The sequence below is a fragment of the Xylella taiwanensis genome (genome assembly GCF_013177435.1).
GTDB classification, from domain to species: Bacteria; Pseudomonadota; Gammaproteobacteria; order Xanthomonadales; family Xanthomonadaceae; genus Xylella; species Xylella taiwanensis.
This window is the reverse complement of record NZ_CP053627.1, coordinates 195343-253013: the sequence shown is the minus strand read 5'-3', so window position 1 is coordinate 253013 and position 57671 is coordinate 195343. Positions and strand designations below refer to the sequence as shown.

Genomic DNA, 57671 nt, shown 5'->3' with positions numbered 1-57671 from the left:
GTTACTTCACTAAATCAAAAGGATAAATATAAGTTTAGTCAAGCCGGTGTCTGTTGCGGCAAAAACATTCCAAATCACAAGTATGCAGAAACTGAATCCATCACATGCACCAGCGCTGACTGCACAAGCAATAGTAAGCAACACCTCGTCTTCTCACCCTTATCAACCTTCGCTTGCATGAGTCACCGACACGGACGTGTCCACAACCCCCCAACAATTTTTCCTAGAAGAATATCTTAGGGATGAGAAATGAGATTAGCGATACTCAGTCTCATCGTATAACGCTGCATCGGAAAGCGTATCGGCTTTCTTGGACCGCTGTCACTCAAGCATCAGCTATTTCAACAAAGCTAAAAAAGTCACACATCAACATGCAATTCCGTTCATTTAAAGATACTTTCTTGTCAAAAATAATACAGACGATGCTTCATTCCATTGGAAAGGAATGGGACAGTTTCCTCGGAAATACATTTCCAGTAACAAGAGAGCGGTGATCGTCATCTTCACCGAGAATCACAAGAAAAATTCATGAAACGAATAGTCCTAAGGATAACTGGAACATCTCAGGCCGCCATCGTTGAACACAACAAAATAAGAACGGGAACAAACACTGCAGGACAACTTTGTTGCACAAATTGAGTGGAAATGTCGGCCTTTCCAATCCAGGACAGATTGATGGCGTAATGACAGTAGACAGGTGCTCGGAGTTGGTTGAAACAGTCGAACAAGGCGGCCCATCTCCGAAGCTTCGCAACTTGACGGCCAAAATCACCACACATCATGCGCCCACCAAGCTGTTTCAAATACGGAATTTTGGTTGCAACGAAGAAGCGTTGCGGTCACCGCTGATCGCCAAGCCCAGACACTGCGTTGCCTTGATGATTTCGAAGATTTCATCGAATAATGGCGGAGGCCATCTGGACTGGAAACTTCGACCGCATCGGCGCATCGCCTACACGATTGCTAGTGACTTCGATGGTCCGTATCTCTCAGGTCTCATGGTGTGGGCATCAAGCCCCAGACCCAACTTAGGCTACTAATGCCAGTCGTCAGCACCGTACTGCTGCGTTTTCTATTCCGCTTCACCAAGCATCTTGACACCCGTTCTATCGACCAGCAGTTCCAAAACATCACTCCTGCCAACCATAAGAGATGGCAACCTGCAAGCGCTTCTGATACCAAGAGATCGTGCTGAAATCGAACTACAGCCAATCCAGGCTTGGCAATCTCGAGAGACTGTCTGCCCGTCCAATACTCTGACATATCAGCGAAAAACAACACTGGATTAGCGAATCACTATGAGCTTCTGGATTCGAGTACTGCGTTATCCGTTGACCATTTCGTTGTTCGGTACTTCTTCTCTGCCAGCTTCGGCATATTCAGGCCCATTCAAGTAAAAACTTCCAGCCAAGCAACGTGTATGCCAGATGTGTGCAACAAAAACCTAGTAGGGCAATAAGGTGCTGATAAACACTGGCGCGGGTAGTCACAGCTCATGTCGGTCATGTGTGCGATCAGTGATCCATGTCAAACGCTATCGACAACTTCGACCATGATCTACCAAGACAAAGTCCGCTGTCTGATCGACGATGACATGTGCCACCCACGAAAAACCGACGAATGTCTTTACAGAGATTCCATCAAGACACAACACAAAGTGTTAATGCGCATTCCCCTTTCCTGGACGCAGAAGCATTGGCAGCTTTGCTATTGAACATCAACAAAACTCAACAAAGTCTGCATCAAGGGAGAAAAAACGGGATAAGGCAGCAACGCCCCCAAGTCGTACATACACAACAACGATGCTATATCCAGGTCACTGCATCTATTCGAAACACACAATGTGGCAATGAGGAACAGTAGATGGGAGACCACCCCCACTTACCAGTTCTTCCGGAAGGCAGTCTTTGAAACATGCTGACTCAGGGCACAGCAGCAAAACGACAGAGTACTTCGTCATTGATACATCACATCTGCATCCATCAACCAGACTCTGGTACCTCATCTCGGTCACTGCGGCTGATCTCCGCTGTCAGCCGCACAAGATGACACAACAACACCAGCTCAGCATCCCACCCATACACTGCGAATCCAATCAATGTGGCCACTTCACTGATGCAACGCAATCGGACCGATCACCGATACGGCTATCTCACCGCAGCGCCGCAACCGCCGCACGCATCTGAGCGATCACCTCAGCATAGTCACGTGATTGAAAGATGGCCGAACCGGCAACAAAGGTATCAGCGCCGGCCTCAGCGATCGCACCAATATTGTCAATGCTGACTCCACCATCGATCTCCAATCGCACAGGCTTACCAAGCGTATCGATCTTTTTACGCACCAAGCGAAGCTTGTCCAGTGTAGAAGGAATGAACGCCTGGCCACCAAAGCCCGGATTGACCGACATCAACAGCACAAGATCCAACTCAGGTAGCACCCAATCCAACATATCCACCGATGTCGCCGGATTAAGTACTAGGCCAACCATACAACCATGGGACTTGATGAGCTGGATGGTACGATGCACATGACGGCTGGCTTCCATGTGGAAGCTGATCATGCTGGCACCAGCCTGAGCAAAATCAGGGACTATACGGTCCACAGGCTCAACCATCAAATGCACATCAATCGGCGCAGTAATACCGTAGCCACGCAACGCCTTGCACACCATCGGACCGATAGTCAGATTCGGTACGTAATGGTTATCCATGACATCGAAATGAATCCAATCGGCACCAGCCGCGAGTACGGCATCCACCTCAGAGCCAAGACGGGCGAAGTCGGCTGACAGAATCGACGGAGCAATCAAGCAATCGGACATGAAACGCTCTGAGAAAAAGAAAATGAAGGACGCGATACCGGTGCCAAGATCAACGCCGGCATCGACGCTGGATACGGTCATAAGCAGCATTGATTTTGCGCACCTTCTGTTCAGCCTGCTCGCGCAGCTCCGGTGCAGCCTGAACCAATTTATCGGGATGGTACCTGGACATCAGCCGACGGTACGCCAACTCGATCTCGGCATTCGTGGCCTCCGTACTCAGTCCCATGACTCGGTAAGGATCATCATCTGGACGTTTGAACCACCCCTTATCCACACCGTGACCAATCACCAAGCCAAGCAGCAAACCAAATACCGGATTGGATCGGAACAACAGTGCTCCAACAATGAAACCAAGCAATTTTCCGTACCAGTGCATCACGATTGCGGGCCAATGGGCAGATTAGGTAGATATTCTACCGAGGCCGAGTCAAAACTCACGCCTTATGTAAAGACCATGAATAAAATCACCTGAAGACATTTGGCTACTTAAAATTTTAAAGCCCCTAGGCCTCTTTAACGGCGGCTCTATAACGTCCTGCTGGTAACACGCTTGCAATGGTTATTCTCACCCGTTTGCCGAAACAACATCCGTTGCCCCCCAACTTAGAAGCTACCTGGGTCGCACCTCAGATTTTTGGCAAATATCACCGCTCATCGCAAAGGAGGATTGGAGTACACCGTTGGCACATTTTGAGATGGTCTGAAGCAGCCTCAAGGGCACGCTCACTCCGATGCACGCAGCCCATAGGAGCAGCTACGGACTAAGTAAAATCACCGTACACTAGGTTTCCCTTTTCTACCGTGGGTTTAGTCATCCCCGCCCCCCCGGAAACGAGCTATCACGACGTCACTTAATGAGGAGCACCTCGTGCTGACTACGCTGTTGCAATCCGATCTTCCCGACCTGCCATTGCGTCACTGTGGCAAAGTCCGTGATGTATTCGACCTTCCCCGTGAACGCTTTCCGGTCGACACGCGACCCGGGGAATACCTGCTGATCGTCGCCACTGACCGTCTCTCAGCGTTTGACGTTGTCCTACCCGACCCGATCCCTGGGAAAGGCGAGATATTGTGCCAAATTTCCAATTTTTGGTTCCAGAAGACCGAGCACCTGATGCCAAACCACTTGACTGGCATCGACGTTGCTGGGGTACTCCCTGACGGCATCGACAAAGCGCTATACACACAACGCGCGGTAGTCACCAAGAAACTCAAGCCGGTAAGAATTGAAGCAATCGCACGCGGCTATTTGATCGGCAGCGGCTGGAAGGATTACCAGCGTACCGGAAAAGTCAGCGGCATTAAGTTACCCGACGGCCTGCGACAGGCCGAGAAGTTACCTGAACCAATTTTCACCCCATCAACCAAAGCAGCCGTCGGCCGCCACGACGAAAACATCGACTTTGACACGATGGTCAAGATGGTCGGCGCTGAGCTGGCTGAACGTATGCGGGACGCCACATTGCGCATTTATCACTTCGCTGCCAAGTACGCCGCCGAATGCGGCATCCTGCTAGCCGATACCAAGTTCGAGTTCGGCACTGACATCGACGGCCGCTTATACGTAATGGATGAGATGCTCACTCCGGACTCATCACGCTACTGGCCCGTCGACGAATACCAAGTCGGCACCAGCCCGCCAAGTTACGACAAGCAGTTCGTACGTAACTACCTGGAGACACTGGAGTGGGACAAAACCGCACCAGGTCCAACGCTGCCGCAGGACATCATCGAACGTACCCGCACCAAGTACGCTGAAGCGCTGCAGCGACTGGCAGGAATTAACATCGATTGACTCCCCTGTGAGTCCGTCCAGACCGGAACGCGCACTAATCGAAGCTATAACATGGCAAACCTCATTCACATACTGGTGACCCAACTCACTCCACACCATGCAAATGCAATCCCGATTTGAGTTCTCGCCGGACAGGATGCGTATCCCATTAGGACAGCCCACGCCCGAAAGTCGGCACAAACAGGAGTCCTGATCCATGCACGATGATTGCTTCCATGGCCTTTACACCACTTAAAACATGCCAACAGATGAATAAGTCACGCAAACACATGACATGCTCTAAAGTCCTAAATTCCTTTGAACAAGTACCACACACACTCGACTCATATGCAACCAAGTGGTTCTGAGATAGCTACCCCACGAGTCTCCAGCATCGCTCCTTCGTCACTATGATTACTATGACACGCCTTAAACTTGGGTCAGGACAGGCCCTGTCAAGGCTTGTCCCTTCCTCCGACCACAGCTAATCTGCCGAACGCATTACTGCGCCGGTTCGGCATGTCCACGCCCCCATTCGTTCATCTCCATATTCACACCGAATTCTCGTTGGCGGATTCAACGATTCGCGTGCCCGAAAAACCAGATCAAGCTCACCCGAAAAAAGCTAAGCAAGCCAACCTAATCAGCCGGGCTGTTGAACTCGGACTGCCAGCACTGGCGGTGACAGATCTGAACAACCTGTTCGCACTGATCAAGTTCTATAAGGCCGCTGAAACCGTCGGCATCAAGCCGATCAGCGGCGCCGATCTCATCATCGCCGAACCAGAGCAAACACCGTGGCGGATGACTTTGCTGTGTCGCGATCACACAGGCTACCTGAATCTATCGCAACTGATCAGCCGTGGTTGGCTGGAAGGTCACCGCCCTGAGGGAGGAGTGGCGTTGCACCCGGACTGGGTCCGTGACCACCACAAAAATCTATTCGCCCTGGTCGGGCGCGACAGCTTGGCTGGATACCTGTTCGCCGAAGGTCGTGCTGATCTGGCCGAACAGCAACTAGCAGACTGGCAACGCGTGTTCGGTGACGGCTTGCACCTGGAACTGACGCGCACCGGACGCGAGGGCGAAGAACAGTTCAATCAATTCGCACTCCAAATCGCCGGCATACGTGGCCTGCCGGTGGTTGCCAGCAACGACGTTCGCTTCCTAGCACCAAGCGACTTTCTGGCGCACGAAGCACGTGTCTGTATCGCTTCCGGACGCATGCTCGACGATCCTAAGCGACCACGCAATTACAGCGAACAGCAGTATCTGCGCTCCTCCGAAGAGATGGCGGTACTGTTTGCTGACATCCCAGACGCACTGGACAACACAAGCACCCTGGCACAACGCTGCAACATCGAGATGCGGTTGGGCACCTATTTCTTACCCGCCTACCCCATTCCCAATGACGAAACGCTGGACAGTTGGATCAGCAAGCAATCACACGACGGTCTAGAGGCACGTCTGCTGAAACACCCGCTGGCACCTGGACAAACACGCGCAGACTACTTCACACGTCTGGAATTCGAGCTGGACACCATCATCAAGATGGGTTTTTCCGGTTACTTCCTGATCGTGGCCGACTTCATTCAGTGGGGTAAACAACACGGCATCCCCATCGGCCCGGGGCGCGGTTCTGGTGCCGGTTCGCTGGTAGCGTGGGCGCTACTGATTACCGACCTGGACCCCCTTCCATACAACCTGCTGTTCGAGCGCTTTCTTAATCCAGAACGCGTGTCGATGCCGGATTTCGACATCGATTTTTGTATGGAACGCCGCGATGAGGTGATCGACTATGTCGCACGCAAGTACGGTCGCGAACGGGTCAGCCAAATCATCACCTACGGCACCATGGCTGCAAAAGCAGTGGTGCGCGATGTCGGCCGTGTATTGGGTTTCCCGTATGGTCTGGTCGACGGTGTCGCTAAACTGATCCCGAACACCCTTGGGATCACCCTGAAAGATGCGATGGGCGAAGGCGAGACGAACGAAACCTCCTCGCCAGAACTGATGCAACGCTACAAAACCGAGGAGGACGTACGTGAACTGATAAACCTGGCACGCCAACTCGAAGATCTGACCCGCAATGCTGGCAAACACGCCGGCGGTGTAGTGATCGCACCGAACCCGCTCACTGAATTCTGTCCACTCTTTGCGGAACACGACGAAAACGGACGCGGCAAAAACCCGGTCACTCAATTCGACAAAAACGACGTGGAAGAAGTCGGCCTGGTGAAATTTGACTTCCTCGGTCTGCGCACATTAACCATCATTGATTGGGCCGTGAAGGCCATCAACACGCGCCACGCCCGCGTTGGTATTGATCCGGTAGACATCACGGCAATCCCGCTAGATGACGTACCAACTTACAAAGACATCTTCGCATCGGGGAACACCAGCGCAGTATTCCAGTTTGAATCCTCAGGCATGCGCCGCCTCCTCAAGGATGCACGCCCAGACCGCTTCGAAGATCTGATCGCACTGGTGTCTCTGTATCGACCAGGCCCCATGGACTTGATCCCAGAATTCACCGCGCGCAAGCACGGAGAGCAGGAGATTATCTATCCCGATCCGCGCACCAAGAACATCCTGAAAGACACCTACGGCATCATGGTGTACCAGGAACAAGTCATGCAGATGGCCCAGATTGTCGGTGGTTACTCGCTGGGCAGCGCCGACTTGCTACGCCGCGCAATGGGAAAGAAAGTACCTGCCGAGATGGCCAAGCACCGCGAGATCTTCCGTGAGGGCGCAGCCAAGGGTGGCGTAGACGCTATCAAAGCAGATGAAATCTTTGACCTCATGGAGAAATTTGCCGGCTACGGCTTTAATAAATCGCACGCCGCTGCATACGCGCTGGTCAGCTACCAAACCGCCTGGCTCAAACGCCATTACCCTGCTGAGTTCATGGCAGCCACGCTGTCCTCGGACATGGACAACACCGACAAGGTCGTCGGCTTCCTCGACGAGGCACGCAACCTTGATCTGAAGGTACTGCCACCACGGATCAATGACTCAACCTACATGTTCGAGGCGACTCATGCCGACACCATCCAATACGGCCTCGGCGCTATCAAAGGTGTCGGACAAGGCGTCTGCGAGGCCGTTGTCAAAGAACGGTTGCACAACGGTCCGTACACTTCACTGCCCGATTTCTGCACCCGGGTTGCCTCAGCCAAACTCAACCGGCGTGCACTTGAGGCCATGATCCATGCTGGCGCACTGGACGAACTAGGCAAAAACCGCGCCTCGCTCATGCTCCAACTACCAGAAGTCATCAAAGCGACCGAACAGATGTCCAGAGAACGCGAGTCCGGGCAAAACTCGCTTTTCGGCAACTCAGACCCGAGCACACCAGCAATCGAATTGGATCTTCAAGAATCCGAAGAATGGCCACTGACACGCATACTGAACGGAGAGCGGGAAACTCTGGGCCTTTACTTCAGCGGCCATCCGTTCGATCCATATCGTAAGGAAATTAAGGAGCTTGTTGGCTGCGATCTGAACGCCAATGCGATTGAAAGAATTCTTGGCTCCCAGCAACGTGGCAACGGTGAAAAACGCACGTGGTTCCCGGAGGTAAACACCATCCTGGCGGGATTGGTTGTCGGTGTGCGCCGCAAGGGAGACAGCCAAGTATTTGTACAACTTGAAGACGGACGCGGTCGGGTTGAGTGCAGTGCGTTCTCGGAAACGATGGCAGAGTTCGGTCACCTGTTAACCCGCGACCGCGTACTGATCGTCAAGGGTGGTCTGCGGGAAGATGAATTTAACGGTGGCTACAGCCTACGTATCCGTCAATGCTGGGATTACGCGCAAATCTGTACGGACTATGCGCAACGCTTGTCGCTACGTGTCGACCTGCGCTCCCCTCAAGCATGGAAGAGGATCGACGCCATCCTGGCACGCCATCGCCCCGGGAACACCACATTGCGCCTGGATATGCTGCTGAATTCAACCCAGGGGCCCGTCGCTGGCATGCTCGACTTGAGCAGCCACCAGTCTGTGCGTATCGAACAATCACTGCTGGATGAGCTGCAAAAGGACCCAGCTGTGTATACGCTTAAGGTCAAATACACTCCACCTTGGGTGCAGTGAACAAGACCACAGCAGACCACACACGGAAACAATCCACGTCAGGTTGCGGAGTTATTCGGCTACACTTGCCGCCTTACGTCAAAGACGGTTTGCCATGAATCCAAACTATCTCGACTTCGAGCAACCCATCGCCGATCTGGAAACCAAGATTCAGGAGCTGCGTACCGCCAGCACCGGTCCGGCGATCAATGTCGACACCGAAGTGCGCGCACTTGAGAACAAGCTGCGGCTGCGCACTGCGCAGATCTTCCGCAATTTGTCGGCTTGGCAAATCTCACAATTGGCCCGACATCCACGGCGCCCTTACACCCTGGACTACGTGTCCATTGTCTGCGACGAGTTCCAGGAATTAGCCGGGGATCGCGCCTTTGCCGACGATAAAGCAATCGTTGGAGGCCTCGCCCGCATCGGCCACCGTCCCGTGATGCTTATCGGACATCAAAAAGGGCGTGACAACAAAGAACGCTTGATGCGCAACTTTGGCATGCCTAAGCCCGAAGGCTACCGTAAAGCATTGCGCTTGATGAAGCTGGCTGAACGCTTCGGTCTCCCTCTGTTGACGTTCATCGATACGATGGGTGCCTGGCCCGGTATCGACGCCGAAGAACGTAATCAATCGGAAGCAATCGCCAGCAATCTCATTGAAATGGCCGAGCTGAAGATCCCCGTCATCTGCACCGTGATCGGCGAAGGCGGTTCCGGTGGTGCTTTGGCGATCGGCATCGGAGACCGTACACTGATGCTCGAGTACAGCACGTACTCCGTCATCACCCCCGAAGGCTGCGCCTCGATCCTATGGAAGGACGCCACCAAGGCGAGCGATGCTGCTGAACAACTCAATCTCACTGCACGCCGACTGAAAGAATTCGGCCTAATCGACAAAGTGGTCCGCGAGCCAATTGGCGGCGCACACCGCAATCCACAACAGATGGCCAAGCGTCTGAAAGCAGTACTGCTCAATGAACTCGAAGCATTGGAGAAAGTTCCGGTTGCAACGCTGCTCAATCAGCGTTACAAACGCCTGCGCGCTTATGGGGCCTACGAGAACCATTGAAACATCGCGTACATAGCTGGTCAAAAACACTGCCAATACCACCGGAATGAAGTGGCCTCCCAATCACCATGAACCTGCTACCACGTGCGGACGCTAGTAGCGGACAAAACTCAAAGAAGCCCAGGCGAAACAGTACGCCGCTCTCACCACACTGGATTGGGCCGACTCAGAATGGCTTGGCAAATGCCAGCCAAAGGATGCCGACCAGCAGAACCACCGGGATTTCATTGAACAAGCGTAGCGTACGTGCTGCCGGCAGCGCGCCTCCACGCGCGACATGCTTGAGCCAGTACCCAGACACTATGTAATGCACAACGATCAACATCACCAACCCAACCTTGGCATGCAACCAATTGCTGCCGTTTCCAACCATGGTTGGAAACGCAGGAATAACGCGATAACCCAACGACAACAGCAAACCAAGTAAGAAACTCAACCCAAACATGATGTGCCCGAACACGTATAAACGCCGCCCCATCTGCGTCAGGCGTGTCTGTACCTCCGACTGACCATTGACTTCGGCGACGTTGACCAAGATACGCGGCAGGTAGAAGACGGCCGCCATCCAAGCAATCACGAACAGCAGATGAAATGTCTTGATCCAGAAGTACAAAGCCATAGGTTAACTCCGTCGATTCACATTAGGATACTTAGCATTTTTGCCGATGTCGCATAGGAAACGAGTGTCCAGAATGGACAAATCGTATGATCATCACTATTTTGACCATTGGTACCGTCAGGCGAAACTGGGCAGCCCAGCACGGCTGCGACGTAAGGTCACATTGGCCGTATCACAGGCCGAGTATTACCTAGAACGACCGATCCGTAGTGTGCTGGACATCGGCTGTGGCGAGGGTGCTTGGCGCAAACCGTTACTCATGTTGCGGCCGCATGTACGCTACCTAGGCTTTGATAGTAGTAAGTACGCGATACGCCGCTATGGCATACAACGCAACTTGCATCTAGCACAGATCGGTGATTTTTCCTGGTTACGCCCATGTGCTCCGGTGGACTTGCTCGTGTGTGCAGATGTGCTGCATTACGTTCGGACCCGTGAACTGACGCGCGCTCTGCCGGGGCTTGCGGAGCTATGCGGCGGTATAGCATTTCTAGAGATCTTTACCGCCCAAGACGCATTCGACGGTGACATTACAGGCTTTCAGCCGCGCCCGGCAGGTTGGTACCGGCGCCGTTTCACCGCAGCCGGCTTCACCGCATTGGGCTCACACAGTTGGCTGTCACCTGCGCTCGCCGGGCATGCAACAGCATTGGAGTACAACTGAAGGCGCCCCTTGCCGCAAAGTCCCTGGGGAGACATCGTGCCGTCCCTGGCCCTCACTACACCAGGCTGCTTCCAGCAAAGCAGTTCTGGGCTCGAGATACGACCCCGAAACCAAACACATTGCCACCGAAAAATAGCCTCGCCGCCAAGCATAAGTACTACCAAGCCAGCTAAATAATTTAAAGAAAGACTCGCTTTCACTTCTGTGTGCTTTATAAACATGGCATATCCTGCCAAGCAATCGACTGTAATCAGCACCATTTAAGCAGCAAACGCTGCAACTCAGACATATTGAGGCTAACAACATACAACACAGATAAATGTGGAATACTGCATCCGCTGTATGATCTGATCCTGAAATCTACTAGCTCCCCTTTAGGCCACCAAGCGCAAGCCGGCACCAATCTGACACAGACAGCCTCCAGGTTTCTATTACCGATACCAAACCTCTGTCCGCAAGCAATGCATTGTTAAAACATATGGGAAACCCGCTTGGACACTGGATAGCATCAAGACCGATCCAAATACCTTACGGACCAAGAAACACGCTCCTCGCGCATGTGAAATGAGTTCACCAACACAACAACCAAACACTGAAAAACATCCAGGCAACTCCACCGAAACGCATCTGACAGATATCTCTTTATCAGTTTGAGCTCTCCGTACTGGCTGCAATGACACATCCCACCAAAAAACCAGTCAAGCTACACGGGCTCCGGGATACTGATATCAACAGGACCGCGCCGTCACGACCAATACACTGACACTGCATTGACCTGCGCTGCCCACTATTCCCTACAATAACAAGATGTCCCCAAATACCTCCTCACTTCCTCAACGCCCCTCCCTGCAACGCATCTTCCTCACCGGCTTATTGACACTGCTACCAGTATGGCTGACCTGGGTGGTCGTCAAGTTCGTATTCTCGCTGCTCTCAGGTATCAGCAGTCCTTGGGTAGTACCACTGTCGCAGCGCATCGCTGCATCTTTCCCTGACTACCTTGGCTGGATTCAAGCATTATGGGTGCAGAATACAATTGCTCTAACGGTAACGCTTCTGGCAATCCTATCCGTAGGGGCACTCAGCCGACGTATGATCGGGCAGCGCCTGCTGCACTGGTTCGAAGTCATCATGCGCCGCATCCCATTCGCCAGTGTCATTTACGATAGCGCCCGCAAACTATTGGACATTCTGCAGACTCAACCCGGTAGCACTCAACGGGTAGTACTGATCGATTTCCCGCACCGAGACATGAAAGCGGTTGGTCTGGTAACACGGGTAATACGCGAACGCGATACTGGCAGAGAACTGGCAACCGTATACGTGCCGACCACGCCTAATCCAACCTCTGGATATCTCGAAATCGTCCCTGTGGAACTACTCACGCCTACCGGCTGGAGTGTGGATCAGGCGATGAGTTTCATCATCTCTGGTGGTGCAGTATCGCCAGATAACATACCGTTCACCCGAACTACAGACCAACAGTCACGCACCTAAGTCACTGCTTGTATGATCTGCGACCAAATCATGCATCGCACTAAAAGTATTCTTCTGTGTTAGTACTGCCATATTGATGATTGAATAACACTTCCCCATCAGTCATTAGTTCACACAGCACCATGTCAGAGCAGTGACGTATCCATCGTCTACGTGCAAGTGATGAGTACCTTTCTGTTGTGTATGGTGGAAAAGAGTTACAACCAACATGGATCGCCCAAACACTTTAGTAATTCACAGTAAGCCATCGAAAGTGAACCACGTGTGCTCCATAGTAGATACCGCACCAATACGCCGATAATCGATACTTATCGGACTAGAAACAGCGAATCCGGATAATATCCTATTAAAGATCCCTCCCTGAAAGCACTGCTGTGTTTATAAAGCGATCTAAAACTCAGTCCATTCATAAAATTGGGTTAACCGACCTCCACATGTCAACGTATTGGGTATCGGGACGATCCTAAGTGGATTTCACAGCACGTCAAGGCAAGTTTTATGACGTTAAAGATCACACGGTGTTGCTTCCACATCTTGTAGCAAAATACGTGATGATCAATGAAAATTAAATGCACCAACAGTTCCTGATTCGCTCCAAGCCAATCCACAAAAGACTGTATAACTACAAGCACACCCTGTAAAAACTCAACATCTGATCAAGCACTTCTACTCAGTTAAAGCAGTACCTTGCAATTAGTTAGAAATGATGAAAGACCCTTCTGCAATTTCTGCAGGGCTATCCGCTTCGCAGCTGCTATTATTTGGTTGAAATGATGACAATTCCCATCTTTTCTTCAAAGGTGAAAACTTGTTTCACCCAAAGCAGTCATCCGCCCTAAGTGCATTGACACGGTGACATCAGCAGATACGTGAAGCGGGAATAAAAGCGCTACAGTATCTGAAAATAATGGATCCAGAAGCACTTTATGAAGATATTGAGATGTTAGAAAAAAGCTCAGCACATTTCATGAATATCACCACAGGAACACTGTGGACGACACCCAAATTTGTGGTAATTCAAAGAAAAACCCGGTTATTTTTCCAGACCATTACCACACAGTGTCATGATGGGCGAGCCGGAGCGCTGAAAGTATCGCGATCTGCAGACAGAAGAAGTTAGTCAAAGCCTTTCAAAATGCTTCCCACGCCAAGGCTTGTACCAAGCACGGATTGCAGCAATGTCGTTATCCATATCATCGCCTGGCCAAAAAAGCTCACCAATACCGATGGTCTTGCTAGGATAATCCAGATACACCGGAATAATAGGCACACCGGCATGCTTGGCGATCTTCCAGAAACCGGGCTTCCACCGTTCCACCCGCTTCCGCGTGCCCTCCGGAGTCAGCAAGTACCACATCCGTTCAGAGTCACGAAAGGCACGTACTGCCTGACTCACAGTCCCCTGAGGGAACCTACGATCCAGGGGAATGCAACCAATCCAGCGCAGCAGCGGGCCTAGAGGCCACCAAAACAAGCTAGCCTTGGAAAGGAAGCGTATTTCGCTACCAATTGCAAATTTAGAGGCGAAACCCAAAAAACCATCCCAGTATGACGAATGCGGAGCCACGATGATGACCATCTTGCTCTGATTGGGCACAACCCCAATTAGACGCCAGCCACTCAATTTAAGCGCAGTACGACCCAACCAACGAACTAAAGGGCCGTGCATACGCGGCATATTCTCTGGGAATGGGTTTTGCAAAGTATCGATCTGAGGCACAGGAGGAAACATCGGTTCGGTCTGGGTCACTGCGACTCCCAATGAAACGAGGGATACATGCACTTGCGTTCGCTACACTCACACATCGATATTGATGTGACGCAACCACACATTACGGATGGATCGTATAGCAATATAACGCTTGGATGCCACCCAAACAGCATTGATAATATGGGCTAAATGCATACGAGCATCCTCGCTGCGATGCTTCTGAGGACGGAAACACTGAGCATCAATGATGAATCCACTTTCCCCAATCAAGAGCCGGTTATTCCAACGTAAGAAGGCATAAAAACATCTCGGCAATTCCCTAGGCAGGAGTCATCTTAGTGAATCAGATCAGCAGAGCGCGCGTGCCACATGCGGTCATTGTATCGGTAAAGCAACGACCACGCGTATCGCAATCCCGTATGATGAGCAAGGATTACCTATCAGGAGATACATCATGATGCCCACCTTCCACCGCCTCCGCTGCTTTACCCTATTCATCGCCATGTCCATGGCGATGCCTCTGGCCACGGCCGCACCACCCAGTGACGCCGACGTAAACCGCCTATTATCAGCTTCACGCGCACAGAGTGTACTTGATTCTATGCTGCCTCAGATCGAGGCAATGCAGCAAAAACAATTTGACCAGATCGCAGCAGGGCACACTTTAAACACGGCGCAAAAAGCTAAGCTGGCGCAAATCCATGAACGTACCAAACAGGCAATCCGCAAAACCCTGTCATGGTCAGAACTGCAGCCGCTTTACACGGACTTGTACAAGCGCAGCTTCAGCCGGGAAGACGTGATTGCAATGGCTGAATTCTACGAGAGCCCAGCAGGCCAAACCCTGCTCGACAAAACCCCAGCACTGATGCAAAACCTGATGGTCGCAATCCAGAAAAAGATGGCACCGTTAATGGATGATCTACTGCAAGACTTTGACCAAATCGCCAATACACCGAAACAAGACCACAGAAAATGATCGTAAAACTTACCAGCAGTCCTAATCAGAGCACACAGATTACGCAAAGTATCTCCCAGCACCGATGATACCAACGTAAGGCTGGGATGCTGGGTCAGTATGTGCTCAACCTTGGATAATCACCAAGGACTTCAATAAAATTTTTACCAAGTGCCAGCAAACACCTTGACCGGATTTAGCAAACACGCCAACAAAAAGTATCCACTTGCAGGGTGAATTGAAGGGAATCACAGCCTACAGGTACGTGTGTTGCAATAATCCTGCTACACACTTACCTGCATCGTAACCTCGATTGACAACCACGAAATATTGCCGGCCCTCCCGGCAGCAGGATCCAAACATCGTCAATATCATGAACCTTGCCCCGAAGAGCAGTGAAAGCACCTGAGACGATTCGACACATCGACGGTGGCACCGACGTCAGTACCTAATCTGCACTACTCAAGTCATGGCTTTCACGTTTTCCTCTACCATATCACTGTATCAAGGTACCTAGACAAGCAACGCGTCTAACGAACAAAAGGTTATCGCGTCCAACATCGCCCCCTTGTATCCGGACAACAACAAATTCAACAGGTTCTCACTAATACTTTTGAGAAAAATATAAAGAATGCTGTTGAATATGCATTCGTGCTATCACGCTTAGAACATGTTATGAACAGCGCAACAGCATTGCTACGTATTGGATAGTTAAACAAAGAGAACCATCGTCCGTTACCACGGGCCATCCAAAGCTACAGTCACTTCCCCATAGCGGCATCACAACAACACGAAACCATTTTTAGATTCTGCACGCTTGATGAACTATAGCCACATCTTTATTCCTGCACTGCCCGCGCCCATACCCCACAGAAATCAAATTCACTGTTAGAACCGCGATGAACACTGCACTCAGGAATAGACCCAGACACATTTATGAGCGCTGTTAGACAGCGTAACCTGCAAAACTCAACATGGAATCAATGTAGCCACCGGTATACGTACATTGTCACCTTTCATGAACGTGTGCACCAACATGACTAACGCAGACATCGCATCCAGAGGTAGATTACAACGTGCGGTTAATCAAGGATCACCGACTAGACTGACTTTCCAGGAACAGCACAGATGATGGACAGGACATTCTTGGCCATCGATTTGAAGCAGATGATATTCAATCAACATTGTCTACTGATAAATCGCATCTCAGCTGCCTAAATATCGGAACAGCATCCTATCCAACATCACGCCTTCAACATCATCCTTAACCTATACTCGCTTGCCCTGCAGCACCCACTGATCTCAGGATGAGATGGAACCCAATATTTTATTGAACATGCGAACCTGACAACATCAATCGGATGTCATCCGTACCAGTCATCTCAGACTCATTCAAAGTTAATAACACACTTTAGTCATCGGTTCGATGTGACTAGCAGTATAGATATTCGATTGATGTCACTTCAGAATAATTTTTCTTGATGCTGTGACATAGATTTCGATCATATCAATCTTAATAAAGCAACCCAGGAATGTAACCAAACAAATATTTTTGACAATCTATCCGTTCGAGAATGAATGAGAATTTCAAATAATAGTAACCCTCAAAATATCCTGTTGTGACATCAACGCTCCAAGTAGACTGGAAGCAACGTGCATTGGGTAGCACGATCAAATCGCTAAAGATTTCTCGATGCTGCCGATCATTTGGCTTGCGCCACATCCAAGATGCAGTACCACTTGGAACATATCTGGTCAGAAGTAACAATCATCAACATAAAACTCATCAAAAACACATTATCAACGGAATATGAGATCACACTTATTCCTTTTCAGCATCATGATCTTATTCCAAGAAAACATTCCAGAAATATCGATCATCTACAAATATTTGCAAGTTTTACATTACAGTGATGCGATTTTCGGAGCCTTAGTATCTGATACAACGTAGACACAGAGATTCACCATTCCTGCCGCAATGTCTACCAGCACGTTGATCAGCCACGGTAGCGGCATCCTGAGGTGCAGGTTTCATGCACCACAATCTCGCTCAATGCCGGCAGCACCGGTTTGAGTCGGTCCCATATCCACATCGCCAACCGTTCACTGGTTGGGTTTTCCAACCCTTCAATTTCGTTGAGGTAATGGTGGTCCAGTTGATCGTAAATCGGCTGGAAAGCATGCTTTAAATCGCTGAAATCCATGATCCACCCAGTATCAGGATCCAATGTACCACTGACATGTACCTCGATCCGAAAAGAATGCCCATGCAAACGAGCACACTTGTGACCAGCCGGCACGTGAGGCAGGCAATGGGCTGCTTCGATGATGAAGACCTTAAAGATATCCATCGTGTTGTCGTGCAACAAAAACGCAGTAAGAGCACAGTGACACTGTGCTCTGATCACCGATATGTGGGCAAAGGTCAGCCACGTTGATGAGCTGGGCGCATTCCATCACGGTTACGGGACCCGTTGCTACGTTGTCCAACCGATTGTTTCGGTAAGGTATACGTCTGCACAGATGCTTTGCCGAGCGCACGCCGGGTATGTTGACTCTTACGCGGTGGTGGTTGTCCACCAGGCTGCTTGATTTTTCCGGGAGCATTGTTGCCCCAACGGATTGGGACTTGAGGCTCAAAACCAGGTACATCCCGGATGTCCATATCACGATTGAGCAAACGCACGATCTGACGGAGCAATTTAGCGTCTTCCTGAGTGACTAATGAAATGGCCTCGCCCTGCACACCATTGCGTCCGGTACGGCCAATGCGATGTACATAATCCTCGGCGACCATGGGCAAATCGTAATTGATAACCTTTGGCAATTGTTCGATATCAATGCCGCGCGCAGCAATGTCAGTGGCCACCAGCACGGTAACCCGCCCTGCTTTGAAACCGTTTAATGCACGCAGACGTTGCCCCTGAGTCTTATTACCGTGGATCGCCGCTGTCTTGATCCCGTATTTTTCCAGGAACGCAGTAAGCTTGTCACTGCCATGTTTTGTCCGCACAAACACCAGGGTCTGCACTCTGCTGTCTTGAGCTAACAGATGCAACAACAATTCACGCTTGCGGCTCACCTCGATCGGATGCACACGATGAGTAATGGTCTCGGCGATGGTGTTATGCGGCGCTACCATCACCTCACGTGGGCGGTGCATGAACTCTAGCGCCAACTGTTTAATCGGCTCAGCAAAGGTCGCCGAGAACAGCAGAGTTTGGCGATTCTGCCGCGGGAGTTTGCCCAGAATACGTTTAATTGAAGGGAGGAAACCCATGTCAAGCATACGATCAGCCTCATCCAGCACCAAGATCTCGACATCTGACAAGTCCACACTGCGACGTTCAATATGATCAATCAACCGGCCCGGGCAGGCAATCAACAAATCCACGCCGCGGCGCAGTGCATCCAACTGATGCCCCATCCCCACTCCACCATAAATCACCGTACTTAGTACACGTTGATACTTGGCGTAACCACGTAGGCTCTCATGGACCTGAGTAGCCAATTCACGTGTCGGTGTCAGCACCAAGGCACGCGGCTTACCGTTACCAACGTTGGATGAAGCTATCATCAGGCGTTGCAATACAGGTAAGCCAAACGCAGCCGTCTTACCAGTCCCTGTTTGCGCAGCGGCAAGCAGGTCGTGACCAGCTAACGCTAGCGGAATCGCCTGCTGCTGGATTGGAGTCGGAAATTGGTAACCCTGCTCGCTAAGGGCACGCAGTAAGGAAGGCAACAATCCCAAAGTTTCGAAGTTCATTTAGAACTCTCCTGAAAAGCACTTGCACCGACCAGAGCCGACGCATCGTACAGTGGTAGCTCGGAGCGTTCCCGTGAACCGCGCTGCGAGAAAAATTAAAAGGACGAACGCAGCACCAACGCGTACGATCGGCATGCAAGGCGATAAAGAATCGGACAAGGGGCGGCGCGCAAAAGAGTCCAGCGGCCGGCATCCTGCAGGAAAAAAGACGGTTGCTATGCAAGCAGACATAGTCTACAGGAGTCGTTGCTATCGTGGTGATATGAACTTGCCAGGCTGGGACAGCCGCCACGAAGCGATATGTTCATCAAACCTGAATGTATTCATGCCACATCATCCCTTGGCGTCCTTACACCGACGATTTCAAGCTCCAGATAATGTGCTAACTGATTGAATTGGCGATGTCCAGTTAATCTTGAAGTAGACTAAATCGTTCAAAATTCAGAGTCAGTGATTAAATGCCGCCGAGTATCTCAAGATCCATCACTGGATCTTGAAAATAAACCGACTCATTTCTGGTGTGGCAATGCCACGTTCAAGAACAGAGTGAAAAATTCTAAAAGCACTTCTCTCAAGATTTAAAAAAACGTTCGGCTCATCCAACAAATGTCATTGGTGTTAACAGCAACCTCGGGCTGGCGACCACCGAAATAGATGCATGTTTCAAGTTGTGTTTGGATTTTCACGCATGGTTCAAACGTACAAAACAAGTGAAACGAATAAGAGACTGCGGCTAGCACGCTTGTCGCCACACATGAAGAGTCGATGAAAATGCTCGATATGGTTGAACAAGTGCTCCAACCCATTGCGCATTTCATGTTACGCCTCAACTGAAGCACGTTTCGACTTGCAATTAGAATCCAGCACAATGATACCCTTGGGACTGTTGAATCGAATCACTCATACACAGGCAATACTGGTCCGCTTGTCGGTAATGGCAGCTTTAGCAGGTAGATAGTCAATACGATCCTGTGCATACCGAATCTCCTCTGCTTATCCTGCAGTTAATGATGAACCGCAACAGCTTGATAAAAGCGTCCAACACCAGAGTCAATCTGGTACTGAAGCCACTTTGGGAGCTATCAGGCGCTTGCGCTCAGGTATTTTTGAGCCCTTGACGGCATGCTGGCGTGCACCACCATCACCAAGTTGGTCAGGACCTATCGGGACTTCCATCACCGCTACCAGACACTGCGCCACATCAGTGTCGCCACTGACTCATTATGACATCCAATAAACATGGTACGCAGCACATTAATCCCGGACACTTCTTAATACTGCTTGGAGATATTGAATCTTCACTGCAAAACTGAATTCGATCCCCTCATCAACCTCTTCACATATAGAGCAAGCATTTCACAGATGCACAAGTTGTCATCTACCTATCATGCTTTACTGTAGTGATTTCACATTACTCATTTAAGAAAATTTTAATCTAATAGAAAATAACATCCAGTCGCACCTTATACTTCGACAATCAACAGCACTAGTTGCCAGCCCTCAATGACATTGATTGTCGTCGTTGAATATCTACCCTCAGGGTCTCACTCTGAATTTTGTTGAAAAATTGCTGCTAACCGATGAAAAAACATGATGCCACAGTGACTTTGTCTGCAAGATAAAGATCTGTGACTGAAATCACAAAGCACCCTCTTCAACGGTCCCTCACCTATATCTTCTTCGCTCCGCAGACTGATCGTCATACCTAAATACCTCAACATCAGCACGTGATAACAGCCATGGGCCAGAATAGATGCTAATGGGGGGAAATCATGCTCATTCTGACTCCACCAAGAGAATACAAACAGTCATTCTTCAGTAAATGATGTGGATTTATCCAGTACCCCGCATTAAAAATAGAATACATCTCGTCAGACCAACATTTCGATCATAAGAGGGCTACTCGGCATGACTTCGAAAAGAAAGAATATTAAAGTGAGCAATATGAAAATCGATAATTCCTAATAAGACTGCATTGCATACGGATTATTCATGTCACTGTGTCACTGACTGTGCAAGGGGGTTCATAGCCCATATGCTGACTGGCAGTCTTCTGCGGAAAATCGCGAGTTCCCAAACCGCTAACAATCTCATCACGCATCTTATCGAACAGGAAACGATGCGTTAGCCACACGCTGTTGCAATCAGTCAACGTCGGCTATAGCGGCTGAATGCTACGCCCGTGTGAGGCATGAAATCAGAATAAGCACTACAGGTCGCCAAGCTGTGCTTGCAACACAGCGATTGCCGCTAATCCTGCAGTTTCAGTACGCAAAATACGCGGTCCCAAGCCAAAACCAATAAAACCTGCATCTTTCAGTATTTCCAGGTCACGGGGGGACCAGCCGCCCTCGGGACCAATCGCAATTGTGACGGCAGATGGTGTCAGCCTCGATAGTGTTGCCAATCGATGTTCACTTTGCGGGTCGAGAATCAGACGCAACGTGTCCGGATGAAGTGTTTCCCTCAACGCTTGCAATGCATGCGGCATCTGTACTGCTGGCACGCGCGCGCGCCCACACTGCTCACAAGCCGAGATGACCACTTTGCTCCAGTGTGCCAGCCGCTTGGCTAGGCGTTCGCCATCCAGGCGCACCCCCGTCCGTTCAGTATCAACCGGCACGATTGCAGCGATGCCTAATTCAGTCGCCTTCTGAAGAATCAAATCCATCTTCTCGCCGCGTGCGATTGCTTGGACCAAGGTGATCGCCAATGGCGATTCATTACACACCTCAGCAACGCCTTCGATTCGTACGCGTGCCTCGCGCCTGCCCTTGACAATGAGGCGCGTTGAATAATCATGGCCGTCACCGTTGAATAGCACACAGGTATCACCCTCGCACAGACGCAGTACACGCAATAGGTGGTTGGTAACCAATTCTGGAAGCAGAATTTCGCTGCCAATAACTAGTGGCAAATTGACATGACAACGGGTCAAACGCATGCAGTCGCTTCGTCGATCGCAGCGCGGGTGGTCTCAGCAAGCAAATACAGTTGCTCCTCATCCACGCAGTAGGGGGGCATCCAATACACCACATCGCCGAGCGGACGCAGGACCACTCCACGCGCCAGCGCAGCACGGTAAGCGTGCAAGCCAAATCGTGCCTGTGCCGGGAATGGCGTACGTTTGTTGCCGTCGCGGGTCACTTCAAATGCCACGACCATACCAGCCTGGCGCACATCAGCAATGTGCGGATGCTCGGACAGTGGTGCAGCCAATTGTTTCATACGTGTTGCAGTAGCGTGATTGCGTTCGATGATATGGTCATTCTCGAAGATATCCAGTGTCGTCAGCGCTGCAACGCAAGCCAACGGGTTGCCCGTGTAGCTGTGTGAATGGAGAAAAGCGCGTTCGCGGCTATCGTCAAGAAATGCCTCGTAGAGTTGCTGCGTTGTCAGCACTGCGGCCAGGGGTAGGAAACCACCGGTCAGGCCCTTAGACAGGCACAACAAGTCCGGCATGATGCCCCTGCTATCAGTATCCGTTGGGATGGCGGAGCAGGCTTGCTCGCAAGCGAATAGTGTGCCTGTGCGTCCGAAACCGGTCGCAATCTCATCGGCAATCAGGAGCGCACCGTGTGCGTCGCAAAGTTGGCGCGCACGATGCAGGTACACCGGATCGTGCATGCGCATGCCACCGGCACATTGCAGGCGCGGCTCCAGAATCAGCGCACAAATTTGCCCAGGGTAACGCTTGAACAACGCTTCCAACGCTGTGGCTGCCTGTAATGCATATTCTGTGGCGCTCTGACCGGGCTCCGCCAAATAGGCGTCAGGCGAAGGCGCAAACAACACATCGGCCAGCAATGGAGCATAAACACGCCGGTACAACGGGATATCACCCACCGCAAGAGCACCAATGGTTTCTCCATGATAACCGTTATGTAACGCGATAAATCGCGTGCGTTGATCTTCCCCGCGATTGCGGAAGTAATGGAAAGCCATTTTCAGCGCGACTTCTACTCCAGCCGAGCCATTGTCAGCGTAAAACACCTTGGACAACGGCTCGCGCCCACTCTGGCGTGGTGCGAGCCGCAGCAACGCTTCAGCCAGACGCACCGCCGGTTCGTGGCTGAAACCAGCCAACATCACCTGTTCCAGCGTATCGGCCTGTGCAGCGATCGCCGCACTGATACGGGACTCAGCATGGCCGAAAAGATTTGTCCACCAACTGCTGACTGCATCCAGGTAACGGCGCCCATCGTAGCCAACCAACCACGCACCTTCACCACGGACGATGGGCACTAACGGCAGTGTGTGTGGATGCTCACGCATTTGCGTGCATGGATGCCACAGTACGCGCAGATCGCGTTGCCGCCAGTGTTCAACCCGCTGAATATCGAATGGGTCTGCTAGCATTTGAAATTAATGAACATCGTGATGCATCCACTTATTGTATCGACCGGTCTTGCCGGTGTGTGTCTGTCATGAACCGCCGCCTGCCGATGATCCATCGCATTGAGGAAATCGGCGATAGCCAATTTCGGCGGCAACAACTCGACCTGGAATTTTCCAACGGCCAGCGCCGCCTGTACCAACGCCACATTTCACGCGGATACGGTGCGGTGGTGGTGGTGCCACTGCTCGATCCGCAGACTGTCCTGCTGGTGCGTGAATACGCTGCTGGTGTTCACCGTTATGAGCTTGGTCTTGTCAAAGGGCGTATTGATGCCGGTGAAACCGCAGAACAAGCCGCTGATCGTGAATTGAAAGAAGAGGCAGGTTATGGTGCACGGGATCTACGCGTACTACGTGCCATCACCCTTGTCCCAGGGTATATGAATCACCAGTCCTGGTTGGTGATGGCATGTGATCTGTACACCGAACGTCTGGTCGGCGACGAGCCAGAAGCGCTTGAGGTCATTCCCTGGAAGCTTTCAAAGTTAAACGAGTTGATGCTTCGTGAAGATTTCTCCGAAGGCCGTTCCCTGGCAGCACTGTTCATTGTCCGTGAATGGCTGGAACAGCAGAAATGATCAATATATCCAACGATCTTCGCGAATCGATCATCGGCATCGCTACCGATGCCGGCAGAGCGATCATGGATATCTATCAGGATCATTTCCAGGTCCAGATCAAAGCAGACATGAGTCCATTGACTCAAGCCGATTTAGCCGCGCACAAGATCATCATGCACGGACTCAAGCAACTGACACCAAATCTGCCCGTTTTGTCGGAAGAGTCACCAGAACGCACTTGGAAGGAACGCGGCTGCTGGACTAGCTACTGGTTGGTCGATCCACTCGATGGTACTCGCGAATTCATCAAACGCAACGGTGAGTTCTGCGTGAACATTGCTCTTATCCACGAAGGTATCCCCGTCTACGCGGTGATCCTGGCACCGGTGGAAGGCACCATCTGGTATGCGATGCACGGCGAACAGGCATTCCGCCGTGATGGTAACCGTGATACCACGTTGCACGTGCAGGTACCCGCCGCCAGATCGTTACGTGTGGCCGTCAGCCGCTCACACCTTGATGCGCAAACCGCTGCGTTGCTGACACACATGAAAGAAACAACGCTGGTCTCGCAGGGATCGGCACTGAAGTTCTGCCGCCTTGCTGAAGGCACGCTCGATGTGTACCCGCGTCTAGGCACCACCGCTGAGTGGGATACTGCCGCCGGCCAGTGCGTGCTGCATGCTGCGGGCGGTGCACTGCTTAGCATCGAGACTGGAAAACCGTTGTGCTACAACAGACGCGAGACGCTGCTTAACAGCGGTTTTATCGCACTGGGCGACACCACGCTGCCTTGGCGCGATTGGTTGGCCTGAACCATCCTATTCCCCATTCTGGTACTTTCCGCATGTTTGATCTTCCCGGCTCCTCACACCACATTGAGACTTTGCTATCAATCATGGCACGCCTACGCGACCCAATCCGGGGATGCCCTTGGAATTTGAAACAAGACTTTGCCACGATTGCGCCTTACGTGATTGAGGAAGCCTACGAGGTTGTTGACGCAATTGACCGCAGCGACTTGACCGCCTTAAAAGACGAACTCGGCGATCTACTGCTACAAATCGTTTTCCATGCGCATATGGCCGCCGAGCAGGGTGCGTTCGAATTTAGCGACGTGATTGCAGCAATTACCAATAAAATGGTACGCAGGCATCCGCACGTCTTTGGTGAAGTTACAGTCGATGATGCTCAAGCAGTCAGCACTAACTGGGAAGCCATTAAGCGCCAAGAACGCGAAGCTGTTGGCGAGCGTGACGATTCTGCGCTAGCCGGAATCTCCCGCGGTCTACCAGAATGGCTACGCACGCTCAAGTTGCAGGAACGCACCACACGCGCTGGCTTCAAGGGATCAGGCCCAATCCCTGCCATCGTCAAGGTACAGGAAACACTGGAGCACATTCACCAAACGTTTCTGCTGGACACCATGAAGGACAGCGATGAACAGATTGAGGAGACATTCGGCAATCTGCTCTTCCTCTGCATCAGCCTTGCCCACCACGCCAAGGTTGATCCGGGTAATGCACTACGCCGCACCAACCTTAAGTTCGAAGGACACTTCCGCGCGATGGAAACAGCAGCAAGTGCTGCAGGCACTACGCTAGAGCACATGCCACTATCAGAGCAAGAAATCCTGTGGAAGGCTGTCAAACGCCAGGAAGTCGATCCATCGGCACCATGAGAACGCTGCTTCTGTAAAACGCCGCCACACATCGCACCAAACTCTATTTGGTTGCTACCAGACTAGGCTTGCGATGAATTCAATGTCGGGTTGTTGCAACCAGTCACAGCTAACTTGGCAATATTTGTCTCATGTGCTGACTTTTACTCGACTGTGTTTACACACATCAACATCTGGCAGCTCCTAGGAGTTTATATCGCCGCTGTGTTGCTGCGACTGTCATGGATAGAAGGCATCCCATCGATATGGGTCGAGCCCGCTACCCGAATAGGGCAGTCTACATAACATAAGCCAGTGATCATGTTTCCATCGCCCCGGAAAAGGATGCTTAGGTTTAACCACGGCATGCATCTGCCGTACCACGCTTTCACCATTTCTAAATGGTTTTATCTTTTCAACCGCACCTTGGATGTGGTGACACTTTGTCAGCAATGACACTATGTAGGCACTTGTTACTATCGTGTGTGTGTACTGCTTGACTTACTAGTTTAGAGACGCTGGCTTATGGCAACAATTGACACGTGACCCGTCATGTCTTGTTACAGCGGCACTGACAAATCATGTTTCTATGGCCCTACCAATCGCCGCGACATGCTGTAAGGACATCAAGCTACCATTCATTCTGTAGAGAGTGACCACATTCATGCATACTGGGTCTATTCAGGGATAAAAAGGAATTCCAATGTTGGCAAGTAATTTATTGGCGTTAATTGTGCTGGTCACCGGCATTATCATGCTGTTCAAATCCGTGATCATGGTGCCGCAAGGTTATGAGTGGACCGTGGAGAAGTTCGGTCGTTACACCCACACCATGAAACCGGGCCTGCATTTCTTGATTCCTGTCATCTACAGCGTCGGACGCAAAGTAAGCATGATGGAGCAGGTACTGGCTGTACCTAGTCAGGAGGTCATCACCAAAGATAACGCGGGAGTGCGCGTGGACGGGGTGGTGTTTTTCCAAGTACTCGACGCTGCCAAGGCTGCCTACGAGGTTGCCAACTTGGAAATTGCGATGATCGCATTGGTGCAGACCAACATTCGCACCGTGGTTGGCTCGATAGACTTCGACGAATCATTAAGTCAACGCGAAACAATCAATGCCAAGCTGTTGAGCGTCGTCGAGCACGCCACCAGCCCGTGGGGGGTGAAGGTCACTCGTATCGATATCAAAGACATTCAGCCGCCGCAGAATCTGGCCGAATCGATGCAACAACAAAAGATGGCCGAACAAAACAGGCGTGCAACAATCCTGGAAGCGGAGGGGGTACGCCAATCCGCAATCCTACGTGCCGACGGGGAGAAGCAAGCCGCTGTGATGGAAGCCGAGGGCCGCAAGGAGGCCGCGTTCCGTGAAGCAGAGGCACGTGAGCGCTTAGCAGAAGCGGAAGCCAAAGCAACTCGGATGCTCTCCGATGCCATCGCAGAGGGTAACGTGCAAGCAATCAACTACTTTGTTGCACAGAAATACGTTGAAGCATTCAAGGAACTGGCCACTGCTCCCAACCAGAAGTTCATCCTGATGCCGATGGAATCCTCAGGCATCATTAGCTCGATCGCCGGCATTGCCGACTTGACCAAGGAAGCATTGGGTAAGTCCGGTCATGTTGCGACACAGTCTCAACCACCGCACCGAGGTTGAGTCATGCGCTGGGACGTTGTGGGATGGGTAGCGGCCGCTCTACTATTGTTCGCTGCCGAGGCACTGGCACCTGGCGCGTTCATGCTGTGGATGGGGATTGCAGCAACAGCCGTGTTCGTTGCTGTGCTGCTGCTTCCGGATACTTCGCTGCTGCTGCAAGTGTTCGCTTTCGTTGCGCTAAGCTTCGTTTCAATCTATATCTACAGGACTTGGTTCCGCAGTATCGACCGTGACAGTGACCGTCCGCTGCTGAATCGCCGTGCCGATCAGCTGGTCGGGCGTGTCATCGTGCTTGATCACGCCATCGTTGACGGCAAAGCTCGGATCAAAATTGATGACACGTTTTGGGCCATCAGTGGCCCCGACTTACCCATCGGCAGTCAAGTCCAGATCGTTGCTTTAGATTTAGATGGCACCACACTCAAGGTACAACTAGCTTGAGTGCCGACAATGCATATGACGTCACGCCATCGCATCCTATTGCCATCTGGTGCGACTCATTATGCCAGCATGACAACTCGGACCTAAGTACAGCACAGACGCTCATTCCACGACATCCAGATGCTTGTAAAGATAATGAGAACCTTTATGCCATGATCAAAAAGACGATTCTCAACGACGCCCACCGGGCACTCGGTGCCAAGATGGTCGACTTCAGCGGCTGGGAGATGCCTATTCACTACGGCTCACAGATCGATGAGCATCATCAGGTCAGGCGCAACGCTGGTATGTTCGACGTCAGTCATATGACCGTCATTGATGTGCATGGGATACACGTGCGCAACTTCTTGCGCCAGCTATTAGCTAATTCGGTAGACAAGCTCAAGGTATCTGGCAAAGCCCTGTATAGCTGCATGTTGAATCCGCAAGGCGGTGTGATCGACGATTTGATCGTCTATTACCTACGTGAGGATTACTTTCGTTTTATCGTTAATGCTGCTACCCGGGAAAAGGATTTGGCATGGATTGATGCACAGGCTACTGCGTTCAAGGTACTGGTTGAAGAGCGCGCAGACTTGGCAATGATCGCTATACAGGGACCGAACGCACGCGCACAGGTAATTAGACTATTGACCGAAACCAACCGCAATGCAGTGGAAAAACTTAGGCGCTTCGCTGCACTAGAAGTGACCTCGCACTTGAGAGCGGCGCTGTTTATTTCACGCACTGGGTATACCGGTGAGGACGGCTTTGAGATTTTACTGCCACAAGAAAAAACTACAGCGTTATGGAATGCGCTGTTGGAGACAGGTGTGAAACCCATCGGACTTGGCGCACGCGACACGTTACGTCTAGAAGCAGGTATGAACCTCTACGGCCAGGATATGGACGAGCAGGTTTCACCCTACGAAGCTGCACTGGGCTGGACCGTCATGCTTGATGAAGGTCGCAACTTTATCGGTCGTAACGTGCTCGAACAGCAAAAAACTACAGGTGTCTCGCGACAGATGATCGGCTTAGTCATGGACGAGAAAGGAGTGCTGCGCCATGGTCAGAAAGTATTAACCGCACAGGGCGAGGGCGAAATCCTTTCCGGTACGTTTTCACCGACCTTGAACAAAGCTATCGGGTTCGCACGTGTGCCAGCTGGCGAACCAAGTGAGGTACGGGTCAACATCCGTGACCGTGAAGTCCGGGTGCGAGTTGTCAAATTCCCCTTTGTGCGTGAAGGCCAAACGCAACCAGGCGTCTTGGATTGAAGGAAAATCGATCTAAAGCAATCGATTTGTCTTATTTAGCGATGGCCACCATATTTGTGCCACTCACCGTAACTCGTGCTGCTGGTGCCACCAGTAACCTCTGCGTATCGACGGCCAATCAATGTACATCTTTACCTTTTGACCTGTTTGATGCTAGCTCCACTCATCCACCCAGCATTCGCTGCATGATAGGCAGGAATAAGGCACAACCAACTACTCACATGATAGAACGCATAACAAGGGGGTGAACACGATACTAGCGCTAACGCAAGAACACCACGTTCTGGAGCAACAGTCTCAACAATACCCCCTAAGATCACTGGCAGATCTAATGAAGTTGTCCATCGTATGTGCTCGAATAACAAGCCGGTGTCTGGCCAAGACCGCGTGAACTCATCAGGCAGGCCTAGTGAGCATCCTGCGTTCCATAGCTATGGCGTCAATGCGCTATTCGGACAGACCTAGGGAAGCAAAAACAAAAGCTAAATATGCCCCCCACCATCCCCATAACGATACCGCAACGTTGGAATGCTTAACACATTCAAAGTGTCTGTGGCGGTGGTGATGCCACATCGGAACGCATCACAGCAACACCCTTAATCCATCCAGCGAAATATGTTCATCGACACTTGCCAATCACGGTCCACTTGAAGCAGGCACTGTACACCGACACGTCCAGTGCAGGCACAGCAGAAGGTGTCGTGGAACAGCCTCATCCATTTTCAGGTTGGTTAAACTATATGCTCTCTCCCGATGTGTTTTTCCCATGAGTGATATTCCTGGCGACCTCAAGTTCCTCAAATCCCACGAATGGGCCCGGATCGAAGGCAACAATCGTGTCATCGTGGGTATTTCCGATCATGCGCAAAGTCTGCTCGGTGATCTGGTATATGTCGAATTGCCCAATGTTGGTGATTACCTGGAGGCTGGCACCACTGCTGCGGTCATCGAGTCGGTCAAGGCTGCCTCGGATATCTACAGCCCGGTCACCGGTAAAGTGATTGAAGTCAATGCTACGTTAAGCGACAAACCTGAGACGATCAATGAAGATCCCTACGGTGATGGTTGGATCATGGTCATTGAGATGAAGGATCCAGAACAGATTGATGATCTACTTTCGCCCGACGATTACACCGAACTGCTAGAAAGTGACGAACGCTGAATCTTTCCTACATCACACCACCGAATAGCCACAGTAAAGCAAAGCGTATCTGTGGCAGAGGATCACAATCCACTGTTAATCCGAACAGGAAAGCATTAAACAGAAACAAGGCGGGGTGCCGGTGATAGTGAAGTCGGAAAGAAGCGAAGAAAAAGTGACGGGAAGCACAGGTAAGGAAATATAAATCAACATGCCCAAGTAAAACAGCCAAAAAGGTTGCACCCAAGGATACTTACAAAGACAACAAGCGTTAGATACGCGAGAAGCAAACGGGATTGAAAACGCCCCTCAGTGAGCGATGTGCAAGGAACAAATTCTATCCAGTGTTCCAATTCGAGCTACTTCCGACTACTAAAGAGTCCTGAAAAGAACTCGAAAGATGGCAACCACGATGATACGGCAAACCAAGTGACCTTAACTCCCTACAGAATAACCATGAAATTATTGGTTTGGATGTAGTAAGTGGATAGCACTCGCAATACTAACGGGCAATGCCTGCGTCGGAACACAGTCTCCAATGACATGAATAAGTTGTTCCACACAGCCCACTTCAATGAGCTCACATCGGAAGTTGCCGATTTCTACAACTCAACCTCTCCAGACTCTTTTTGGACCACCGTATGCATCACTGCATACAGGCAACCTGAAAGCTAGGTTACGGACGCTGCTGCATGATTGAGCCTCTGTGAATCAGGTAGCGTACAGAGGACCGTAGGCACACCGTTGAGCGTCTCTGACGTGCAAATTTTTTGCGCAATTTCACCCTACATCGACTCATCAGAGTAGGATTGAGGATCAAATTTTCAGCTGTTCAATAGTTATACACTGATGGCGTTGTTCGCACGCACCGACCTTCCCTCAAACATACTAAGGAGATTCAAACCATGCAAAAAACATGCTTTAAAAAAGCCTTTTTCTTTCTGTTGGCATCATCCTATTGATCTGCGGCAGAGAGTCTCAGACAGCCACAGTGAACGATTAGAGAGAGCATTATGGTATTACAGCACAAGTTTTCGATGAATTTTTTCACGTGCGAGTGTTGACACTAAAAAAGAGCGTGATTAGGTTTCGCCCAGTAGAGATTGATCAAGAAGAGAGTGGGTCAGATCAAAATCAAGCCAAGAACAGAGGGTCGAATGTGCATCAACGTGGTTCCAATAGTGGTGTCACTCCTTGGCTTTACTCTGAAATAAGGTGATGTTTCTGATGGATCCGTATCGGTATTCGATACCGATATTTCTATATCGTTCCGCTTGTGTCCAGATGCGGTCGATTCTCGCTGCCACTCATGTGCTGCGGGTTTGGTTCAACTGGGCGTTTCAAACTCATAGTTCACTGACGAGGAGCCAATCACATGGCCACGAAGAAAGCTGCTGCTAAGAAGACCACCACGAAAAAGTCCGAAAAGGCCGTGAAGAGCGCCAAGAAACCGGTGCTAAAGAAAGTCGCTGCAAAAAAGACAATAAAGACAATAAAGACAATAAAGAGTGCCAAGAAGCCTGCACTGAAGAAAGCAATCGTGAAGAAGGCAGCGGTAAAGAATGCCAAAAAGGTGGTGAAAAAGGTCACTGCGAAAAAAACTGTGAAAACTGCCAAAAAGCCTGTGTTAAAAAAGGTCGCCAAGAAGGCGATAAAGAAAACCGTCTCTAAGAAACCCACAAAGGCGGTTGCTAAGAAGAAGCCAATGGCGCGCAAGAAGAAAGCTGCTCTGGTTGCGTTGCCGATTACCCCAGCACCGCTGATCTGATCCATTTTCGATCATAGTTTATCCGTCCCTCTTCCTGACCGATGCCCATCGGGAAGAGGACTTTTTATTTCCTTTTATCTCCAGGTCACGAAATCAGTATTATTCCTGCTATGCATCGGCTGAAATTGGCAAGATGTCGATGACAAATTAAATAAAGACTGTCCTTGAGGTGCGTTTGTTAAGGTGATTCATCAATGCAGTAGAACTCCTTACACATAGAAAACTCTCTCCAAGGAATCCGATCCACGAGCATGAATCCCTGGAATCCATTACGAACACGAAATCAGCAGCGCAACGTCGTATATCTGGAAGAAAAAGCATGTACATATGAAGGTACTTCCGTACACCAAGGAACGACACACAGAGGCTGTCATGGTAGACGGCACTGTCATTTGTATTGCGGAAACAACGATACGTTGATTATAAGAATCCAATTGCCTATGTAATAAAGACTAAACTACAAACTTGCAATTCTTATATAATTTTGCAATTAGGTTGGTTGGCCCTGGTAAACGATGCAAACTTAGTATTTCAAAGTGCTGACATTCAACTTACCCTGAGGAGCCTTCAATGACTTACCTGGGTTAATCCCCAAGCTGGCAAAGCTGTTGCCTCATGCTAATCACGCTTGGCCACTTCACTACATGGCGCATATGCCGTGGTCTGAATACCAATTCCGATGTCAACCACACCTTCAAACATCCCATCATTGATGACTCATGAGGGATGCAATCTAATCCTCATTTGGTGGGTGTGAACGATGATGGGCACTCATTATTTAGGGTCTTGCATTTGCGTCTTTGAGGCGATTCACTGGGGATGGCTGTAGACTTGCTATCGTAGGTCTACAGCCGTGCTTGTCATCAACATGTGCTGGTATTAGTGGCGTTTGAGTGCAGTACTCGAACTGCAGGTGCAAGGTCTCCCGCTTAAGTGGCCCGCACAGTGAATGGATAAGCAGGTGTTGTCATTATCTTGTGTATCTGTGCAACTCAGGGTTCATACACTGAGTGTTCGTACTACAAGGGATGCTGACCAAAATACTTTTTGTTTTAACTCAACGGAATACGCTTGGCTTTGTGATCTTTGGCTTGTGTAGACGGGGTCAAAGAGGGGGGCTGTAGCGGGTTACAGTGCGGTTCTGTTACGTGTCGAAATGATGCGGGCTTGGTGGCTTGAGAACTGCCCACATCCATCATTGTTGTCTGGGAGGTTCATCAACTGCTCCAACGATGTGCTGTCTAGGACATAACGCGGAGTAGCTGTGGGTGGTGTTACATCTGATGCAGATACCGCACTATTGCTGGGGTTGTATTCATGGAATGATCGTTTGATGTTCACTGGTACTGCTACGATCAATATTGCCCTGCAAAGGGATAAAAAAACGACGAGAAGCAATCCCGTTGCAGGCGTTGTGACGGCAAGGAACCAAACTAACGCGAATGACTACGAAAGCCATTAGGAGTGCACATTACTCAAAGATTGACGGAATGGCTCGTCGTAGCTGTAGTCTGGTTAACTAACTGCCCATCCACCAGCGGCAGGTGATTGCCAATTGGTTTTTCATTCAGACGCACTGTCCTCTCCTGACCATCGTAGCGATAGGTCACGTCGTAACCCACCACATTGTCTGCCTGGCCAAGCTCGACGCGATCTCCCGGCTTACTGCTCATACGTAGCGTCCCCGTAGTACCGTCATCCTTACGATAGGTCACGCTGTAGCCACTGACATGGCTCGATTGGACCGTAGAATTCTCAGAATGACACCGGCGCTCGGTGCGCTCTACCACACGTCCGCCAACATGCTCGCGATCCACCTCATTACCAATGAAGCCGCCAGCGACCGCACCCGCAGCGGTTAATGCCTTGCGACCGTTACCACGACCAAATTGATTGCCAACCAAACCGCCAATCAATGCACCAAGTGCTGTACCACCAACGTTGCCATCACGCTCAGGGAGACGCTGCTGCACCATCACATCACGGCATATCTCTCGCGGTGCCGTCATCGTGGTGGTGTCACGAATCGGATCGACTGACACCACTTGGCCATACACCGTCTTTTTCTCAGTAATCGTATCAACGCGTATGACGTCGGCATACTCAAGTCCCGTGCGATTGTCTGAATGTCCATTCACCATATAACCAGCATCGTGGCTACGGGTATTCATGAAAGCAGCTGTCGCTACTCCACCTATTAACAGTGCTCCCAAAGCTACTAAAACCATCCTCGTCTGATTGTTCATAAAATATTCCTGCGGCACCTAGCCTACTTAGTTCACAGTGGCATTGCAGCACGATGAACCTGAACGAATAGGTGTGGATTTCTGTGTCTCCAATGTTAAATTCAGCGATTACTCATCTTGGATCGTGATACACCGATCATACGAATGACAGCATCTGTTCACTTTTTACATCTCACTGTGCTTAGCCTTCTGTAACCCAGATTAACTCGACCCTATTTATGCTTACGATTGAATTTCATCCCACCTAATTTGGCGCTGCTGAACAACGCAGCGATTATTTCTCGTCGCATTGCTGTCAGCAGAATGTAAACCGCCTGCATCTGACCCTACCAACACGATGAGTGTCGTATTGATTGACAGCCACTGCCATCTGGATGCGGACGAATTCGATAGCGACCGTACCGAGATAATTGCACGTGCCCAGGCTGCCGGAGTCATCGCGCAAGTGATACCAGCAGTCACCGCAGCCAAATGGCCGAAGCTACGGACAATTTGCACGCAAACACAAGGACTATATCCAGCCTACGGGCTGCACCCTATCTTCCTGACAGAACATCACCCAACGCACCTACATGCATTGCGAGACTGGGTTGAACGCGAGCGCCCCTGCGCAATTGGCGAATGCGGCCTAGACTTCCACTTGCAGGGGCTGAACACGCAGCTGCAGCACACTTACTTCATCAGTCAACTGATCCTTTCCCGAGAGTACGCATTGCCGGTGATCGTGCATGCTCGGCATGCGGTCGAACAAGTCATCACCTCGATCAAGACGGTAGGAAAACTGCGTGGCGTCATACATAGCTTCTCCGGTAGCGTAGAGCAGGCACGACAACTCTGGAAGCTAGGCTTCATGATCAGCTTGGGAGGGGCTCTGACCTACACACGTGCTAATCGTTTGCACCGATTGGCGGTGGAGATACCATTGGATTATCTGTTGCTGGAGACGGATGCACCTTACCAACCAGACAGCGAGATCCGTGGACAACGCAACGAACCAGGGCGTCTGCCGGCGATCTTGGACTACATCGCAACGTTACGCAAACAGGATCGTACCGAAATATCCAAAGTGACTAGCGCCAATACGGAACGATTGTTTGGGTTGAAAATCACACCCACTTGACAACTGGAATCACCAGTTTCCAGGCCGCTGTCGTCTAGCATCTTAAAGATCCTCGACATACTTTTAGCTTGTCAGGATTCTGAAGTAAGAAGATGATCAGAAGCATGAAGCAACACAACCTAGTCCTTAAAGCTGCAGTAAAGCACGCTCAGCAGCACACGTTTCCCAATAGGATGGAGCACACGACACCACCGTCGCAACTTGAGGCACGGGTGTTACCCGCTCTGCTGAATCGTCCATCACAAGCAGCGCAGACGATGCTTCGTATCCTTAGTCACTCAGCGTCACTGATGGAAAGAGGGGCAACTGTTTGGTGAGTACATTGGTGATTTCACTAGACTAGTCCTCCCCGAGTAGAGCGTTCCACCTTTACGATTCTGTCGCGTATTTTGGAGCATTACCTGAAAATCCAGCACATTGCGTCAACCCAATGGGACAAATCAAACCAAGCCCAGTAGCTGATGGAATAGTGATTATCAGGCACAGCCGAATCAGGAACACCAACAACCAGTACTCTCCAGTGATTCTACGGAGCAGTAATGGTGCTTAGGTATTGACGATGCCTACTGACTGACTCACATCGTGCTTGGCACGAGTGGCAATGTGGACGATGCCAAAAATCTGCTAGATAGGTATGAAATCCAGGACTGGGACCATGTTGAAATATCAAGCGATCAACAAGCGGTTCAATGTGAAGACCGGTGTACTTTGGAAGATCGCGATACCACTACGCAAACATAAGCAATGGATAATGCCAAGCTGGCCAGCGAATTTAACGTATCAATATCAGAAAGCCATTATCCCGTCCCAGATCGAGTTACTATTTCTGATGCTTGGCTCCCAGTCTGGACACACCAAAACGTGCAACCGAAACTTGGCGAAACACATGACGCAGCCAACACACAGTGTTGTTGCTGATCACTTTGCAGCTACTGCAAAGTCATTTAAGGACGCATCTGTCTTAAACGAGCCAAGGGTTGGAACATGATCCGTCAACGCACCACATGCAGCAGCGGACACTGATCCTACGGGTACGTGATGTTCATAGCACGATCTCTACACAAAGCACTGACGGTTGGTGCTGTCACGCTAATCGGATTTGAAAGAGGATAGGATGGAACATTTTCACCACACTAGCAGTAGCTAACGATCGTTCTGCACCCGTACCATACAGCGATATGAATCGAGAATCCCTCACTGTTGTGGTTCCCGCCTACAACGAGGCGCAAACTCTACCTCTGTTGCACCTACGCGTCGTCGCTGCATTGAACGCCCTTCCAGAACTTGATGGGCGTGTGCTGTATGTTGACGATGGTAGCAGCGATCAAACATGGAACATCATTCAAGCATTAGTAGTCACTGATCCACGTGCCGGAGGAATCAGGCTTTCACGTAACTTCGGCAAGGAAATTGCTATCACTGCCGGTCTGGACAACACACCATTTGGCGCAGTAGTGCTTCTGGATGCAGATGGGCAGGATCCTCCAGAGCTCATTCCACAGTTCGTCGCACGTTGGCGCGCTGGTTACGATAACGTCTACGGTACTCGCCTGAAAAGGGAAGGTGAGGGGCTGATAAAGCGTTTCTTAGCAGCATCGTTTTACCGGATGATCGGGCACCTATCCCCTACCCCGATTCCCACCGACACAGGCGATTTCCGCCTGCTTTCACCACGCGCATTACAGGCATTGCGTCAAATACGCGAACGCCACCGTTTCATGAAGGGACTATTCGGCTGGGTCGGCTTCCGTCAGATCGCACTACCGTACCGACGTGAGCCACGTCTGGCTGGGCACAGCAAGTTCACCTTCTGGCGACTTTGGAACTTTGCCTTAGAAGGTATCACCAGTTTCTCCACCGCACCCTTACGGGTAACCACCTACCTGGGGCTGGTAACCGCTGCGTTCGCTTTTACCTACGGCGCCTGGATCGTGCTCAAAGCACTTATTCTCGGCGATCGAGTACCCGGTTGGCCAACAATGATGGCGGTCATCTTACTTTTAGGAGGGGTACAATTGATCGCACTAGGCCTCATCGGCGAATACCTGGGACGGCTTTACGACGAATCCAAAAGGCGCCCACTTTACTTCGTCGATACTGTGGCAAGCAGAGCAGGATCCTGGCCACAGCAAGTTATTGATGAAGCGATTCATCAGAACACCACTTCAATCGTTGAATGTGAACAACATTGAAATACTATTGTGACTCATAAAACAATTAAAGAATTGGGGCACTCTGAATGGATACAAGGCCAGCATGTGATACGTATCTGACTCAAAGCTGTAGAATCGAAGAACACCTATATTCCAAATGGCAACCGGCGCTTAAAAAACAGCCCACTGCCCATCTTAAAGTCGTGTGTGGAATGAATCACCAACATCGATCGGGTTTTACGAATATCCGCTGGAGCCTGAATTTCTGATTCTTACCAAGGCAAAGCAACTGCTGACCCAGCAACGGATCGCTTGTTGGGTTCCCTGCTCCAATGACTGCAGGATCAATCACGTGATACATGGATCGTACCTACGAACGCCATTAAGCATGGCAGCAGGTACTGATGTTGGTTTCAACGCAACCCCCTCTCAATGTCGCAGCTTTGGGGTGAATACAAGCGAACAATGTATCCGGTACTGAGTACCTGTTTACGCTGATTTGCCTGTTTTGTCGGGCTTCAAAGCACTTCGAAACATTTGATGTGATTTCGCTACTTCGATCTACTTCGCTATCACAATTGATAGCGCTCCCAACATTTACAGACGGTTCAGTACGATCTGACCTTCAAACTGTTTGTTATCGATCGGTAGCTTGACGCATACAGTAGTTGAGCAACTCAGCCACCACATTCAATCGCAAGGCACTACCTCCGAAGCAGGAGGAATTAAACCCCGCAGGCCCTCAAGCCCTCCGATCTCATAGGACCTGCGCAGCTACTGCAATAAAGTGGCAAACGCTCCCGGCAAGCACGAATACGTGCCAGATCGCATGGAAGTAGCGCACCTCATCACGATGGTAAAAGTAGGTGCCAAGTGTGTAGAGCAACCCACCAGCGAGTAACCAACTCAGCGTCCAACCATCAAGTAAGCGTCGCAACGGTCCGACTGCGATGACTACCAGCCAACCCATGACAACGTAGATGATTGTCGACAGTAGGCGGAAACGCTTGGTAAAGAAGAGCTTGAACACCACTCCACTCAACGCCAGAATCCAGATTGCGGCGAACAGGCTCCAACCCCACGGACCACGTAGACTGATCAGGGTGAACGGGGTGTAAGTGCCAGCAATCAGCAGGTAGATTGCGCAATGATCGAAAATTCGCAACCTGGCTTTGGCGCCAGGATGTGGGATTGCGTGATACAGGGTCGAAGCCACATACAATAAAAATAGAGTGATGCTGAACACAATTGATGTCGCTAACTGCCATCTATCGCCATAGATTGCAGCCAAGGTAATGAGTACAGATCCGCCCGCCAGTGTAGCTACTGCGCCTAAACCATGGATGATGGCACTGGCAAACTCGTCGCGTAAGTCGATAGAGGAGGAAGCATCAGCATTCATAACGATAGGCTACAGTAACGCGAATAGTTCACATTTGCTTATGTTGGCAGCATCGGATTTGGTTATGACTCAAATCGTACTCAATCAACTACTACAGCATAGGCATGCTCGCGAGTGGCAAAGAAGTGTATATCTGGCGCACGTTCCTGTGCTAACTGTAGGTTGACCCGGGTTGGTGCCAAGTAAACTAACCTTCCTGAAGCGTCCACGGCCAAGTGCGTTACGTTCTTCTCGCGAAATTCCTCCAATGTCTTTGAGTTATCACAATGCACCCAACGCGCGGTGGTAATGCTGACGGGTTCGAAGGTGGCATCTACGCCATACTCGTTCTTAAGTCGATAGGCAACTACGTCGAACTGCAGCATGCCTACCGCACCCAAGATCAAATCGTTACTCATCAGTGGGCGGAAGAACTGCGTAGCTCCTTCCTCTGAAAGTTGAGTCAGCCCCTTTTGAAGTTGCTTGAGCTTAAGCGGATCGCCCAAGCGGGCACGGCGGAACAATTCTGGAGCAAAGTTCGGAATACCAGTAAACGACAGCACCTCACCTTCGGTGAAAGTATCACCAATGGAGATCCTACCGTGGTTGTGAATGCCAATCACGTCGCCAGGGAAGGCTTCTGCAACACTCTCACGATCCGAAGCCATGAAGGTCAATGCATTAGCAAACTTGAGATCTTTGCTGCTACGCACGTGAAAAACCTTCATGCCCGCCGCAAAACGCCCCGAGCATACCCGCATGAACGCCACGCGGTCACGGTGTTGCGGATCCATATTGGCTTGGATTTTAAATACAAATCCGGTCAATTTTTCTTCCGTCGGCAATACCACACGACTGGCGGTGCGGCGCTGCTGCGGTGTAGGGGCGTGTTCGACGAAGAAATCCAGCAGTGGCTGCACACCGAAATTATTCACGCCCGAGCCAAAGAAAACCGGAGTCTGGCGGCCGGCAAGATAGTCTATTGGATCAAAACAGGGACTGGCACCCTGGATCAGTGCGAGCTCTTCATGCAGATCAGCCAGCATTTGCTCGCCGATGCGTTCAGCTAAACCGGGAGCTTCCAGCGACGTAAAAATGATCGAATCCTGGCGGGTGAAATTACGACCCGGCTCGTACAGGTGAACCTCATTCGTCAGTAAGTGAACCACACCCTTCAAGCGTTGTCCCATGCCGATAGGCCAGGTCACCGGCGCACACTGGATACCGAGCACGTGTTCAACCTCATCTAGCAGCTCGATTGGGTTCTTACCTTCGCGGTCAAGCTTATTGATGAAAGTCATAATCGGGGTATCGCGCAACCGACACACCTCCATCAACTTGATAGTCCGTTCCTCCACACCTTTAGCGACATCAATCACCATCAGTGCCGAATCCACTGCGGTCAGTACACGGTAAGTGTCCTCGCCGAAGTCGGCGTGGCCGGGAGTGTCAAGCAGATTAATGATCTTCCCCTCGTACGGGAACTGCATCACTGAAGATGTGACTGAGATACCGCGCTCCTTTTCCAACGTCATCCAGTCAGAGGTCGCGTGCCGGACGGCCTTTCGGCTTTTGACCGAACCAGCCATCTGAATTGCACCACCGAACAACAGTAGCTTCTCAGTGAGTGTGGTTTTCCCGGCATCAGGGTGAGAAATAATGGCAAAGGTGCGGCGGCGCGCTGTTTCGGCAGCGATTTCAGACATCGGAAACGCACCCAGCTGGGCGTCAAGAAATAACAAGAAGGTTTGTAATTATAGCTGCATAGGCAAGTAAATGCCCTCTCCCAATAACTAACGAACAACATATCCCACACGAAACTCGCCGAAATAGACAGGTTGAAGCTGATCCATACCTCGCATCTCAACAGAGAGTACTAAGTACTAGTCAATACCTACCTTGGGGATCTGAATATCCGGTGTAGACTAATAAACGCTCGCTTCAATAATACAAGCCGTGAATGCTGCAACCTTTCCTAACACAAGCCAGATTGCCGAATGGAGAGATTGTAAAGAGAAATGCCTGGATTCGGGTCTGGGAACTGATGTAGTGACCAGTGGTTATTAAAGAAACTAGGCTCGTCGTTAATTATCCAACCAGCATGAAGATTTTCTCTAACGTGGTATCGGCATACATACCGTTTATTGAGTGTCCAGACAAGCCGTCCGCTGTTCTGCTACCGGACGTGCTGTGGAGTGAAGACCTGCAACAAGGCATCTCTATACACAAATTAAATAACTAGATGTGATGCTGTTGATAAGAACAGCATCAGCACAGGATCCAACACAGCATCTTGAATGATCAGCCTCTGCTCTATTAAAAAACATTGAGCGTTATCTCTATGCACTCATGCAACAACACAAACATTACCGAACAGGTTAATGCACAAGTTGCTCTGTCACTCCTAATATCCCTCTCCAACTGGTCACTAGGCACCAGCTTAATGACAGTTTCGCTTCGATCAATGCTTTCATTGATTCCGTCAATTTCATATTCGACATTCATCCCTTAGTAATAATTAAATAATCCACCGCAGGGTTTTGAAACACTAATATAGCTTTACCATTGGCACTGGGTTAATACTTATTCTTTCGCCATCTTCTTACAAATGGTGGCTATCAACCTTCCTTGCTAAGCTGAGAGCCTCTTTGCTTTAACATATCACCGCTTCCAACACAGTCTCATCATCAATTCATCATTTAAATCATTAAGTTGTCATTCGTATTACGCAAAATCTTCCTAGAAATTTTCTCTAATCGAGCACATGCCCATATCCAGCGTTGGAAGCTCGAAGATGGCATATCGAACAGGCAACACCCCTTAGCCAGGGCCGTTTTCTTCTGGACAATCTCCAACATCAGCAACAACCTCCTTTGTACCGTCCAATATTTGATCTCTTCATGTATTTCTGGCGCATTGCGCTTTTTCCTAAAAGAGGTGCTCGCAAAAATATTTATTGGTTCATTACAGATTTACACTTATTAACAGCGTGCCATAAAAATTATCTCAAGCACTGACAAGTTCCACAAATTCAACTCAACAACCACTACTACAAAATGAACGCTGCATTGAGTCACCTGGACGATGATCGACTCTATCATTGTGCTCATTGCGTCTGGATTATCAGTTTCCCACCGCCAAGCTTGGAACAGACAATATCAAATGGCCAAACGGCTCTGGCACATAATAATCTTTGGATCACCAAAGCGGTCTTGGAAATTACACCAAACATAATGAATGATACAAACTCTCCAAAGAACAAACGATGCTCACGTACCGTTACCTCAAGACAATTCTTGGAACTCCAGGAAACATGAAGAAGTTCCTCGTCTCCATTGGTCATCCTGAAGAACATCATGGAAATCCATTAACAGTTCATCGTCAGTCATCGACACCGCAGTACATCCAAGAAAATGCAACGAGAAGTCGACAACATGACAAACGTTGGTTAGGAATACCTGACCTTGGCAGGAAAACATATACCTACGTTTGAGTGCGCCTGCTAATCCCAGATTATCTGCCTGCTTCTCCGCAATTCAGTTTACGATAGCTAACCTTTGCAACAATCACACTTTGGGCCCGCCCCTTAATTGGAGCATGTATCTATGACTGCTAATAACTCTCCAAAACGCCGCGCACTAGTGACTGGTGGTAGTGGTGATTTGGGTGCTGCCATCTGCCGTCGCTTGGTTGCAGACGGTCTGCACGTCATCGTCCATGCCAACCGCCATCGGTCCCGCGCTGATGCGCTGGTGGAACACTTGTGTGCCGAGGGCGGTAGCGCTGAGGCAATCGTTTTCGACGTAACCACTACACAAACCAGCACACCAACACTGGAAAAACTGTTACAGACCAGCCCAATTCAAGTAATCATTAATAATGCAGGCATCCACGACGACGCACCAATGGCAGGGATGTCATCCGCACAATGGCATCGTGTCATTGATGTGTCTTTGCACGGCTTTTTCAACGTAACCCAACCATTGCTGCTACCGATGGCGCGTACCCGTTGGGGACGCATTGTCTGCGTATCATCTGTCACGGCGGTTTTGGGAAACCGTGGACAGACCAACTACGCAGCAGCCAAAGCCGGGTTGCACGGTGCAGTACGCTCACTGGCCCGTGAGATGGCTAATCGCGGCATCACCGTTAACGTAGTCGCACCAGGTGTGATTGAGGGTGAGATGACGGGGAAAACATTTACCTCGGAAACGATCAAGCAATTGGTACCAGCCGGTCGTGCCGGTCGTCCCGAAGAGGTGGCTGCCTTAATCGGGTTTCTGTGTTCAGATAAAGCCGGTTATATCACTGGTCAGGTGATCGGTATCAACGGAGGAATGGGTTAATCATTTAAATAATTTCCAACCACCTCGACCCAGAGGATTCGAATTTCTTGACACACTATTTCTAATTAAGAAGACTGAAAAACAGAGTTTCTTTGAAGAAAGCGCTCTACTGATTAAAACAATAATAAACGTCAGCTATAAGAAGATCGAAGTATTAATAGGCATATCACAATACAGATACTATCCTTGCTTGTCATCACTACAGACGTCGTCGTTCCCATCAATAGCTTATTCCATATCACCATACAACAATGGAGAAAAATGCTTATTGTGTCCATTTTTAATATGATCAACATCAAAATCATGTTTTATAATCGAGATCGCTTTAGTCAAACGATGCTCTTGATTAGTACAAAGACAATCTCTTAAAAGTCGTGTGCTAACCAATTTTTTAATTGTACTCAATACGATTGAGTCACATGCTCATTTTTCGAATAGTTCACATCGTTACTAATATCGACTAAAGCAGCCTTTTCAAAAACATATCGGGTAACGGTACTGGTATCACTACGAAAATGCTGATGATATCAAAATACGTTTAACACAAAACACTTAAGAAATAGATTTCTGCCCACCGCCGAAAAAAGATAACGCTGCCAATTCTATAGCATTGAGGTACTTTCTACGAAAATTTTATTGCACAGCAGTGGATAAACAAGCAATGTATCGAACTATTTCACATCGAATCTATAAAAAATATTCATCACATTTACACCATACTTTTTAATCATATCTATCATGTGCAGGTATTCGATTGCGATAATCTGGTTACTTTTAAGTGAGCTGTACTGCATGGGCAAAGATAGAGAACACCACTACACACACTAACATCACCCACTTAAAACATTGTGTTTCCGTGCAATACACGTACATAGCATTAATCAAAAAATTTTCCTTGCTGCGTAATTCCGCAAACGAAGACGCTTCACAATACAAAAAGTGTATTATGCTAAATATTCTCCTTACAACCGTTTTTAAATCTATGACTACCTTCATAAGATATAACCGTGATATGAAAAACGGTCTCTTTGTCTCTTTATACTGCACTCAGCAAATGAATCTTGCTGATAATTCAATTCCCTACATCAATCATAGCCCCCTCGCTCAATTACACATTTCGGATAGCGCGGAGAAATCATTTAATTTTATTTACAGAAAAATGAAGTAGCAGCAGCGACAATGAAGAGCGTTTTGAGTACATATGTTATTGCCTCAAAATATTAAAAATTGAAATTCACGCAGGAATATAAAGCAATCAATCCAACACTACCTGAAACAGAATTCAAGAACTGTTCAAGTACAAACGTAAATGTTCATGAATTAGATAGAAGCTGCTTTATGGATTTATCAAAAAATCGAGCCTCTATTTTATCGCCATGATCGAATAATCGATGAAGAGAAATTCAAGACAAGATGTGATCCCGACCATCATAATGAGTCGATTATTGATAGCCATGATCACATAAAACATTCCGCATCATGATAAAAATCTTATCCATTTTGATTCATCCATGTATGTCGCTGAGTATGGTTGCAAATGGTATGGTCTACCCAAACACTTCGGCCACTGACACACAATCTACACAGGCATGAACTGATGGGCAAAGCCGGGCGTGCTGAATTAAGCCTTCGGGCCACTCCAACAAATGGAAAGATCATCCAGATCAATAGCTAGACTGTATCACTGTACAGCAGCCAGTATGAAAGTATATCCGGGTGTTACCGGCGCACGCCCAAAAACGGTCAGACGGATATCAACACTTCTCATGGTGAATGGAACACCAAGAACCATCTCCTTGCAGAGGACACGGACACGACGATAAAGACGGCCATCAGCCTCGATAAGCGCACGATATGCCGGAAGATCGCCAGTGACTCAAGCGACTGCAAGCGCATCGAGCCTTGGGCTATATGGTGCAATAATGAGGTCGAAAGCATGTTCTACAAGCTCAAGGGCTATCCCCATATCTGCTCCAGATGCCAGAAGCTCGATGCCATATTCATCGCCTTTATCTGCTGGGATCTGATTGCGGATGGCTTGCAATCATGTTAACAGGCCCTAACCGATGATCAGAAGAGTAGCAAAGGAGACATGATGATAGACGCTTTGTTCCCCTTCCCCTACAGACCGTGCAGATTAGGCTCACCGACGAGCAAAGACTCATCCAAGTGCATTCACAGAGTCTAGCAAATGCAGTACGTCACGGGAGTGATCTCCATGGACAAAATTAATCGGCCATGTCCACATGAAGAAATCTCAATCCATCAACAGCCAGATCATGGATGTCCTCAATCATAAGGTGAATTGATTGTAAGCTCTGAAACACGACAACATTCTAAAAATGGTGAACCATTTGTGATGCATAAATGTTTGGCTACGAATAACGATAAAGAAGCTACAAGAGGAGAACTATCGTCTGTAAAACAAATATATCTTAGAGAAACTCAAGGTCTTATCGGAAACGCTACCGAAGAAGTGGTGAAGGCATCTTATGGTGTAATTGGCAGTACAAGAAAAAGAATATATCCATCAGTAAAAGACGCTAAATCTTTCATACTCGTTAGAAATGCTTCACGTGAGGAAACTCATCAATAATTACTACTTCTGGGAGCAGTCACAAAAACTGTAACTCGTTTGTATTTCCTGATTTATAAAGCAACGTCAAATACCAGTGGTGGAACGATAAGCACGCATGTTGTATCTATAGAAATGCCTGCGTACAAACTATGCACACGTCTGCCGCACAAGAAACCGTTATCTCTCCAAGAATAGTCGATGTCTGTCATACATGATTCGATTAGACGATGATCGAAACTTCAGGCGCTGTAATATGATCCTTCACATTCATCGCCAAGCTCATGATCTTGAAGAAGAGCTCTTCTTTACACCATCACAGTACCTGATTGGAGATCTCATACCGATCATATCCTTGCCCTATAACAGAAATTCATAAGTTTGTGATCACAACCGTGAAAATATCAGAATACTTATTCTAACTGGAGTACTCTCAGTTAGAGAGTACCATCCTAGGCATAGCAAAACAGAACGCCTAGATCGTTAAGCTGCAATCAAACCATTAATCGCAGTATCAGTGCATAGCTTTACAAATGCCAGATTGTCCACTCAATGGACTTGTATCAAAAACTACACATACTCAAACATGGATTTTGTGGAATCATGTCAAAATAGCAACTTCCGACAACCACGTCGCTCTACTTCTTTGCGAAAAATTTGTTGAGAAAATTATCTAGTGAAGTTGGTTTCCTCACATCATACTTTCCATTACTTAGAAAAATTCAGAGCAGCCATCACTGATGGACACCAATGAAAGCATGGGATAAACGAATATTTTTATCGAAATCAACATCTCAAAATTAAACTCTTTTATTAACTAATCTTGATTACGAATAGTACAAAGGTGTATCTGTCAAATAAGAGTTTTCATCATATCAAAAATTGAATAATGAATAACAACTTAGTATTAAATAGGGACTCAGCAATTCAAAAGTGCCAGTTCATAAATGTGAGTATAGTAAATGTCCCTGTCAGGTCCAGCACGCTGCATTTTAAAAGGGCAACGAAGTTTAGTAGTGAATGTGACACTTGATTTACGGCGCTGATCCCGCAACTTTTGAGGTGGCACTGATGGCACACTAGCACGTTTTACAGCAATCCAGCGTTCGATTTTTTGTTGCAAGATATCCAGAGGGACCGAACCGTCCTTCAGTACTTCGGCATGGAATTCCCGCAGATCGAACATTGGACCTAATGCTAATTGTGCATACTGGCGTAGTTGGTGGATTTTCAATTCACCGACTTTGTAGGCTAATGCTTGGCCTGGAACAGCGATATAGCGATCGACCTCAGCTTCGGCCTCGATACGGCTGGTTGCCGAGTTTTCTAAGATATAGTCAACCACTTGTTCGCGGCTCCATCCCTTAGTGTGTAAACCGGTATCGACTACTAAACGAATTGCCCGCGACAGAGCATCCTGTAAGTAACCAAAATAGTTGTATGCATCCTGGTACAACCCAAGCTCCTTACCCAGGGATTCAGCATACAAACCCCAACCTTCAATGAATGCAGTCTCACCACCTAATCGACGGAACTTGGGGAGACGTTGCAATTCCTGCTGTAATCCTAACTGAAAATGATATCCAGGAATGCCTTCATGCAGGAACAATTTTTCTGCATTCCAAGTACGAAGCGAAGACAAATCATGAGCATTGGCGTAAAACACACCAACATGGCGTTTGTTGCTAGACGGAGGTATATACGAACCAGCCGCGGCTGACGGTGCGCGAAATGCTTCTACCGGACGGATTTCAAAACCAGCTTTGGGTACGAGCGAGAATAAATCTGGGACTCGTGCCTCCACGCGCACCCTAAGATCACGGTAGTAAGCAAGCATCTCTTTCTCACTACTAAAGGTAAAGTATTCGTTATTCTGCATAAAGCTGAAGAACTTCTGCATCGAACCATTGAAACTGAGCTGATTCATCACTGACTGAATTTCAGTCTGCAATCGCGCTACTTCTTTCAAGCCAAGCTGATGGATTTGTTCGGGCGTTATGTTCGTTGTGGTGCTCTGGCGTACTGTGTAGGCATACCAAGCCGCACCACCAGGTAATGCACTCAGACCAACACTGTCACGACACACTGGCAGGTATTCAGTGGCAATGAAATCGCGTAGCGTTCGGTAAGCGGGTAACAACTGGTACTCAACAATACTTTTGTATTCAGCGGTAAGACGTTGCCGGTTCTCCTTTGAGAAGCTGACTGGCATATTATGGATAGGCACCCAGAACAGGGTTTCTTCAGCAGTTGGCTTGATAATAACATCTAACTGCGGAAGCACCTTTTCTATCAGCACTTTAGGTTGCACTACACCAGATTTCATGCCGACACGCATATTCACAATGGCTTGATTGAACAGCGCCGGGATACCTAGTGAGCGACGTGCCCAATTGTCATAATCCTGCACAGTATTGAACGGTTGCGCACCGTTACCAGAACCCAGAACCACCGCTACATTAGCAATGTTGTAGAACTGATTAATTGGTAGCATCCAGCTCGGATAACGCTCGGCTTGCAACGAGTTACGCGCATCACGCACGAAAATCTGGTAGCTAATCAATGCCTGTCCATCTAACCCATCCGCGCCAATTGCCTCAATCTTCTTCAACCATGTCTCGATGAAGTCATGCTGCTGTCGCCGAAACGCAGCCGACAAAAAATTGGGCATTTTTTCTGCGTGATAAGCATCTCCTTGTAATGTGGCCTGCAGAGGATTGAGTTTCATTGAGGCATCCCAGTACTTGTCATATAGAAGATTTAGCTGTTCTGCCTTACCAGGTAACGCAGACACTGTCTGGCTCACGTGTAGGGGAAGCGAATGGTTTTTCGCTTTGCTGTGAGTTTGCGTGTTCTGAAGTTTGGTGCTCTTGTGCGCAGCAGCTTTAGTTGACAAGGACAACAATAAACTCATGGTAGTAGCAATAATTAACGTGAGCAAACGAATGAGGAAAGAAGACATCGAGAATTTCAGAAAACATACGATCAAGGGAGATTGCCCGATTCGACCTCAGGCGTAGTCGAAACATACTGTCACTCGGTCATGTTCCGCTCAGAATATAATGCGACATAAATCACTTATTATTCCCTTTGCTGTTCTAAGCAATTCACAAAATCAATTTTTTAAACATCTTAAACCTATAAATGTTGTTTTCTATCCTAATGTATCGACGTCAGAAAAACAGATAAACTCAAACAAACCATCCAAATTATGAACCATTCATGACTTAGAGAAAGCACTTAATCGGCGCCCCTAAGGAAATTAAGTCAATTGCCAGTTCATCAAGTACTTACGGTGGTGAAGATATTAGCTATAGTTAGTACTGGACATTGAATGCTATAAAAATAAAGCAAAGGATAGTGTCTACAAAAAGTACACCCGTTCATTTTGACAATGAGATGCACATTGCTGAACACACTGTCTTTGTATTTGCGTTAGACGCTTTCATGGAAGTATTTACAGTATGAGGTTAAATCTTGTTGTTTCTAGTTTTTTGTACTTTTTTTACATATTTTTTAGCGGCATGGATACTGATTGGTACTTTGTTGCTTAATGATGTTACGCAGAGGTGTGATTGGCGTTTTCCAGCGCTGGTGGGGCTATTGGCCCACGGGGGGTATCATTTTTCAGTGTCATTTCACAGTGCTTGGGCTGTGGACATGCATTTTTTTGCTGCGCTATCACTCACAGGGCTGGTGATGTCCGGATTAACCATCTTGTTTGGTACTGACGGGCCGATGGGGACAGTAGGTGTGGTGGTGTTCCCTCTGGCGGGACTGCTGCTGGGTGTTTATCACAGCTATGGTCACTCACCCAGCACGGCACTGGGTTGGCGTGTGGAACTGCATGCTTGGCTGGCATTACTAGGTTATGCGACGTTGAGCATTGCAGCACTGTTGGCGATGATGTTGTGGTTTCAGGAACGTGCGTTGCGGCGCCGCAACGTTCACCGCTGGCGGCGTGCGCTACCACCACTCACTGAGCTGGAGAAGTTACTTTTCCGCATGATCACCGTTGGTTTTGTGCTGTTGACCTTCACCGTGTTCACTGGGCTTTTGTTCGTGAAGGACTTTCTGGAACAGAAGCTGTTGCATAAGAGTGTGCTGAGTGTTCTGTCCTGGGTGGTATTTGGGGCGCTTTTGATTGGACGCTGGCGCTATGGCTGGCGGGGCATTAAGGCGGTGCACTGGACGTTGACTGCGATGACACTTTTAGTATTTGCGTTCTTTGGCAGCAAACTTGTGATCGAGTTGATACTGAGTCACCAGGGCGGTTCAGTACCACCAACCTAGCAAGCCTCATATCTCATAGGGGTGATCAGGGGCAACATCAAACAATGATCATCGCCATCCGGTGAAAACAAGCATGTCTATGTCTATGGGATATAAGATACTTCAAGATTGGCAATTGCCACACCAGACGGTAGTACGCTGTCTGATAGTTGTTTGGCGCAAAAGGCTTCCACAATGCTTACAGGGCTGTTGCTGACGACCGTAGACAAACAATTCCTGCTTGAAGTAGCCAGGGTGCCCATCGGGATCGAGGAAATCTCGCAGGGTAGTTCCTCCACGGTTGATTGCATAGAGAAGAATATCCTTAACCACTTCAGCCAAGCGCTGATAACGTTGGGCAGATATTTTGCCGGCTTCGCATAGGGGGCTGATACCGGCGCGGAACAAGCTTTCAGTGGCATATATATTGCCGACACCGACCACGATACGTTGGTCCATGAGGAAAGCTTTGACGGACACATGGCGACCACGGCTACACTGGTAAAGATAATAGCCATTGAAAACATCTGAGAGTGGTTCGCAGCCAAGGCGCTGGATGAGAGGATGCACTTGTCCATCTTCTTGCCATAGTAAACATCCGAAGCGGCGGGGATCGTTGAAACGTAGCACACGACCGTTAGTTAAAACGATGTCCACATGATCGTGTGGGCGTAGCGGCGTTTCTGCCGCTAGCAGACGCAGACTGCCGGACATACCGAGATGGATGATGAGGCTACCCCCTGCATTAGTATCGATCAGCAGGTATTTGGCCCGACGACGCAAAGCAGTGATGCGATGACCCGGCAGACGACCTTCAATCTGGGAAGGGATATCCCAACGCAAGGTGCGCCTACGCAGGATAAGACAATTGATGAGCTGATCAGTCAGATATGGCAACAGCCCACGCAATGTGGTTTCGACTTCGGGAAGCTCAGGCATGAAAAAGAGAGCTAAAGGCCACCCAAGTGCCTCGCAGAAAGTGAATGACGACAGAAATCACAGCAATTAAACGCATAGAAAGTGTCTGTATAGAAAGCATAAAAAAACAAACCCTCAGCTAATTCAAGCTGAGGGTTCGATGGGAAAAGACCCTGGCAATGACCTACTCTCGCATGGGAAACCCACACTACCATCGGCGCAGCTGCGTTTCACTTCCGAGTTCGGGATGGGATCGGGTGGTTCCACAGCGCTAATATCACCAGGGAGACGGTTGGAGGATGTAATCACCTCATTAAAGAGGAGATACACCTTCTCGCATAGGGAGTGATGATGTAGCAAAGCATTCATGCCTATCAAAATAAGCCACCGATATACCGAAGCAACTTAAGGTTATATGGTCAAGCCACACGGATCATTAGTATCAGTTAGCTCAATGCATTGCTGCACTTACACATCTGACCTATCCACCACGTAGTCTACATGGTTCCTTTAGGGGACTTACATCCCGGGAGATCTCATCTTGAGGCGCGCTTCCCGCTTAGATGCTTTCAGCGGTTATCGCTTCCGAACATAGCTACCCGGCAATGCCACTGGCGTGACAACCGGAACACCAGAGGTTCGTCCACTCCGGTCCTCTCGTACTAGGAGCAGCCCCTCTCAAATCTCCAACGCCCATGGCAGATAGGGACCGAACTGTCTCACGACGTTCTGAACCCAGCTCGCGTACCACTTTAAATGGCGAACAGCCATACCCTTGGGACCGACTACAGCCCCAGGATGTGATGAGCCGACATCGAGGTGCCAAACACCGCCGTCGATATGAACTCTTGGGCGGTATCAGCCTGTTATCCCCGGAGTACCTTTTATCCGTTGAGCGATGGCCCTTCCATACAGAACCACCGGATCACTAAGACCTACTTTCGTACCTGCTTGATCCGTCGATCTTGCAGTCAAGCACGCTTATGCCTTTGCACACAGTGCGCGATGTCCGACCGCGCTGAGCGTACCTTCGTGCTCCTCCGTTACTCTTTGGGAGGAGACCGCCCCAGTCAAACTACCCACCATACACTGTCCCTGATCCGGATAACGGACCTAGGTTAGAACGTCAAGCACGACAGGGTGGTATTTCAAGGATGGCTCCACCACAACTAGCGCCATGGTTTCATAGCCTCCCACCTATCCTACACAGACGAACTCAACGTTCAGTGTAAAGCTATAGTAAAGGTTCACGGGGTCTTTCCGTCTTGCCACGGGAACGCTGCATCTTCACAGCGATTTCAATTTCACTGAGTCTCGGGTGGAGACAGCGCCGCTGTCGTTACGCCATTCGTGCAGGTCGGAACTTACCCGACAAGGAATTTCGCTACCTTAGGACCGTTATAGTTACGGCCGCCGTTTACTGGGGCTTCGATCAAGAGCTTCGCATTACTGCTAACCCCATCAATTAACCTTCCAGCACCGGGCAGGCGTCACACCCTATACGTCCACTTTCGTGTTTGCAGAGTGCTGTGTTTTTGATAAACAGTCGCAGCGGCCTGGTTTCTGCGACCCTCTTCAGCTATGACGCGCATGCGTCACCAAAAAGGGTGCACCTTCTCCCGAAGTTACGGTGCCATGTTGCCTAGTTCCTTCACCCGAGTTCTCTCAAGCGCCTGAGAATTCTCATCCTACCTACCTGTGTCGGTTTACGGTACGGGCTTCGTGAGCTGAAGCTTAGGAGCTTTTCCTGGAAGCGTGGCATCAGTGACTTCGTCTAAAAGACTCGTCTCGGTGCTCGGCTTTAAAAAGGATCCCGGATTTGCCAAAGACCCCAGCCTACCTCCTTTCTCCGGGACAACCAACGCCCGGTACACCTAGCCTTCTCCGTCCCTCCATCGCACTCACGCGAGGTGCAGGAATATTAACCTGCTTCCCATCGACTACGGCTTTCGCCCTCGCCTTAGGGGCCGACTAACCCTGCGCCGATTAACGTTGCGCAAGGAAACCTTAGGCTTTCGGCGTATGGGTTTTTCACCCATATTATCGTTACTCATGTCAGCATTCGCACTTCCGATACCTCCAGCAAGCTTCTCAACTCACCTTCACAGGCGTACGGAACGCTCCTCTACCGCGCATATCAAAATATGCACCCCAAGCTTCGGTTCATAGCTTAGCCCCGTTAAATCTTCCGCGCAGACCGACTCGACCAGTGAGCTATTACGCTTTCTTTAAAGGATGGCTGCTTCTAAGCCAACCTCCTGGCTGTCTGTGCCTTTCCACATCGTTTTCCACTTAGCTATGAATTTGGGACCTTAGCTGTGGGTCTGGGTTGTTTCCCTTTTCACGACGGACGTTAGCACCCGCCGTGTGTCTCCCATACAATCCTTCTCGGTATTCGGAGTTTGCAATGGTTTGGCAAGTCGCGATGACCCCCTAGCCATAACAGTGCTCTACCCCCGAGAGGATACATATGAGGCGCTACCTAAATAGCTTTCGAGGAGAACCAGCTATCTCCGGGTTCGATTAGCTTTTCACTCCTAATCACGCCTCATCCCCTACCTTTGCAACGGGAGTGGGTTCGGGCCTCCAGTACCTGTTACAGCACCTTCACCCTGGACATGACTAGATCACCCGGTTTCGGGTCTACTGCCCGCGACTATGCGCCCTTATCAGACTCGGTTTCCCTTCGCCTCCCCTATACGGTTAAGCTCGCCACGAACAGTAAGTCGCTGACCCATTATACAAAAGGTACGCAGTCACCCCGAAGGGCTCCTACTGCTTGTACGCACATGGTTTCAGGTTCTATTTCACTCCCCTCTCCGGGGTTCTTTTCGCCTTTCCCTCACGGTACTGGTTCACTATCGGTCGGTCAGGAGTATTTAGCCTTGGAGGATGGGCCCCCCATATTCAGACAGGGTTTCACGTGCCCCGCCCTACTCATCTTCACTGGCATGACCCTTTCGGATACAGGGCTATCACCTTCTATGGCCAACCTTTCCAGGTTGCTTTCCTAAAACCATACCAGCTTAAGGGCTAATCCCCGTTCGCTCGTCACTACTCAGGGAATCTCAGTTGATTTCTTTTCCTCTGGTTACTTAGATATTTCAGTTCACCAGGTTCGCCTCCATGAGCTATGAATTCACTCAAGGATACTGCCTAAACAGTGGGTTCCCCCATTCGGATATTGCCGGATCACAGCTCGTTGCCAACTCCCCGACACTTTTCGCAGGCTACCACGTCCTTCATCGCCTCTGACCGCCAAGGCATCCACCATGTGCGCTTATTCGCTTGACCATATAACCCAAAGCCGCCTCAGAATCATCTGTGACAAAAAACTTCGCCACTTCATAATCTAATGGACTCACGCCCACACCTGGCTTCAATGACTTATTGTTACTAAACAGTTCAAACGCTTACTACATCATCAAGTTATAAAAGAACGCTTCACAGCTACAACGCCGATCAGCATAAAAACAATGCGCAAACTACATTCAGAATCGACGACCTCACATTGGTGGGTCTGGGAGGACTCGAACCACCGACCTCACCCTTATCAGGGGTGCGCTCTAACCACCTGAGCTACAGACCCATAAGACACCCTGGTGGAGCCTGCCGGGATCGAACCGACGACACCCTGCTTGCAAAGCAGGTGCTCTACCAGCTGAGCTAAGGCCCCCCGAACTGAACTCGAACCCTATGCCAACATAAAACTCTGAATGCAGGTAACTTGTGAGGACGCCTAACAGGACGATGATATGCTGCCATACTCAAAAGGAGGTGATCCAGCCGCACCTTCCGATACGGCTACCTTGTTACGACTTCACCCCAGTCATCGGCCACACCGTGGCAAGCGCCCTCCTCGCGGTTAAGCTACCTGCTTCTGGTGCAACAAACTCCCATGGTGTGACGGGCGGTGTGTACAAGGCCCGGGAACGTATTCACCGCAGCAATGCTGATCTGCGATTACTAGCGATTCCGACTTCATGGAGTCGAGTTGCAGACTCCAATCCGGACTGAGATAGGGTTTCTGGGATTGGCTCACCCTCGCGAGATTGCAGCCCTCTGTCCCTACCATTGTAGTACGTGTGTAGCCCTGGTCGTATGGGCCATGATGACTTGACGTCATCCCCACCTTCCTCCGATTTGTCACCGGCAGTCTCCTTAAAGTTCCCACCATAACGTGCTGGCAACTAAGGACAAGGGTTGCGCTCGTTGCGGGACTTAACCCAACATCTCACGACACGAGCTGACGACAGCCATGCAGCACCTGTCTCACGGCTCCCGAAGGCACCAATCCATCTCTGGAAAGTCCCGTGGATGTCAAGACCAGGTAAGGTTCTTCGCGTTGCATCGAATTAAACCACATACTCCACCGCTTGTGCGGGCCCCCGTCAATTCCTTTGAGTTTCAGTCTTGCGACCGTACTCCCCAGGCGGCGAACTTAACGCGTTAGCTTCGATACTGAGTGCCAATTTGCACTCAACATCCAGTTCGCATCGTTTAGGGCGTGGACTACCAGGGTATCTAATCCTGTTTGCTCCCCACGCTTTCGTGCCTCAGTGTCAGTGTTGGCCCAGGTAGCCGCCTTCGCCACGGATGTTCCTCCTGATCTCTACGCATTTCACTGCTACACCAGGAATTCCGCTACCCTCTACCACACTCTAGCTATCCAGTATCCACTGCCATTCCCAGGTTAAGCCCAGGGCTTTCACAACGGACTTAAACAACCACCTACGCACCCTTTACGCCCAGTAATTCCGAGTAACGCTTGCACCCTTCGTATTACCGCGGCTGCTGGCACGAAGTTAGCCGGTGCTTATTCTTTGGGTACCGTCAGAACAACCGGGTATTAACCAATTGCTTTTCTTCCCCAACAAAAGGGCTTTACAACCCGAAGGCATTCTTCACCCACGCGGCATAGCTGGATCAGGCTTGCGCCCATTGTCCAATATTCCCCACTGCTGCCTCCCGTAGGAGTCTGGACCGTGTCTCAGTTCCAGTGTGGCTGATCATCCTCTCAGACCAGCTACCGATCGTCGCCTTGGTGGGCCTTTACCCCACCAACTAGCTAATCGGACATCGGCTCATCCAATCGCACAAGGCCCAAAGGTCCCCTGCTTTCACCCGTAGGTCGTATGCGGTATTAGCGTAAGTTTCCCTACGTTATCCCCCACGACAAGGTAGATTCCGATGTATTCCTCACCCGTCCGCCACTCGCCACCCATGATATCGCTACCACTGTGCTGCCGTTCGACTTGCATGTGTTAGGCCTGCCGCCAGCGTTCACTCTGAGCCAGGATCAAACTCTTCACTTAAAATTTGCAACTAAAACCAACAACATTCTCAATGCATACGCCAAAATATATGACAACATCAAGCCATATCCAAAATACGGCCAATTGCCAATCAATTAACGCCTGCAAGATGGACAAACAAAAACCACCCCATAGGCGTCCACACAAATTACCTGCGCATCATTTCAAAGAACATAGCAAAACAGCTTCAACGCCATCCCGCAACTAACTCAACAACATCACCACGCAAGTATAACCACTCAAACAAATACGTCAATAGAAAAAACTCACACCTAATAAAAAATCTACCGCCTGTTCACCAACAAGCAAGCCTCACCAAACCTCAAAAACATAGCAATTTAATAACCCATCGTCAACCCCATCCATCCCCAAAAAAACTTCCTTCACACCTCATCCTAACCTATATCCACTGCTCATCCCCACTCAACCCTAACAACACTTACATCCTGATGTGACTGATAAAAGAAATCTCATCCAAATACACCAAATACTATAAAAATCAAAAAATAATTACTGCGCAAAGCCAAAAAACCTCAACAATATAAATAACAGCATCATGGTGAAGACGAATGAAAAGTTATTTGAGTACCGTTACGCATGCTTAAAGAAATCTCTTTGAATTTGCAGTCTGCTTCCATAACCTGCACGAATAACACATCATATACGATGTGCCAACCTGCGATATAGACTCAAATCCATACCATCGGTAATGAATGTACGTCGAATGTACGTCAAAAATTAGTTCAGAAATATTAACACTTGCCGATTCCAGGAAACTCCTAAGGCTTCGAGTAAGTCACCAGTCTGATCCTAATAAAGTTACGCTTACCAATCTGGATGACCCCCTCGAACCCAGGCACAAAGTGCAAATGAGCATCCTCGACCACAACCCCATCCACACGCACAGCACGCTCCTTGAGCTTACGTATTGCCTCTGAGTTACTCGGAGTTAGTCCACAAGCAGTCAACAATGCAACGATGCGCAATCCGTCAGCCGGCACATTAATCTGCTGCAGCGGCAACAGGTTGTTGTTAACTTCTCCAGTCACCACCGCATGCCAGCCAGCGATCGCCTGTTCTGCTGCTGCCTCATCATGGAAACGACTCACAAGTTCATGAGCTAAACGCAATTTAACCTCACGCGGGTTTAGCTCTGATTTCGCCACTGCTTCACGCAAAGTAACCGCCTCAGCAGTGCTGATCTTAAAGGACAGCAATTCGATCCAACGCCACATCAGGTCGTCACCAATCTTCATCGTTTTTGTGACGATGTCGATTGCCGACTCTTTGATGCCAATGTAGTTACCTAACGATTTGGACATCTTAGCCACACCATCCAGCCCCTCAAGCAGCGGCATAGTCAGTACGATCTGAGGCGGCTGCCCATGATGCTCTTGCAAGGTTCGTCCCATCAACAAATTGAACTTCTGATCTGTACCGCCGAGTTCGACATCAGCCCGCAAAGCAACCGAGTCATAGCCCTGAAT

The 57671-nt window shown here is 49.5% G+C and carries 35 protein-coding genes, 2 tRNA genes, 3 rRNA genes and 1 pseudogene (1 of these 41 running past the window's edge); 20 read left to right on the top strand and 21 right to left on the bottom strand.

Annotation, left to right across the window (positions count from 1 at the left end):
* Nucleotides 1–626 precede the first annotated feature (626 nt).
* Entirely contained in the window at nt 627–1040 is a 414-nt protein-coding gene (locus PLS229_RS00935; protein WP_160165165.1) for a hypothetical protein, read from the top strand.
* A 1112-nt stretch (nt 1041–2152) separates the two neighbouring features.
* Here PLS229_RS00935 and rpe read toward each other — a convergent pair.
* The gene (rpe, locus tag PLS229_RS00930; protein ID WP_038271118.1) at nt 2153–2824 is read right to left on the bottom strand and encodes a ribulose-phosphate 3-epimerase; all 672 of its coding nucleotides are present in this window, start codon (nt 2822–2824) and stop codon (nt 2153–2155) included.
* 49 nt (nt 2825–2873) lie between these two features.
* Nucleotides 2874–3203, bottom strand: a complete 330-nt coding sequence (locus PLS229_RS00925) for a J domain-containing protein (RefSeq protein WP_038271059.1) — start codon at nt 3201–3203, stop codon at nt 2874–2876.
* Nucleotides 3204–3695: 492 nt separating this feature from the next.
* Between PLS229_RS00925 and PLS229_RS00920 the strand changes: the two genes are divergently transcribed.
* The 3 genes from PLS229_RS00920 (at nt 3696) to PLS229_RS00910 (ending at nt 9756) form a co-directional block, all read left to right on the top strand.
* Nucleotides 3696–4622, top strand: a complete 927-nt coding sequence (locus PLS229_RS00920) for a phosphoribosylaminoimidazolesuccinocarboxamide synthase (RefSeq protein ID WP_038271058.1) — start codon at nt 3696–3698, stop codon at nt 4620–4622.
* A 498-nt stretch (nt 4623–5120) separates the two neighbouring features.
* Nucleotides 5121–8702 carry a DNA polymerase III subunit alpha gene (gene dnaE, locus PLS229_RS00915; protein ID WP_038271057.1) on the top strand — a complete coding sequence of 1194 codons (3582 nt, stop codon included), beginning with the start codon at nt 5121–5123 and terminating at the stop codon, nt 8700–8702.
* A gap of 94 nt (nt 8703–8796) precedes the next feature.
* Entirely contained in the window at nt 8797–9756 is a 960-nt protein-coding gene (locus PLS229_RS00910; RefSeq protein ID WP_038271056.1) for an acetyl-CoA carboxylase carboxyltransferase subunit alpha, read from the top strand.
* Nucleotides 9757–9922: 166 nt separating this feature from the next.
* On the opposite strand, the gene PLS229_RS00905 is transcribed toward PLS229_RS00910, so the two are convergent.
* Nucleotides 9923–10375 (bottom strand): CopD family protein, encoded by a 453-nt coding sequence (locus PLS229_RS00905; RefSeq protein ID WP_038271055.1) that lies wholly within the window; start codon nt 10373–10375, stop codon nt 9923–9925.
* Between the two features lie 73 nt (nt 10376–10448).
* Between PLS229_RS00905 and PLS229_RS00900 the strand changes: the two genes are divergently transcribed.
* Both PLS229_RS00900 and PLS229_RS00895 read left to right on the top strand, forming a co-directional pair.
* Nucleotides 10449–11039 carry a class I SAM-dependent DNA methyltransferase gene (locus PLS229_RS00900; RefSeq protein WP_038271053.1) on the top strand — a complete coding sequence of 197 codons (591 nt, stop codon included), beginning with the start codon at nt 10449–10451 and terminating at the stop codon, nt 11037–11039.
* Nucleotides 11040–11846: 807 nt separating this feature from the next.
* Nucleotides 11847–12536: a DUF502 domain-containing protein gene (locus tag PLS229_RS00895; RefSeq protein WP_038271051.1), complete on the top strand. Its 690-nt coding sequence runs from the start codon at nt 11847–11849 to the stop codon at nt 12534–12536.
* Nucleotides 12537–13656: 1120 nt separating this feature from the next.
* Here the strand turns inward: PLS229_RS00895 and PLS229_RS00890 are convergent.
* A complete protein-coding gene (locus PLS229_RS00890) occupies nt 13657–14268 on the bottom strand; it encodes a lysophospholipid acyltransferase family protein (protein WP_236632864.1) in 612 nt (203 codons plus the stop codon).
* Between the two features lie 436 nt (nt 14269–14704).
* Between PLS229_RS00890 and PLS229_RS00885 the strand changes: the two genes are divergently transcribed.
* Nucleotides 14705–15226: a DUF2059 domain-containing protein gene (locus PLS229_RS00885; RefSeq protein ID WP_038271117.1), complete on the top strand. Its 522-nt coding sequence runs from the start codon at nt 14705–14707 to the stop codon at nt 15224–15226.
* A 1976-nt stretch (nt 15227–17202) separates the two neighbouring features.
* Here PLS229_RS00885 and queD read toward each other — a convergent pair.
* The 5 genes from queD to bioA all read right to left on the bottom strand — a co-directional run bounded on the left by queD (nt 17203) and on the right by bioA (nt 23330).
* Nucleotides 17203–17556 carry a 6-carboxytetrahydropterin synthase QueD gene (gene queD / locus PLS229_RS00880; protein WP_038271045.1) on the bottom strand — a complete coding sequence of 118 codons (354 nt, stop codon included), beginning with the start codon at nt 17554–17556 and terminating at the stop codon, nt 17203–17205.
* 74 nt (nt 17557–17630) lie between these two features.
* Nucleotides 17631–18971 (bottom strand): DEAD/DEAH box helicase, encoded by a 1341-nt coding sequence (locus PLS229_RS00875; protein WP_038271043.1) that lies wholly within the window; start codon nt 18969–18971, stop codon nt 17631–17633.
* 1050 nt (nt 18972–20021) lie between these two features.
* Complete coding sequence (locus PLS229_RS00870; protein ID WP_160165164.1) at nt 20022–20171, bottom strand: hypothetical protein; 150 nt, start codon at nt 20169–20171, stop codon at nt 20022–20024.
* A gap of 1009 nt (nt 20172–21180) precedes the next feature.
* Nucleotides 21181–21915: a 16S rRNA (uracil(1498)-N(3))-methyltransferase gene (locus PLS229_RS00865; RefSeq protein WP_038271042.1), complete on the bottom strand. Its 735-nt coding sequence runs from the start codon at nt 21913–21915 to the stop codon at nt 21181–21183.
* Nucleotides 21906–23330, bottom strand: a complete 1425-nt coding sequence (bioA, locus tag PLS229_RS00860) for an adenosylmethionine--8-amino-7-oxononanoate transaminase (RefSeq protein WP_038271040.1) — start codon at nt 23328–23330, stop codon at nt 21906–21908. Before bioA ends, PLS229_RS00865 begins: the two co-directional genes overlap by 10 nt.
* A gap of 68 nt (nt 23331–23398) precedes the next feature.
* On the opposite strand from bioA, the gene nudE reads away from it, so the two are divergent.
* From nudE to PLS229_RS00820, 8 genes are all read left to right on the top strand, one after another.
* The gene (nudE, locus tag PLS229_RS00855; RefSeq protein WP_038271039.1) at nt 23399–23947 is read left to right on the top strand and encodes an ADP compounds hydrolase NudE; all 549 of its coding nucleotides are present in this window, start codon (nt 23399–23401) and stop codon (nt 23945–23947) included.
* Entirely contained in the window at nt 23944–24744 is an 801-nt protein-coding gene (cysQ, locus tag PLS229_RS00850; protein WP_038271037.1) for a 3'(2'),5'-bisphosphate nucleotidase CysQ, read from the top strand. Before nudE ends, cysQ begins: the two co-directional genes overlap by 4 nt.
* A gap of 32 nt (nt 24745–24776) precedes the next feature.
* Nucleotides 24777–25610 carry a nucleoside triphosphate pyrophosphohydrolase gene (gene mazG / locus PLS229_RS00845; RefSeq protein ID WP_038271035.1) on the top strand — a complete coding sequence of 278 codons (834 nt, stop codon included), beginning with the start codon at nt 24777–24779 and terminating at the stop codon, nt 25608–25610.
* A gap of 682 nt (nt 25611–26292) precedes the next feature.
* On the top strand, nt 26293–27249 hold the full coding sequence (locus PLS229_RS00840) for an SPFH domain-containing protein (protein WP_038271034.1): 957 nt from the start codon (nt 26293–26295) through the stop codon (nt 27247–27249).
* A 3-nt stretch (nt 27250–27252) separates the two neighbouring features.
* A complete protein-coding gene (locus PLS229_RS00835) occupies nt 27253–27690 on the top strand; it encodes an NfeD family protein (protein WP_038271033.1) in 438 nt (145 codons plus the stop codon).
* Between the two features lie 152 nt (nt 27691–27842).
* Entirely contained in the window at nt 27843–28949 is a 1107-nt protein-coding gene (gene gcvT / locus PLS229_RS00830; protein WP_038271032.1) for a glycine cleavage system aminomethyltransferase GcvT, read from the top strand.
* A 766-nt stretch (nt 28950–29715) separates the two neighbouring features.
* On the top strand, nt 29716–30111 hold the full coding sequence (gene gcvH, locus PLS229_RS00825) for a glycine cleavage system protein GcvH (RefSeq protein WP_038271031.1): 396 nt from the start codon (nt 29716–29718) through the stop codon (nt 30109–30111).
* 1354 nt (nt 30112–31465) lie between these two features.
* Nucleotides 31466–31858 carry a hypothetical protein gene (locus tag PLS229_RS00820; protein ID WP_038271030.1) on the top strand — a complete coding sequence of 131 codons (393 nt, stop codon included), beginning with the start codon at nt 31466–31468 and terminating at the stop codon, nt 31856–31858.
* 1475 nt (nt 31859–33333) lie between these two features.
* Here the strand turns inward: PLS229_RS00820 and PLS229_RS00815 are convergent.
* Nucleotides 33334–34104, bottom strand: a complete 771-nt coding sequence (locus tag PLS229_RS00815) for a glycine zipper 2TM domain-containing protein (protein WP_038271029.1) — start codon at nt 34102–34104, stop codon at nt 33334–33336.
* A gap of 337 nt (nt 34105–34441) precedes the next feature.
* Here PLS229_RS00815 and PLS229_RS00810 point away from each other — a divergent pair, with 337 nt between their 5' ends.
* Nucleotides 34442–35224, top strand: a complete 783-nt coding sequence (locus PLS229_RS00810) for a TatD family hydrolase (RefSeq protein WP_038271027.1) — start codon at nt 34442–34444, stop codon at nt 35222–35224.
* A gap of 1178 nt (nt 35225–36402) precedes the next feature.
* The gene (locus PLS229_RS00805) at nt 36403–37416 is read left to right on the top strand and encodes a glycosyltransferase family 2 protein (protein WP_038271025.1); all 1014 of its coding nucleotides are present in this window, start codon (nt 36403–36405) and stop codon (nt 37414–37416) included.
* A gap of 718 nt (nt 37417–38134) precedes the next feature.
* Here PLS229_RS00805 and trhA read toward each other — a convergent pair.
* Entirely contained in the window at nt 38135–38779 is a 645-nt protein-coding gene (gene trhA / locus PLS229_RS00800; RefSeq protein ID WP_038271024.1) for a PAQR family membrane homeostasis protein TrhA, read from the bottom strand.
* 80 nt (nt 38780–38859) lie between these two features.
* Nucleotides 38860–40464, bottom strand: coding sequence for a peptide chain release factor 3 (locus PLS229_RS00795; protein ID WP_038271116.1), 1605 nt, complete (start codon nt 40462–40464; stop codon nt 38860–38862).
* 1899 nt (nt 40465–42363) lie between these two features.
* On the opposite strand from PLS229_RS00795, the gene fabG reads away from it, so the two are divergent.
* Nucleotides 42364–43104, top strand: coding sequence for a 3-oxoacyl-ACP reductase FabG (gene fabG, locus PLS229_RS00790; protein ID WP_038271021.1), 741 nt, complete (start codon nt 42364–42366; stop codon nt 43102–43104).
* Between the two features lie 1876 nt (nt 43105–44980).
* On the opposite strand, the gene PLS229_RS00785 is transcribed toward fabG, so the two are convergent.
* Nucleotides 44981–45148, bottom strand: coding sequence for a hypothetical protein (locus PLS229_RS00785; RefSeq protein ID WP_160165163.1), 168 nt, complete (start codon nt 45146–45148; stop codon nt 44981–44983).
* Nucleotides 45149–45475: 327 nt separating this feature from the next.
* On the opposite strand from PLS229_RS00785, the gene PLS229_RS00780 reads away from it, so the two are divergent.
* Complete coding sequence (locus PLS229_RS00780) at nt 45476–45700, top strand: hypothetical protein (protein ID WP_162814079.1); 225 nt, start codon at nt 45476–45478, stop codon at nt 45698–45700.
* 1060 nt (nt 45701–46760) lie between these two features.
* On the opposite strand, the pseudogene PLS229_RS00775 reads toward PLS229_RS00780, so the two are convergent.
* A pseudogene (locus tag PLS229_RS00775) lies at nt 46761–48641 on the bottom strand (DUF885 domain-containing protein); the annotation flags it as partial.
* Nucleotides 48642–49159: 518 nt separating this feature from the next.
* Between PLS229_RS00775 and PLS229_RS00770 the strand changes: the two are divergent.
* Nucleotides 49160–49972, top strand: coding sequence for a cytochrome C assembly family protein (locus PLS229_RS00770; protein WP_425511081.1), 813 nt, complete (start codon nt 49160–49162; stop codon nt 49970–49972).
* 102 nt (nt 49973–50074) lie between these two features.
* Here the strand turns inward: PLS229_RS00770 and mutM are convergent, their stop codons facing one another.
* From mutM to tyrS, 7 genes are all read right to left on the bottom strand, one after another.
* Complete coding sequence (mutM, locus tag PLS229_RS00765; protein WP_038273054.1) at nt 50075–50890, bottom strand: bifunctional DNA-formamidopyrimidine glycosylase/DNA-(apurinic or apyrimidinic site) lyase; 816 nt, start codon at nt 50888–50890, stop codon at nt 50075–50077.
* A 150-nt stretch (nt 50891–51040) separates the two neighbouring features.
* Nucleotides 51041–51154 (bottom strand): 5S ribosomal RNA (gene rrf, locus PLS229_RS00760).
* A gap of 130 nt (nt 51155–51284) precedes the next feature.
* Nucleotides 51285–54163, bottom strand: a 23S ribosomal RNA gene (locus PLS229_RS00755).
* 218 nt (nt 54164–54381) lie between these two features.
* Nucleotides 54382–54458: transfer RNA gene (locus PLS229_RS00750), tRNA-Ile, on the bottom strand.
* 11 nt (nt 54459–54469) lie between these two features.
* Nucleotides 54470–54545 (bottom strand) — tRNA-Ala (locus PLS229_RS00745).
* Between the two features lie 94 nt (nt 54546–54639).
* Nucleotides 54640–56184: ribosomal RNA gene (locus PLS229_RS00740) — 16S ribosomal RNA — on the bottom strand.
* The 16S, 23S and 5S rRNA genes sit together here with 2 tRNA genes alongside, the layout of an rRNA operon.
* A 779-nt stretch (nt 56185–56963) precedes the next feature.
* On the bottom strand, nt 56964–57671 hold the 3' portion of the coding sequence (gene tyrS, locus PLS229_RS00735) for a tyrosine--tRNA ligase (protein WP_038272327.1). It continues 513 nt past the right edge of the window; 708 of the gene's 1221 nt are visible here — the last part of the coding sequence; its start codon lies beyond the right edge, outside the window; the stop codon is at nt 56964–56966.

Excerpts from the sequence above, each read along its gene's own strand:
- rpe (WP_038271118.1), bottom strand. The coding sequence starts at position 2,824 with ATGTCCGATTGCTTGATTGCTCCGTCGATTCTGTCAGCCGACTTCGCC.
- PLS229_RS00925 (WP_038271059.1), bottom strand. The coding sequence starts at position 3,203 with ATGCACTGGTACGGAAAATTGCTTGGTTTCATTGTTGGAGCACTGTTG.
- dnaE (WP_038271057.1), top strand. The coding sequence starts at position 5,121 with ATGTCCACGCCCCCATTCGTTCATCTCCATATTCACACCGAATTCTCG.
- PLS229_RS00910 (WP_038271056.1), top strand. The coding sequence starts at position 8,797 with ATGAATCCAAACTATCTCGACTTCGAGCAACCCATCGCCGATCTGGAA.
- PLS229_RS00905 (WP_038271055.1), bottom strand. The coding sequence starts at position 10,375 with ATGGCTTTGTACTTCTGGATCAAGACATTTCATCTGCTGTTCGTGATT.
- PLS229_RS00900 (WP_038271053.1), top strand. The coding sequence starts at position 10,449 with ATGGACAAATCGTATGATCATCACTATTTTGACCATTGGTACCGTCAG.
- PLS229_RS00895 (WP_038271051.1), top strand. The coding sequence starts at position 11,847 with ATGTCCCCAAATACCTCCTCACTTCCTCAACGCCCCTCCCTGCAACGC.
- PLS229_RS00890 (WP_236632864.1), bottom strand. The coding sequence starts at position 14,268 with ATGTTTCCTCCTGTGCCTCAGATCGATACTTTGCAAAACCCATTCCCA.
- PLS229_RS00885 (WP_038271117.1), top strand. The coding sequence starts at position 14,705 with ATGCCCACCTTCCACCGCCTCCGCTGCTTTACCCTATTCATCGCCATG.
- queD (WP_038271045.1), bottom strand. The coding sequence starts at position 17,556 with ATGGATATCTTTAAGGTCTTCATCATCGAAGCAGCCCATTGCCTGCCT.
- PLS229_RS00875 (WP_038271043.1), bottom strand. The coding sequence starts at position 18,971 with ATGAACTTCGAAACTTTGGGATTGTTGCCTTCCTTACTGCGTGCCCTT.
- PLS229_RS00865 (WP_038271042.1), bottom strand. The coding sequence starts at position 21,915 with ATGCGTTTGACCCGTTGTCATGTCAATTTGCCACTAGTTATTGGCAGC.
- bioA (WP_038271040.1), bottom strand. The coding sequence starts at position 23,330 with ATGCTAGCAGACCCATTCGATATTCAGCGGGTTGAACACTGGCGGCAA.
- nudE (WP_038271039.1), top strand. The coding sequence starts at position 23,399 with ATGAACCGCCGCCTGCCGATGATCCATCGCATTGAGGAAATCGGCGAT.
- cysQ (WP_038271037.1), top strand. The coding sequence starts at position 23,944 with ATGATCAATATATCCAACGATCTTCGCGAATCGATCATCGGCATCGCT.
- mazG (WP_038271035.1), top strand. The coding sequence starts at position 24,777 with ATGTTTGATCTTCCCGGCTCCTCACACCACATTGAGACTTTGCTATCA.
- PLS229_RS00840 (WP_038271034.1), top strand. The coding sequence starts at position 26,293 with ATGTTGGCAAGTAATTTATTGGCGTTAATTGTGCTGGTCACCGGCATT.
- PLS229_RS00835 (WP_038271033.1), top strand. The coding sequence starts at position 27,253 with ATGCGCTGGGACGTTGTGGGATGGGTAGCGGCCGCTCTACTATTGTTC.
- gcvT (WP_038271032.1), top strand. The coding sequence starts at position 27,843 with ATGATCAAAAAGACGATTCTCAACGACGCCCACCGGGCACTCGGTGCC.
- gcvH (WP_038271031.1), top strand. The coding sequence starts at position 29,716 with ATGAGTGATATTCCTGGCGACCTCAAGTTCCTCAAATCCCACGAATGG.
- PLS229_RS00820 (WP_038271030.1), top strand. The coding sequence starts at position 31,466 with ATGGCCACGAAGAAAGCTGCTGCTAAGAAGACCACCACGAAAAAGTCC.
- PLS229_RS00815 (WP_038271029.1), bottom strand. The coding sequence starts at position 34,104 with ATGAACAATCAGACGAGGATGGTTTTAGTAGCTTTGGGAGCACTGTTA.
- PLS229_RS00810 (WP_038271027.1), top strand. The coding sequence starts at position 34,442 with ATGAGTGTCGTATTGATTGACAGCCACTGCCATCTGGATGCGGACGAA.
- PLS229_RS00805 (WP_038271025.1), top strand. The coding sequence starts at position 36,403 with ATGAATCGAGAATCCCTCACTGTTGTGGTTCCCGCCTACAACGAGGCG.
- trhA (WP_038271024.1), bottom strand. The coding sequence starts at position 38,779 with ATGAATGCTGATGCTTCCTCCTCTATCGACTTACGCGACGAGTTTGCC.
- PLS229_RS00795 (WP_038271116.1), bottom strand. The coding sequence starts at position 40,464 with ATGTCTGAAATCGCTGCCGAAACAGCGCGCCGCCGCACCTTTGCCATT.
- fabG (WP_038271021.1), top strand. The coding sequence starts at position 42,364 with ATGACTGCTAATAACTCTCCAAAACGCCGCGCACTAGTGACTGGTGGT.
- mutM (WP_038273054.1), bottom strand. The coding sequence starts at position 50,890 with ATGCCTGAGCTTCCCGAAGTCGAAACCACATTGCGTGGGCTGTTGCCA.